This window comes from Micromonospora sp. NPDC005553 (genome assembly GCF_042871765.1).
GTDB lineage: Bacteria > Actinomycetota > Actinomycetes > Mycobacteriales > Micromonosporaceae > Micromonospora.
Genome location: NZ_JBIAJD010000009.1, coordinates 56,393 through 112,784, shown reverse-complemented (window position 1 = coordinate 112,784; position 56,392 = coordinate 56,393). Strand labels below are relative to the sequence as shown.

At 70.2% G+C, this 56,392-nt stretch carries 51 protein-coding genes and 1 pseudogene (2 of these 52 cut by a window edge); 27 read left to right on the top strand and 25 right to left on the bottom strand.

All coding sequences use genetic code 11. The annotated features are described in order from the left end of the window. On the top strand, positions 1 to 119 hold the 3' end of the coding sequence (locus ACFYPG_RS30270; RefSeq protein ID WP_387354611.1) for a MarR family winged helix-turn-helix transcriptional regulator. Its footprint begins 508 nt before the window's first position; only the last 119 of its 627 coding nucleotides appear in the window; its start codon lies beyond the left edge, outside the window; it ends in the stop codon at positions 117 to 119. A 47-nt stretch (positions 120 to 166) separates the two neighbouring features. Here the strand turns inward: ACFYPG_RS30270 and ACFYPG_RS30265 are convergent. Together ACFYPG_RS30265 and ACFYPG_RS30260 are read right to left on the bottom strand one after the other, a co-directional pair. Beyond that, positions 167 to 241: pseudogene (locus tag ACFYPG_RS30265) on the bottom strand (hypothetical protein); the annotation flags it as partial. 93 nt (positions 242 to 334) lie between these two features. After that, complete coding sequence (locus ACFYPG_RS30260; protein ID WP_357204270.1) at positions 335 to 1,573, bottom strand: ROK family transcriptional regulator; 1,239 nt, start codon at positions 1,571 to 1,573, stop codon at positions 335 to 337. A 78-nt stretch (positions 1,574 to 1,651) separates the two neighbouring features. Between ACFYPG_RS30260 and xylA the strand changes: the two genes are divergently transcribed. From xylA to ACFYPG_RS30245, 3 genes are all read left to right on the top strand, one after another. Continuing rightward, on the top strand, positions 1,652 to 2,839 hold the full coding sequence (gene xylA, locus ACFYPG_RS30255) for a xylose isomerase (protein WP_387354609.1): 1,188 nt from the start codon (positions 1,652 to 1,654) through the stop codon (positions 2,837 to 2,839). Between the two features lie 9 nt (positions 2,840 to 2,848). Then, entirely contained in the window at positions 2,849 to 4,276 is a 1,428-nt protein-coding gene (gene xylB / locus ACFYPG_RS30250; protein ID WP_355008970.1) for a xylulokinase, read from the top strand. Between the two features lie 95 nt (positions 4,277 to 4,371). After that, complete coding sequence (locus ACFYPG_RS30245) at positions 4,372 to 5,805, top strand: MFS transporter (protein ID WP_355008969.1); 1,434 nt, start codon at positions 4,372 to 4,374, stop codon at positions 5,803 to 5,805. Positions 5,806 to 5,921: 116 nt separating this feature from the next. Here the strand turns inward: ACFYPG_RS30245 and ACFYPG_RS30240 are convergent, their stop codons facing one another. The 5 genes from ACFYPG_RS30240 to ACFYPG_RS30220 form a co-directional block, all read right to left on the bottom strand. After that, positions 5,922 to 7,595, bottom strand: coding sequence for a glycoside hydrolase family 13 protein (locus ACFYPG_RS30240; protein ID WP_357258044.1), 1,674 nt, complete (start codon positions 7,593 to 7,595; stop codon positions 5,922 to 5,924). Positions 7,596 to 7,625: 30 nt separating this feature from the next. Continuing rightward, a complete protein-coding gene (locus tag ACFYPG_RS30235) occupies positions 7,626 to 8,672 on the bottom strand; it encodes a LacI family DNA-binding transcriptional regulator (protein WP_091405707.1) in 1,047 nt (348 codons plus the stop codon). A 69-nt stretch (positions 8,673 to 8,741) separates the two neighbouring features. Further along, positions 8,742 to 9,710 carry a carbohydrate ABC transporter permease gene (locus ACFYPG_RS30230; RefSeq protein WP_355008968.1) on the bottom strand — a complete coding sequence of 323 codons (969 nt, stop codon included), beginning with the start codon at positions 9,708 to 9,710 and terminating at the stop codon, positions 8,742 to 8,744. A gap of 1 nt (position 9,711) precedes the next feature. After that, positions 9,712 to 10,758, bottom strand: coding sequence for a sugar ABC transporter permease (locus tag ACFYPG_RS30225; RefSeq protein WP_355008967.1), 1,047 nt, complete (start codon positions 10,756 to 10,758; stop codon positions 9,712 to 9,714). 71 nt (positions 10,759 to 10,829) lie between these two features. Next, on the bottom strand, positions 10,830 to 12,176 hold the full coding sequence (locus tag ACFYPG_RS30220; protein WP_355008966.1) for an ABC transporter substrate-binding protein: 1,347 nt from the start codon (positions 12,174 to 12,176) through the stop codon (positions 10,830 to 10,832). A 250-nt stretch (positions 12,177 to 12,426) separates the two neighbouring features. On the opposite strand from ACFYPG_RS30220, the gene ACFYPG_RS30215 reads away from it, so the two are divergent. Beyond that, on the top strand, positions 12,427 to 13,200 hold the full coding sequence (locus ACFYPG_RS30215) for a peptidoglycan DD-metalloendopeptidase family protein (protein ID WP_357208074.1): 774 nt from the start codon (positions 12,427 to 12,429) through the stop codon (positions 13,198 to 13,200). A 51-nt stretch (positions 13,201 to 13,251) separates the two neighbouring features. On the opposite strand, the gene ACFYPG_RS30210 is transcribed toward ACFYPG_RS30215, so the two are convergent. The 5 genes from ACFYPG_RS30210 to ACFYPG_RS30190 all read right to left on the bottom strand — a co-directional run bounded on the left by ACFYPG_RS30210 (position 13,252) and on the right by ACFYPG_RS30190 (position 15,694). Continuing rightward, the gene (locus ACFYPG_RS30210; protein WP_387354607.1) at positions 13,252 to 13,746 is read right to left on the bottom strand and encodes a TspO/MBR family protein; all 495 of its coding nucleotides are present in this window, start codon (positions 13,744 to 13,746) and stop codon (positions 13,252 to 13,254) included. Between the two features lie 170 nt (positions 13,747 to 13,916). Continuing rightward, entirely contained in the window at positions 13,917 to 14,060 is a 144-nt protein-coding gene (locus tag ACFYPG_RS30205; protein WP_007464364.1) for a GPGG-motif small membrane protein, read from the bottom strand. Then, the gene (locus ACFYPG_RS30200) at positions 14,051 to 14,827 is read right to left on the bottom strand and encodes a metallophosphoesterase (RefSeq protein ID WP_355008964.1); all 777 of its coding nucleotides are present in this window, start codon (positions 14,825 to 14,827) and stop codon (positions 14,051 to 14,053) included. The genes ACFYPG_RS30205 and ACFYPG_RS30200 overlap by 10 nt, the downstream gene beginning before the upstream one ends. A 10-nt stretch (positions 14,828 to 14,837) precedes the next feature. Then, a complete protein-coding gene (locus tag ACFYPG_RS30195; RefSeq protein ID WP_355008963.1) occupies positions 14,838 to 15,113 on the bottom strand; it encodes a hypothetical protein in 276 nt (91 codons plus the stop codon). Further along, positions 15,110 to 15,694, bottom strand: coding sequence for a nucleotidyltransferase (locus ACFYPG_RS30190; protein ID WP_387354605.1), 585 nt, complete (start codon positions 15,692 to 15,694; stop codon positions 15,110 to 15,112). Before ACFYPG_RS30190 ends, ACFYPG_RS30195 begins: the two co-directional genes overlap by 4 nt. Before the next feature lie 182 nt (positions 15,695 to 15,876). On the opposite strand from ACFYPG_RS30190, the gene ACFYPG_RS30185 reads away from it, so the two are divergent. Then, complete coding sequence (locus ACFYPG_RS30185) at positions 15,877 to 16,545, top strand: thymidylate kinase (RefSeq protein ID WP_355009013.1); 669 nt, start codon at positions 15,877 to 15,879, stop codon at positions 16,543 to 16,545. On the opposite strand, the gene ACFYPG_RS30180 is transcribed toward ACFYPG_RS30185, so the two are convergent. Further along, positions 16,530 to 17,222: an SDR family NAD(P)-dependent oxidoreductase gene (locus tag ACFYPG_RS30180; protein ID WP_387354603.1), complete on the bottom strand. Its 693-nt coding sequence runs from the start codon at positions 17,220 to 17,222 to the stop codon at positions 16,530 to 16,532. The two genes, ACFYPG_RS30185 and ACFYPG_RS30180, sit on opposite strands and share 16 nt — an antisense overlap. 158 nt (positions 17,223 to 17,380) lie before the next feature. Here ACFYPG_RS30180 and ACFYPG_RS30175 point away from each other — a divergent pair, with 158 nt between their 5' ends. The 4 genes from ACFYPG_RS30175 to ACFYPG_RS30160 all read left to right on the top strand — a co-directional run bounded on the left by ACFYPG_RS30175 (position 17,381) and on the right by ACFYPG_RS30160 (position 21,699). Then, on the top strand, positions 17,381 to 18,397 hold the full coding sequence (locus ACFYPG_RS30175; protein WP_355008960.1) for an NAD-dependent epimerase/dehydratase family protein: 1,017 nt from the start codon (positions 17,381 to 17,383) through the stop codon (positions 18,395 to 18,397). A gap of 75 nt (positions 18,398 to 18,472) precedes the next feature. Then, complete coding sequence (locus ACFYPG_RS30170) at positions 18,473 to 19,387, top strand: MurR/RpiR family transcriptional regulator (RefSeq protein ID WP_355008959.1); 915 nt, start codon at positions 18,473 to 18,475, stop codon at positions 19,385 to 19,387. Then, positions 19,384 to 20,325 (top strand): N-acetylmuramic acid 6-phosphate etherase, encoded by a 942-nt coding sequence (murQ, locus tag ACFYPG_RS30165; RefSeq protein ID WP_355008958.1) that lies wholly within the window; start codon positions 19,384 to 19,386, stop codon positions 20,323 to 20,325. The genes ACFYPG_RS30170 and murQ overlap by 4 nt, the downstream gene beginning before the upstream one ends. A 384-nt stretch (positions 20,326 to 20,709) precedes the next feature. Next, positions 20,710 to 21,699: a sigma-70 family RNA polymerase sigma factor gene (locus tag ACFYPG_RS30160; RefSeq protein ID WP_355008957.1), complete on the top strand. Its 990-nt coding sequence runs from the start codon at positions 20,710 to 20,712 to the stop codon at positions 21,697 to 21,699. Between the two features lie 72 nt (positions 21,700 to 21,771). Here ACFYPG_RS30160 and ACFYPG_RS30155 read toward each other — a convergent pair whose 3' ends face one another. Then, a complete protein-coding gene (locus ACFYPG_RS30155; protein ID WP_355008956.1) occupies positions 21,772 to 22,749 on the bottom strand; it encodes an NlpC/P60 family protein in 978 nt (325 codons plus the stop codon). Between the two features lie 501 nt (positions 22,750 to 23,250). Between ACFYPG_RS30155 and ACFYPG_RS30150 the strand changes: the two genes are divergently transcribed. The 5 genes from ACFYPG_RS30150 (at position 23,251) to ACFYPG_RS30130 (ending at position 37,787) form a co-directional block, all read left to right on the top strand. After that, positions 23,251 to 23,772, top strand: a complete 522-nt coding sequence (locus ACFYPG_RS30150) for a DUF6232 family protein (RefSeq protein ID WP_355008955.1) — start codon at positions 23,251 to 23,253, stop codon at positions 23,770 to 23,772. Positions 23,773 to 24,039: 267 nt separating this feature from the next. Continuing rightward, positions 24,040 to 30,429, top strand: a complete 6,390-nt coding sequence (locus tag ACFYPG_RS30145) for a carboxypeptidase regulatory-like domain-containing protein (RefSeq protein WP_387354600.1) — start codon at positions 24,040 to 24,042, stop codon at positions 30,427 to 30,429. A 240-nt stretch (positions 30,430 to 30,669) separates the two neighbouring features. Then, complete coding sequence (locus tag ACFYPG_RS30140; protein WP_387354598.1) at positions 30,670 to 36,981, top strand: RHS repeat-associated core domain-containing protein; 6,312 nt, start codon at positions 30,670 to 30,672, stop codon at positions 36,979 to 36,981. A gap of 96 nt (positions 36,982 to 37,077) precedes the next feature. Then, positions 37,078 to 37,581, top strand: coding sequence for a DUF3592 domain-containing protein (locus ACFYPG_RS30135; protein ID WP_387354596.1), 504 nt, complete (start codon positions 37,078 to 37,080; stop codon positions 37,579 to 37,581). Between the two features lie 17 nt (positions 37,582 to 37,598). Continuing rightward, positions 37,599 to 37,787 (top strand): hypothetical protein, encoded by a 189-nt coding sequence (locus ACFYPG_RS30130; protein ID WP_387354595.1) that lies wholly within the window; start codon positions 37,599 to 37,601, stop codon positions 37,785 to 37,787. Between the two features lie 35 nt (positions 37,788 to 37,822). Here the strand turns inward: ACFYPG_RS30130 and ACFYPG_RS30125 are convergent, their stop codons facing one another. Together ACFYPG_RS30125 and ACFYPG_RS30120 are read right to left on the bottom strand one after the other, a co-directional pair. Next, the gene (locus tag ACFYPG_RS30125) at positions 37,823 to 38,155 is read right to left on the bottom strand and encodes a DUF3817 domain-containing protein (RefSeq protein WP_355008954.1); all 333 of its coding nucleotides are present in this window, start codon (positions 38,153 to 38,155) and stop codon (positions 37,823 to 37,825) included. Between the two features lie 25 nt (positions 38,156 to 38,180). Next, positions 38,181 to 38,603, bottom strand: coding sequence for a hypothetical protein (locus ACFYPG_RS30120; protein WP_357228907.1), 423 nt, complete (start codon positions 38,601 to 38,603; stop codon positions 38,181 to 38,183). A gap of 131 nt (positions 38,604 to 38,734) precedes the next feature. Here ACFYPG_RS30120 and ACFYPG_RS30115 point away from each other — a divergent pair, with 131 nt between their 5' ends. From ACFYPG_RS30115 to ACFYPG_RS30105, 3 genes are read left to right on the top strand one after another with little or no spacing between them, the layout of a single operon-like run. Continuing rightward, positions 38,735 to 39,076: a DUF6158 family protein gene (locus ACFYPG_RS30115; RefSeq protein WP_387354635.1), complete on the top strand. Its 342-nt coding sequence runs from the start codon at positions 38,735 to 38,737 to the stop codon at positions 39,074 to 39,076. Continuing rightward, positions 39,076 to 39,414, top strand: coding sequence for an SRPBCC family protein (locus ACFYPG_RS30110; RefSeq protein WP_238678168.1), 339 nt, complete (start codon positions 39,076 to 39,078; stop codon positions 39,412 to 39,414). The genes ACFYPG_RS30115 and ACFYPG_RS30110 overlap by 1 nt, the downstream gene beginning before the upstream one ends. Before the next feature lie 53 nt (positions 39,415 to 39,467). Beyond that, positions 39,468 to 40,004 (top strand): DUF1360 domain-containing protein, encoded by a 537-nt coding sequence (locus tag ACFYPG_RS30105; protein ID WP_355008951.1) that lies wholly within the window; start codon positions 39,468 to 39,470, stop codon positions 40,002 to 40,004. A 51-nt stretch (positions 40,005 to 40,055) separates the two neighbouring features. Here the strand turns inward: ACFYPG_RS30105 and ACFYPG_RS30100 are convergent, their stop codons facing one another. The 3 genes from ACFYPG_RS30100 to ACFYPG_RS30090 all read right to left on the bottom strand — a co-directional run bounded on the left by ACFYPG_RS30100 (position 40,056) and on the right by ACFYPG_RS30090 (position 41,998). Continuing rightward, positions 40,056 to 40,250 carry a hypothetical protein gene (locus tag ACFYPG_RS30100; protein ID WP_091405645.1) on the bottom strand — a complete coding sequence of 65 codons (195 nt, stop codon included), beginning with the start codon at positions 40,248 to 40,250 and terminating at the stop codon, positions 40,056 to 40,058. Between the two features lie 24 nt (positions 40,251 to 40,274). After that, the gene (locus ACFYPG_RS30095) at positions 40,275 to 40,508 is read right to left on the bottom strand and encodes a hypothetical protein (protein WP_355009012.1); all 234 of its coding nucleotides are present in this window, start codon (positions 40,506 to 40,508) and stop codon (positions 40,275 to 40,277) included. 395 nt (positions 40,509 to 40,903) lie between these two features. Then, complete coding sequence (locus tag ACFYPG_RS30090; protein ID WP_355009011.1) at positions 40,904 to 41,998, bottom strand: 3-deoxy-7-phosphoheptulonate synthase; 1,095 nt, start codon at positions 41,996 to 41,998, stop codon at positions 40,904 to 40,906. 273 nt (positions 41,999 to 42,271) lie between these two features. On the opposite strand from ACFYPG_RS30090, the gene ACFYPG_RS30085 reads away from it, so the two are divergent. Beyond that, a complete protein-coding gene (locus ACFYPG_RS30085) occupies positions 42,272 to 42,490 on the top strand; it encodes a hypothetical protein (protein WP_355008950.1) in 219 nt (72 codons plus the stop codon). Here ACFYPG_RS30085 and ACFYPG_RS30080 read toward each other — a convergent pair. Continuing rightward, positions 42,457 to 43,206: a phosphodiesterase gene (locus ACFYPG_RS30080; protein ID WP_387354594.1), complete on the bottom strand. Its 750-nt coding sequence runs from the start codon at positions 43,204 to 43,206 to the stop codon at positions 42,457 to 42,459. The two genes, ACFYPG_RS30085 and ACFYPG_RS30080, sit on opposite strands and share 34 nt — an antisense overlap. A 102-nt stretch (positions 43,207 to 43,308) precedes the next feature. Here ACFYPG_RS30080 and ACFYPG_RS30075 point away from each other — a divergent pair, with 102 nt between their 5' ends. The 4 genes from ACFYPG_RS30075 to ACFYPG_RS30060 all read left to right on the top strand — a co-directional run bounded on the left by ACFYPG_RS30075 (position 43,309) and on the right by ACFYPG_RS30060 (position 47,812). After that, positions 43,309 to 44,598 carry a pitrilysin family protein gene (locus ACFYPG_RS30075; RefSeq protein WP_355008948.1) on the top strand — a complete coding sequence of 430 codons (1,290 nt, stop codon included), beginning with the start codon at positions 43,309 to 43,311 and terminating at the stop codon, positions 44,596 to 44,598. After that, positions 44,595 to 45,932, top strand: a complete 1,338-nt coding sequence (locus ACFYPG_RS30070) for a M16 family metallopeptidase (RefSeq protein WP_387354593.1) — start codon at positions 44,595 to 44,597, stop codon at positions 45,930 to 45,932. Before ACFYPG_RS30075 ends, ACFYPG_RS30070 begins: the two co-directional genes overlap by 4 nt. Positions 45,933 to 46,179: 247 nt before the next feature. After that, a complete protein-coding gene (locus ACFYPG_RS30065) occupies positions 46,180 to 47,205 on the top strand; it encodes an aspartate-semialdehyde dehydrogenase (RefSeq protein WP_355008946.1) in 1,026 nt (341 codons plus the stop codon). 166 nt (positions 47,206 to 47,371) lie between these two features. Next, entirely contained in the window at positions 47,372 to 47,812 is a 441-nt protein-coding gene (locus ACFYPG_RS30060; protein ID WP_387354634.1) for a PPOX class F420-dependent oxidoreductase, read from the top strand. 82 nt (positions 47,813 to 47,894) lie between these two features. Here ACFYPG_RS30060 and ACFYPG_RS30055 read toward each other — a convergent pair whose 3' ends face one another. Next, complete coding sequence (locus ACFYPG_RS30055) at positions 47,895 to 48,476, bottom strand: nucleotidyltransferase family protein (RefSeq protein ID WP_387354592.1); 582 nt, start codon at positions 48,474 to 48,476, stop codon at positions 47,895 to 47,897. A gap of 111 nt (positions 48,477 to 48,587) precedes the next feature. Here ACFYPG_RS30055 and ACFYPG_RS30050 point away from each other — a divergent pair, with 111 nt between their 5' ends. The 4 genes from ACFYPG_RS30050 (at position 48,588) to ACFYPG_RS30035 (ending at position 52,490) form a co-directional block, all read left to right on the top strand. Continuing rightward, the gene (locus ACFYPG_RS30050) at positions 48,588 to 49,004 is read left to right on the top strand and encodes a CBS domain-containing protein (protein WP_355008944.1); all 417 of its coding nucleotides are present in this window, start codon (positions 48,588 to 48,590) and stop codon (positions 49,002 to 49,004) included. Between the two features lie 202 nt (positions 49,005 to 49,206). Continuing rightward, entirely contained in the window at positions 49,207 to 49,578 is a 372-nt protein-coding gene (locus tag ACFYPG_RS30045; RefSeq protein WP_355008943.1) for an SCP2 sterol-binding domain-containing protein, read from the top strand. Further along, entirely contained in the window at positions 49,578 to 51,638 is a 2,061-nt protein-coding gene (locus tag ACFYPG_RS30040) for a glycogen debranching N-terminal domain-containing protein (RefSeq protein WP_355008942.1), read from the top strand. The genes ACFYPG_RS30045 and ACFYPG_RS30040 overlap by 1 nt, the downstream gene beginning before the upstream one ends. Before the next feature lie 99 nt (positions 51,639 to 51,737). Then, positions 51,738 to 52,490 carry a lysophospholipid acyltransferase family protein gene (locus tag ACFYPG_RS30035; RefSeq protein ID WP_355008941.1) on the top strand — a complete coding sequence of 251 codons (753 nt, stop codon included), beginning with the start codon at positions 51,738 to 51,740 and terminating at the stop codon, positions 52,488 to 52,490. Positions 52,491 to 52,605: 115 nt separating this feature from the next. Here the strand turns inward: ACFYPG_RS30035 and ACFYPG_RS30030 are convergent, their stop codons facing one another. The 4 genes from ACFYPG_RS30030 to ACFYPG_RS30015 form a co-directional block, all read right to left on the bottom strand. Then, complete coding sequence (locus ACFYPG_RS30030; protein ID WP_355008940.1) at positions 52,606 to 53,328, bottom strand: hypothetical protein; 723 nt, start codon at positions 53,326 to 53,328, stop codon at positions 52,606 to 52,608. A 72-nt stretch (positions 53,329 to 53,400) separates the two neighbouring features. Continuing rightward, the gene (locus ACFYPG_RS30025) at positions 53,401 to 54,114 is read right to left on the bottom strand and encodes a response regulator transcription factor (RefSeq protein WP_355008939.1); all 714 of its coding nucleotides are present in this window, start codon (positions 54,112 to 54,114) and stop codon (positions 53,401 to 53,403) included. After that, positions 54,087 to 55,235, bottom strand: a complete 1,149-nt coding sequence (locus ACFYPG_RS30020) for a hypothetical protein (protein ID WP_387354633.1) — start codon at positions 55,233 to 55,235, stop codon at positions 54,087 to 54,089. The genes ACFYPG_RS30025 and ACFYPG_RS30020 overlap by 28 nt, the downstream gene beginning before the upstream one ends. A gap of 49 nt (positions 55,236 to 55,284) precedes the next feature. Continuing rightward, positions 55,285 to 56,392 carry the 3' portion of a sensor histidine kinase gene (locus tag ACFYPG_RS30015; protein ID WP_387354632.1) on the bottom strand. Its footprint extends 71 nt past the window's final position, so only the last 1,108 of its 1,179 coding nucleotides appear in the window; the start codon falls outside the window, past its right edge; it ends in the stop codon at positions 55,285 to 55,287.

Sequence of the window (56,392 nt, the reverse complement as noted above, 5' to 3'; positions counted from 1 at the left end):
GCGATTCGGGTCGGCAGACCCGAACGGGGTGGACGGGTTCGTCGGGCGGTCCGGAACGATCGGTCGGCACCACCAGGGAGTGGCCGGGCGGCGGCCCGCCGGTGGCGCGTACCGCCTGATCGAGCCGGCCGGGCGGTCGCCCGGCCGCCGCCACGAGCGCGGCCCGCAGCCGGGCCTCGCCGAACATCGCCGCGTCGCGCGGGTCGCGCGCCTCGGTCACCCCATCGGTGTACGCGAGCAGCAGATCGCCCGGATCGAGGTGAACCAGGCTCTCGGCGAAGCGCCGGCCAGTGCTTCGGCCAGCCCGGGCACGGAGCCGGTCAGCGCGGGGCGATCAGCCGGCGCGGGCCAGCCAGCCTGCGGGCTGGGCGACGATCCGGCGGGCCACCGAGCCGGCGGCGCCCACCGCGGCGGCCTCCGCGCCGAGCGTCGACGGACGGACCGTGACCGGTGACCAGGCCGCGGTGAGCACCCGGGCACCGATCTCGGCGAGGACCGGGGGGCACAGCCAGGGCGCGAGCGCCGCGTAACCGCCACCGAGCACCACGGTGTCCAGGTCGAGCAGATTGACGACGCCGGCCACCGCGACGCCGAGTGCCGTTCCGGCGTCGCGCAGCGCCCGCAGCGCGTCGGCGTCGCCGGCCTCGGCCAACTCGGCCAACCGGGCCGTCGCGGTGTCTGCGGGAAGCTCCGCCCGGGCCAGCCCGGCGGCGGCCACGATCGCCTCCTGGCCGGCGTACTGCTCCAGGCAGCCCTGCCCGCCGCAGCGGCACGGACGGCCCTCGGGGTGCACGGGAAGGTGCCCGATCTCGCCGCTCCACCCGCGTACGCCGCGAAACAGCGCGCCGTCCAGCACGATGCCGGCACCGATGCCCACCTCGCCGGAGATGTGCAGGAAGCTGGACGTGCCGGTGGGCTGCGAGTGCAGCTCGCCGAGCGCCGCGAGGTTGGCCTCGTTGTCCACCACCAGTGCGGGGATGCCGGGCACCTGCTCGATCAGCGGAGGGTGCTCGGCGAGCAGCGCCGGCACCGGCACGTCATGCCAGCCGAGGTTCGGCGCGAGCCGGACCAGCCCGGCGTCGTCCACCAGGCCGGGCACCGCCAGGGCGGCCCCGACCAGGGTGAGGCCGCGCTGGGCGGCGTCCTCGCGGGCTGCCCCGGCCATCTCGACAAGGCGGGCCAGGGCGTCGGCGGGGGCCACCGGGCGCAGGTCGGCCCGGTGCACGGTGCGGTGCCGGACCTGGCCGGCGAGGTCCACCACGCAGACCGCCAGGTAGTCCACGTTGACCTCCAGCCCGAGCCCGGCCGGCCCCTGATCGGCCAGGACCAGTCCGCGCGCCGGGCGGCCGGCACCCGAGCGGGGCGCGGGGTCGGACTCACTGACCAGCCGGCCGGCGAGCAGGTCCTCGACCACCGCGGACACGGTGGCTCTGGTCAGGCCGGTCGCGGTCGCCAGGTCGGCCCGGGAGGGAGGTCGGTCGGCCGTGGCGATCCGGCCGAGGACCAGGGCGAGGTTGAGCTCGCGCAGGCTGCCCTGACGGACAGCGCCGGCAGGGGCGTGGGTGAGGCTCACCCCTTGACAGTGCCATAGGGTGGGCAAATAATTCAATCGCTGAACAAATAGCGGACAACACCACCCCGGAGGTTGCTCATGGCACCCCGTCCCACCCCCGCCGACAAATTCTCCTTCGGGCTCTGGACCGTGGGCTGGCAGGCCCGCGACCCGTTCGGTGACGCGACCCGTCCCGAGCTCGACGCGGTCGAGGCAGTGCACCGGCTCGCCGAGCTGGGCGCGTACGGCATCACCTTCCACGACGACGACCTGATCCCGTTCGGCGTCGACGCGGCCACCCGGGACCAGCACATCGCCCGGTTCCGCAAGGCCCTCGACGAGACCGGCCTGGTGGTGCCGATGGTCACCACCAACCTCTTCACCCACCCGATCTTCAAGGACGGCGGCTTCACCAGCAACGACCGCGACGTCCGCCGGTACGCGCTGCGCAAGGTGCTGCGTCAGGTCGACCTGGCCGCCGAGCTGGGTGCCAGCACGTTCGTCATGTGGGGTGGCCGCGAGGGCTCCGAGTACGACCTCGCCAAGGACGTCCAGGCCGCCCTGGACCGCTACCGCGAGGCCGTGGACCTGCTCACCCAGTACTCCATCGACAAGGGTTACAACCTGCGGTTCGCCCTGGAGCCCAAGCCCAACGAGCCGCGCGGCGACATCCTGCTGCCGACCATCGGGCACGCGCTCGGCTTCATCTCCCAGCTGGCCCACCCCGAGCTGGTCGGCCTCAACCCGGAGGTCGGCCACGAGCAGATGGCCGGGCTCAACTACGCCCACGGCATCGCCCAGGCGCTCTGGCAGGGCAAGCTGTTCCACCTGGACCTCAACGGCCAGCGCGGCATCAAGTACGACCAGGACCTGGTCTTCGGCCACGGTGACCTGATGAACGCGTTCGCCCTGGTGGACCTCCTGGAGAACGGCGGCCCCAACGGCGGTCCGGCCTACGACGGCCCCCGGCACTTCGACTACAAGCCGTCCCGCACCGAGGACATGGACGGCGTGTGGGCCTCCGCGGCGGCCAACATGAGCACCTACCTGCTGCTCAAGGAGCGGGCAGCGGCGTTCCGCGCCGACCCCGAGGTGGTCGAGGCGCTCGCCGCCAGCAAGGTCGGCGAGCTGAGCACGCCGACGCTCAACGACGGCGAGGGCTACGAGGAGCTCCTGGCCGACCGGTCCGCGTTCGAGGACGTCGACGTCGACGCGGTGGCCGCCCGGGGCTTCGCCTTCGTCCGGCTCAACCAGCTCGCCGTCGAGCACCTGCTCGGCGCCCGCTGAGGCCCCGCCATGCCGTTGGTCGCGGGCGTCGACTCGTCCACCCAGTCCTGCAAGGTGGTGATCCGGGACGCGGAGACCGGTGCCCTGCTCCGGCAGGGCCGGGCACCGCACCCGGACGGCACGGAGGTCGACCCGGAAGCCTGGTGGCAGGCGCTGCGTAGCGCCGCCGACCAGGCCGGCGGGTTGGCCGACGTGGCGGCGATCTCCGTCGCCGGCCAGCAGCACGGCATGGTGTGTCTCGACGAGGACGGCCGGGTGGTCCGCCCGGCGCTGCTGTGGAACGACACCCGGTCCGCCGACGCCGCCGCCGACCTCATCGAAGAGGCCGGCGGCGGCTCGGCCGGGAGTCGGTTCTGGGCCGAGGCCACCGGCAGCGTTCCGGTGGCCAGCTTCACCCTCACCAAGCTGCGCTGGCTGGCCACCCACGAGCCGGAGCGGGCAGCCCAGGTGGCGGCCGTCTGCCTGCCGCACGACTGGCTGACCTGGCGGCTCGCCGGAGCACCAGGGCTGGACGCGCTGCGTACCGACCGGGGTGATGCCAGCGGCACCAGCTACTGGTCGCCGGCCACCGGGCAGTACCGGCTGGACCTGCTGGAGCGGGGCTTCGGCCGGCGGTTGGTGCTGCCCGAGGTGCTCGGTCCGGCGGATTCGGCGGGAAAGCTGTCCGACGTACTGGGTGGGCCGGGCGGGGCCCTGCTCGGTGCGGGCACCGGGGACAACGCCGCCGCCGCGCTCGGTGTCGGCGCCGGGCCCGGTGACGTGATCGTCTCGATCGGCACCTCCGGCACCGTGTTCAGCGTCGCCGACGTGCCCGCCGCTGACGAGAGTGGTGCGGTGGCGGGCTTCGCCGACGCGTCCGGTCGCTTCCTGCCGCTGGTCGCCACGCTCAACGCGGCCCGGGTGCTGGACGCCGCCGCGGCGATGCTCGGCGTCAACCTGGACGAGCTGGCCGAGCTGGCGCTCTCCGCGCCAGCCGGGGCGGACGGGCTGGTCATGGTGCCCTACCTGGAGGGTGAGCGGACGCCGAACCGACCGCTCGCCACCGGCGCGGTGCACGGCCTGACCCTGCGTACGTCGACCCCCGCGCACCTGGCGCGGGCCGCCGTGGAGGGCATGCTCTGCGCGCTCGCCGACGGGTTGGACGCGCTGACCGCGCAGGGCGCGACCGCTCGCCGGGTCATCCTGATCGGCGGCGGGGCCCGGTCGGCCGCGGTGCGGCAGATCGCCCCGCAGGTCTTCGGCTGCCCGGTCGTCGTCCCGCCGGCCGGGGAGTACGTCGCCGACGGTGCCGCCCGCCAGGCCGCCTGGGTCGCCCTGGGCGGCGACGCGCCACCGGTCTGGGCGGTCGAGGGCACCGAGGAGTACGCGGCGGCGGCCGTCCCCGCGGTGCGCGACCAGTACGCCGCGGCACGCGGGTTGGTGCTCGACCGGCGCTGACCGTCCGGATCGACGCGCGGGTGGGTGCCGGTCGACGGTGACCGGCACCCACCCGCGTGACGACCTCCTGCACACGGTCTGGTTGGCTGCCGGTCATGACGGTGACCAGTGGCGGGCCCGGCCTGCGCCCGCACGGTCGAGGCGGTGGGCGGGCGCACCGGTTGTACAGCGTGGCGGTGTTCGTGCTGCTCGCCTCGCTGGACAACGTGGCGATCGGGCTGGTCCCCCCGCTGTACGGCCCGATCTCCGACGCGTTCGACGTGTCCGGTCGGCTGCTCGGCGTGGTCACCGCGGTCAGCTTCCTGGTCAGCGCGGTCGCGGCGGTCGGCTGGGCGTACGTCGGAGACCACACCAACCGCAAACCGCTGCTCATGGTGGGCACCCTGCTCTGGGCGGCGGGCACCGGCGGCAGCGCGCTCGCCGGCGGCTACCTGACGTTCCTGGCCGCGCAACTGGTCGCTGCGGTCGGTCTCGGCGCGGTCGGCTCGGTGGGCTTCTCCGTGGTGACCGACCTGATCTCGCCGACCCGACGCGGGCTGGTGATGAGCTTCTGGGGGCTCTCCCAGGGCGTCGGCACCCTCGCGGGCACTCTCCTCGGTGGGCTGCTCGGGGCTGCCGACTGGCGTCGGCCGTTCCTGCTGTTGACCGGCGTCGGCCTCGTCGCCACGGTGGCCTACCTGTTCACGTACGACGTCCGGCGTGGCCAGAGCGAGCCGGAACTGGCCGGCAGGTTGGACGCCGGCGCCGAGTACGACTACCGGATCACCCGCGCCGACCTGCCGCGCATCCTGGCCCGACGGACCAACCGGTGGCTGATCCTGCAGGGTCTGACCGCGCAGGCCGCGTTCGGCTCGTTGGTCTGGCTGCCGGTGCTGTTCGCCGAACGGGCCGAGGCCCAGGGCTACTCCACGTCGACAGCTGTGGTGGTGGGCAGCGTCTTCGCCACCCTGTTCCAGCTCGGTGGGGTGCTGTCCATCGTGGGCGGGCTGATCGGTGACGCCGTGCAACGGCGTACTCCGCGAGGTCGGGCGCTCGTCGCCTCGATCGGCATCCTCGCCGCGCTGCCGTTCTACCTGGTGTTGTTCTTCGTGCCGGTGACCATCGACGTGCCGGACGGCGCGAGCGGCGGCGCGGTGGTGGGTGCGGTACTGGCCAGTGTGTTCACCGAGCCGTCGGTCGGGCTGAGCCTGCTCACCGCCATCGTGGCGCTCGCGTTGACGTCGGCCAACTCGCCGAACTGGTTCGCGTTGATCGCCGACGTCAACCCACCGGAGCACCGGGGCACTGTCTACAGCCTGGGCAACCTGGTGAACGGGGTCGGTCGCGCCGCCGGGAACGGGCTGGTCGGGGTGGCCTTCCAGGCGCTGCGAGCGGCGTTCCCGCCACCGCTGAACTTCGCCGTCGGGCTGGCCGCGTTCCAGCTCTTCTTCATCCCGACGGGGGTCATGTACTGGCTCGCCTCGCGAACCTCACCGGCGGACATCGACAACGTGCACGACCTGCTGCACGCCCGGGCCGACCGCCTCTGACCGCCGACCTACTCTCCCTGATCCGCGCAACATCAGGGAAGGTGCTGCCTTGGGCGAGCGTGAGGGGCCAACATCCCTGATGTTGCGCGGATCTTGGCCCCCTCACGGCGTGCGGATCAGCCTCGCAGCCAGACGGTGACGTCGGCCGGGAGCGCACCGTCGTCGTCCAGGGGCGCGCTGGCGGCGAGCACCTCGGCGTTGGCCGGCACCGGCACCGGGGCGGCACCGAAGTTGGTCAGCACGGTCAGCTCACCGTTGCGGAAGCTCAACACCTCGTCACCCGAGGACAACCACTCCAGGGTGCCGCGACCCAGCCCGTGGGCGCGGCGCAACCGCAACGCCGTGCGGTACAGCTCGTACGTCGAACCGGGCACGTCGCGCTGGCGGTCCAGCGCGTACTCCGCCCAGAGCGCGGGCTGCGGCAACCAGCTCGCGTCGGTCGGCCCGAAGCCGTACGACGGGGCGTCGGCCTCCCACGGGATCGGCACCCGGCAGCCGTCCCGGCCGCGTTGGGTGTGCCCGCTGCGTGCCCAGGTCGGGTCCTGCCGGGCCTCGTCGGGCAGTGTGGTGTGCTCGGGCAGCCCCAGCTCCTCACCCTGGTAGAGGTACGCCGAGCCGGGCAGCGCCAGCATCAGCAGGGTGGCCGCCCGGGCCCGGCGCAGACCGAGTGCGGCGTCCGGCTGCGGGTCGCCGATGCCGATGCCGTTGGGGCGTACGGTGCCGATCGGCAGGCCGAGCCGGGAGGCGTGCCGCACCACGTCGTGGTTGGACAGCACCCAGGTCGTCGGTGCGCCCACCGAGTCGGTCGCCTCCAACGAACGGGTGATCACCGCGTACTGCGCCGGTGCGCTCCATGCGGCGAGCAGGTACTCGAAGTTGAACGCCTGGTGCATCTCGTCCGGGCGGACGTAGCGGGCCAGCCGCTCGGCCGGTTCCACCCATGCCTCGGCGACCAGCACCCGCTCGCCGGGGTAGCTGTCCAACACCTGCCGCCACTGCCGGTAGATCTCGTGCACGCCGTCCTGGTCCCACATCGGCGGGCGGGGCTTGTCGATCTCGTTGCCGGAGAGGATCTCCTGCGGCTCCTGCCAGTCGGCCAGGTCGGCCTGCTTGATGAGGCCGTGCGCGACGTCGACCCGGAAGCCGTCCACGCCGCGGTCCAACCAGAAGCGCAGCACGTCCAGGAACTCCGCGTGCACCTCCGGGTTGTCCCAGTTGAGGTCCGGCTGCCCGGTGTCGAACAGGTGCAGGTACCACTGGCCGGGCTGTCCGTCGGCGTCGACCGTCCGGGTCCAGGCCGGACCACCGAAGACGCTCTGCCAGTCGTTCGGCGGCTGGTCGCCGGCCGGACCACGGCCGTCCCGGAAGACGTACCGGGACCGTTCCGCGCTGCCAGGCGCGGCCGGCAGCGCGGCCTGGAACCAGCGGTGCGCCGACGAGGTGTGGTTCGGAACCAGGTCGACGATCACCCGCAGGTTGCGGGCCCGGGCCTCGGCGATCAGCTTGTCCGCGTCGGCGAGGGTGCCGAACAGCGGGTCGATGTCGCGGTAGTCGGCCACGTCGTAGCCGGCGTCGGCCTGCGGCGAGGGGTAGAAGGGGGAGAGCCACACCGCGTCCACGCCCAGCTCGACCAGGTGGTCGAGGCGGGCGGTGATGCCGGGCAGGTCACCGATTCCGTCCCCGTCCGAGTCGGCGAACGAGCGGGGGTAGATCTGGTAGATGGCGGCCTCGGTCCACCAGCCGGTGGCCGGGGGACCGGAGGGGGTCTGCTGCGTCGGGTCGGTGTTCAGGGTCGTCTCCTGTGTTGCGGTGTGTGGACTTCAGTGTGCCCGGGGTGGTGCCGTCGAGTCCCGGACCACCAACCGGGTGGGCAGGACCACCGGAGTGTCGCAACCGGCACCCCGTTGACTGACGATGGGCCCCGGAGGCCGGGCCCCGAGCGGGTCGAGCAACATCTGGGCGGCCAGCCGGCCCTGCTCGGCAGCGGGCTGGGCGACGGTGCTGAGCCCGAGCACACCGGCCAGGTCGTGGTCGTCGATGCCGACCACGCTGACGTCCTGCGGCACCCGCAGCCCGACGTCGCGCAGGGCGGTCATCGCGCCCATCGCCATCTCGTCGCAGGCGGCGACGATCGCGGTCGGTGGCTCGCCGCGGGCCAGCAACTCGGCGGTGGCCCGGTTGCCACCGTCGATGGTGAAGGTGGACTCGATGTCCAGGGTGGGGTCGGGTCGCAGGCCGGCGGAGCGCAGCGCCGCCTGGTAACCCCGGCGTCGGTCGAGGTGGGTGGTGAAGGCCAACTCGTCGTCCGGGTCGCCGGAGATGTGGGCGATCCGGTGATGGCCGAGGTCGATCAGATGCTTGGTCGCGACCCGCGCGGCCGCCACGTCGTCGATCCGTACGCACGGCCAGTTGGGCACTCTGCTGCCCGAGCTGATGGTGACACCGGGCAGTTCCAGCGTGGCCAGCGCGGTCAGGTCGGCCGGACGCAGCGGTGTGGCGACCAGCATCATCGCGTCCACCCGTTTGTGCAGGTTGGCCGTCCGCAGGACCCGCTGGCGGACCTGCTCCCGGCCGCCCAGGTTGTAGAGCAGCAGGTCGTAGCCGGACTGGTGGAGGTACTCCTCGACCGCCTCGACGACGGTGCTGAAGAACCAGCGGGTGATCCGGGGGACCACCACCGCTACCGTGCCGGTCCGGCCCCCGGCGAGCCGGGACGCGCTCGGCGAGACCTCGTAGTCGAGTTGCTCGGCGGCGGCGAGCACCCGGCGCCGGGTGGCGGCCGAGACCGTCGGTAGTCCGCGCAGCGCCCGCGAGACGGTGGCCGTGGAGACTCCGGCCAGCCGGGCCACATCATCGATCCTCGTCACGGTTTCCCCCGCTCGGTGCCCGGAGCGCCCGCCGCCGCCCGAGGGGCCAGGCGGCGGCGGGCGCGCGGGTCAGCCCTTGACGCTGCCGGCGAGCAGACCTCGCACGAAGAAGCGCTGCAGGGACAGGAACACGATGAGGGGTACGACGATGCTGACGAACGCACCGGCGGTCAGGCGCTGCCACTCGTTGCCCCGGGTACCGGCCATCTCGGCGAGCCGGACGGTCAGCGGAGCGGTCTCGTCACCGCCACCCGCGAAGATCAGCGCGACCAGCAGGTCGTTCCAGACCCAGAGGAACTGGAAGATGCCGAACGCCGCCAGCGCCGGGGTGATCAGCGGCAGCACGATGGTGCGGAAGATCTTCGGGTGGGTGGCCCCGTCGACCCGGGCCGCCTCCATCAGGTCCCCCGGCAGTTGCGAGATGAAGTTGTGCAGCAGGAAGACGGCGAACGGCAGCGCGAAGCAGGTGTGGGCGAACCACACCTGGGCGAACTTCTGCTCGTCGACCAGGTCCCAGGCCGGCATCAGGGTGACGCCGCCGAGGCTGACCCCGGTGGAGAAGAACCTCAGCAGCGGCACCAGGGCCATCTGCAACGGCACGATCTGCAACGCGAAGATCGCGATGTAGACCCAGTCCCGGCCGCGGAAGTTGATCCACGCCAGCGCGTACGCGGCGAGGCACGCGAAGGCGAGCGGGAACAGCACCGACGGGATGGTGATCGCCAGCGAGTTGATGAAGGAACCGGCGAGCTGCCCGGAGGACGACGAGCGCCCGAACAGGACCTGCTCGTAGTTCTCGAAGGTGAACTGCGGGTTGGTGAAGGCCGTCCACCAGCCGGTGGTCTTGATCTCGTCCTCCGGGCGGAGGGAGGAGACGAGCAACCCGAAGGTCGGGATGGTCCAGACCACCGCGATGACGATCGAGACGAGCGTCGCGGTGCGGCTGTTCAACCGCTTGCGGACCCGGCCGGCCGCGCTGGTCGGGGTGCCGTCGGTCTTCTGGGTGCCGGCGGCGACGGTGGGCGTTGCGGTGGTCATCTCAGCCCTCCCGCTGTTGACGGAGGTTACGGATCTGGTAGATCACGACCGGGATGACCAGGAGGAAGAGGAAGACCGCGAGCGCGGAACCCCGCCCGTTCTCGCTGTACCGGAACGCCTGGTTGTACATCTCGTTGGCGATCACGCTGGTGTCGTAGTTGCCGTTCGTCGAGGTCCGGACGATGTCGAAGACCTTGAGCGTGGCGATCGTGAGGGTCACCATCACGACGATCAGCGCCGGTCGGATGCTCGGCATGGTGATCTGCCAGAACATCTGCCACGGGCTGACCCCGTCGAGCCGGGCGGCCTCGACGATGTCGCCGGGGATCGCCTTGATCGCGGCGGAGAGCACCACCATGGCGAAGCCGGCCTGGATCCAGACCATGATGACGATCAGCAGCAGCGTGTTCAGCGGCGATTCGAGCAGCCACTGCTTGGGCTCACCGCCCAGGCTGACCACGATCTGGTTGAGCAGACCGATCTGGTCGCCCTCACCTCGGTAGGCGTAGACGAACTTCCAGATGATGCTGGCGCCGACGAAGGAGATGGCCATCGGCAGGAAGATCAGTGACTTGGCCACGGACTCGAAGCGGGCCTTGTCCACCAGTACGGCGTAGATCAGGCCGAAACCGGTCGCTACCAGCGGGACCAGGAGCACCCAGATCAGGGTGTTGATCAGGACCCGGACGATCGCGTCGTCGGAGAACATCCAGCCGAAGTTGTCCAACCCCACCCACTCCGTGCTGGTCCTGTTCATCAGGGAGAGCAGCACGGTGCGGATGGCCGGCACGACCAGACCGATGGTGAGCAGCAGCAGCGTCGGCAGCAGGAAGAAGAGCGCGAAGATCCCCTCCCGCTGCTTGGGTCGACGGGGAAGTGGAGCACCACTAACCGAGGCAGCGACGAGCTGCGCCTCCCGTCGCCGGGCGAACCAGGCCGGCACCACGTCGAGCAGCAGTAGGAGACCACCCACCACCAGCACGAAGGCGACCAGCCCGTACATCAGCATGAGGAGCTTCGGCTGCTGATCGGCGAAGTCGAACTCCATCAACCCTCCCTTCCGGGTCCACCGCGGCCGGTGGCCCGGCCCGCGTCAGCGGACCGGGCCACCGCCGGGGATTACTTAGGCCAGCTGCTCTCGATGCCCTGGAGCACCGGGGCGGTCGCCTTGCCGTTCAGCCACTCGACCATGCCCTTCCAGAACGTTCCCGCGCCGACGGCGGCCGGCATCAGGTCGGATCCGTCGAAGCGGAAGGTGCCCGTCTTGTCCTGGAGGATCTGGACGGAGAGCTTGTCGATCGGGCTGGCGACATTGGCGATGTCCAGCTTGTTGTTCGCCGTGACCCAGTTGCCGAGCTTCGCGCGGCTGTTCACGTACTCCGCCGAGACGAGGTAGGTCTGCACGGCCTGGACCTCGGGACGGTCGGCGTAGCCGACGACGAACTCGCCTGCGCCCAGCACCGGCTTGCCCTTGGCCGGGTCGATGGCCGGGAAGTAGAAGGCGAAGGCGTCGCCGTCCTCGGCCACCTTGGTGCCCTCGGGGAACTGGTTGGCGTAGAACGACGCCTGTCGGTGCATCGCGCACTTGCCGGTGGTCACCGGCAGGCCCGCCTCCTGGAAGGCGGTGGTGGTGATGCTCTTGACCCCGCCGAAGCCGCCGTTGACGTACTTCTCGTTCTTGAGGATGCTGCCGGCGCGGTCGACCGCGTCGACGATCTTCGGGTCGTTGAACGGGATGGCGTGGGTGGTCCACTGGTCGTAGACCTCGGGACCCTGCGTACGCAGGACCACGTCCTCGATCCAGTCGGTGGCCGGCCAGCCGGTGGCGTCACCGGACTCGACGCCCGCGCACCACGGCTTGATGCCGCTGGCGGCGATCTTGTCGCTCAGGGCGATGAGCTGGTCCCAGGTGGTCGGAACCTCCCAGCCCTTCTCCTTGAACGTCTTCGGCGAGTACCAGACGAAGGACTTCACGTTGGCGCCGAGCGGTACGCCGTAGAGCGTCCCGTTCACGGTGCCGTACTTCAGCCAGTCGGCCGGCATGTTCTGCTCGGCAAGGGCCTTGGTGTCGGCGCTGAGGGACTTCAGCTTGCCGGCGTCCGCGAAACGCTTCACCAGGCCCGGCTGCGGCACGAAGGCGATGTCGGGGGCGTTGCCACCGTCGACCCGGACGGGGAGCTGCGCCTCGAACTCGCCGCTGCCCTCGTAGTCGATCTCGATGCCGGTGCAGTCCTCGAACGACTTCCAGGAGTTCCTGAGCAGGTCGGCCTCGGCGTCACGGATGGACGCGTAGATGGAGACCTTCTTGCCGTCGTGGCCCTCGTACTTGTCGTATGCGGCGCACTCCGCGGAACCCGCTTTGCTGCTCTTCTTGTCGTCGCCGGTACCGCAGGCGGTGGCGCTGAGCGCCAGCCCGACTACACCGGCGATCACGAAGGCCTGGCGTGGTCTGGTAAAGACCGCCATGCCGTCCTCCTTCCTAGCCGGCGCGGTCGTGCTGGTGACCCGTCGCCGGTCCGATTGGGCGTGCACACATGTAAGCGCTTGCATCCGGCCCGGTCCACCCCCTGTCAGACACGAGCGAGTAACAATCCGGAAACCTGCGGGCTGCCTGGTGGGCGCGCGTCCGGGACAAGCTGAGGACTCTTTCGAAGATTGACGATATCTGTCAGGCTAGCCTCACCGCATCGAAGGTTTTCGACATAGGAGGAGCTGTATGCGAAAGCGGTGGATCAGCCTGTTGGTGACGGGTCTCCTCGTCGGGGGAGCGCTGGTGCCGGCGACCCCGGCCCTGGCCGCGCCGACCTTCAGGGTGCCGTTCCCGTGCGGGCAGTCCTGGTCCGGGCAGACCCGGTCGGACCACAGCCCGGCGTACGCCGTCGACTTCAACCGCACCGACGACCAGGGCGACCCGGTGGTGGCGAGCGCCCCCGGCACCGTCGACCGGGTGACTGACCTCGGCGGCACCAGCTACGGCAAGTACGTCCGAATCAACCACGGGGGCGGTTACAGCACGTACTACGCCCACCTCAGCGGCTTCAACGTCTCCGTCGGGCAGACGGTCGGGTACGGCAAGGTGATCGGCTGGGTCGGCAGCACCGGCGGATCGACAGGCCCCCACCTGCACTACGAGCAGCGCCTCAACGGCGCCGACATCCAGGTCCGCTTCAACGGCAGCCTCGCGCTGTACTGGGGCACCAAGAGCTACACCAGTGGCAACGGGTGTTCCTCGGGCGGCGGCAACGGCACCGTCGACACCAGCGGCACGCCGCTGACCGTCCGCTCCGGCCCCGGCACCGGGTACGCCTCGGTGGGCACCGTCGCCGACGGCACCCGGGTGACGATCGCCTGCCAGACCAGTGGCACCACGGTCACCGGCACGTACGGCACCAGCTCGATCTGGGACCGGATCGGCTCCGGCCGCTACATCGCCGACGCGTACGTGTACACCGGCTCCGACGGCTACATCCCGGGCGTGCCCCGCTGCTGACCCGGTGACTGTCACGGTCCCCGGCGGGCGTCGCCGCCGGGGACCGTGCGGTCAGTTGTTGAGCTGCCAGATCGCCAGGTTCAACGCGGCGGCGAAGGTGACCCAGGCCCAGTACGGCAGCAGCAGCGCCGTCGCCACCCGGGACACCCGGGCGAACAGCACCACGGTCAGGCCGATCGCCAGCCACATCAGCACGATCTCGGCGAACGCGAGACCGTACTGCCCGGCGCCGAAGAACAGCGGGGTCCAGATCGCGTTGAGCACCAGTTGAGCGGTCCACGCCCAGAGGGCGGGGGAGAAGCCGACCCGGCGCCAGACCAGCCAGCCGGCCACCGCGATCAGCGCGTAGAGAAATGACCAGACCGGGCCGAAGAGCCACGAGGGCGGGGCCCAACCGGGCTGCCGCAGGTTCGCGTACTCCCCGGTGGTGCCCTGCACGCCCAGGCCGCCGATCGCGGCCGCGACGAAGACCGCCGCCGCGAAACCGGCGAGGGCAAACCACGCCCGCCGCCCGGAGGTAGCCGGCGCGTCCTGAGACATCTCCATGGTCGAGATATTTCCCCTCGGGGTCGGCTCAAACCGCCGAGCGGAAGGGCGGTTCACCGGGCCGGCAGCCACAAAAAAGCGCCGGGATCGCCGCGGCCGGTGCTTCTGTCGGGAGGACGAAGCTCCGGTCGCGGCGACCCCGACGGGTCCCGGTGTTAGAGGTACGAGCGCTAATTGAAGATGCTGACACCACCCGGGCCGACCAACAGCCCGACGACGATGAGGACGATGCCCCACAGGATCTGCCGGCGGAACAGCGCGAGGATGCCGGCGACCACGAGTACGACTGCGAGAATCCAGAGAATCAGCTCCATGACCTCTGACTACCCGACTGGCCGATCGGGGAAACCTGGTCGGTGTCGAGTTGATCGCCAACGTGAAAGACGCTGTACGCCTGCTTGATCACCGGGTGCGCGACGTTGCGGACGCGTACCCCGCCCGGGGTCGTGCCGCGCTCGGTGCCGGCGTGCGCGTGCCCGTGCACGGCCAGCGCCGTGGGCGCCGAGTCGATCGCCTGCCCCAGCTGGTACGACCCCAGGAAGGGGTAGATCTCCAACGGCTCGCCGGCCAGCGTGTCCGGCACCGGCGAGTAGTGGGTGAGCGCGACCAGCATGTCGCAGTCCAGCGAGCGCAGCGCCGCACCGAGACGGTCGGCGCTCTCGGTGGTGGTCCGTACGAAGGCCTTCATCTCCGGCTCGCCGAAGTCGCTGGCGCACCGCCCGGCGAACCCGCCGCCGAAGCCCTTGACGCCGGCGATGCCGAGCCGGCCACCCGCGCAGTCCAGCACGACGCCGTTGCCCTCCAGCACCGTGATGCCCGCGTCCTGGAGCACCTTGACCACCTGTGGCACCTGGTCACACTGGTGGTCGTGGTTGCCGAGCACTGTCACCACCGGTACGGCCAAGCCGCCGAACTCCTCTGCCACGCAGCGCGCCTCGGCCTCGGTGCCGTGCCGGGTCAGGTCCCCGGCCAACAGCAGCACGTCGGCGCACTCCGGCAGTTCCTCCAGCGCCGGTCGGAACCGGCCGACCACGTCCTTGTCCAGATGCACGTCGCCCACAGCGGCAATCCGGATCACCATGGAACCTCCCTCAGGGCAGTTGCTCGATCTCCGTGGGCGCTTGGGCGCGGATCACCCCGATGTCGCTGGTGACCGGCACGTCCGGGAAGCGCTCGGACACCCGACGCAGGATCTCGTCCCGTCGGTGCGGACTCTCCACCTCGCCGTAGAGCACGAGGGCGCGTTCCCGTCGAACCACTGTGATTCCCTGTTCGGCGACCGCGGGGTCCTCGACGAGCAGCCGTTGGATCTCCGCCTCGACGTACTCGTCGGGTGGCCCGGTGTCGATGTCCCGATGGTGGGTCACGATGTCCCCTCTCCTGGCTGGGTGCCGGCGGCCGACACCACCTCCAGCCGGTCCAGCAGCACCAGGAACGCCTCGGCGTACGGCGAGTGCTGCGTCTCCTTGCGTACCCGTTCCCAGTCGATCTGCTCCCGCAGTGAGCGGGCCAGCGGCAGACCGCGGGCGAAGTCGCAGTAGTGCTGGGAGAAGCTGAGCAGTTTGTGCACCATCAGCTGGGTCGCGGACAGCACCGGCATGCGAATCGCGTCCACCGGTCGGACGACGGTGTCGGCGAACGTCTCCTCGGTGACCGGAGTCTCGATCGGCCGGTGGATCAGGTCCACCATCCGGCCGTCGTCGAAGACCTTCACCAGCCAGTCCTCCGGCGGACGCTCCGCGACGAAACCGGCGGCCACCAGGGCCTCCAGTGCCTCTTCCACGTCGGCCTCCCGGATCAGGAAGTCGACGTCGTGATCGCTGGAGTGCCCCCCGTGGGCGTAGACCGCGAAGCTGCCGCCCAGGGCGAACGGAATCTCGGACTGCTTGAGCACGGCGGCGACCTTCTTGAGGGTGTGCACCAGACTCTCGTCTCCGCGCTCAGCCATCTGGTTCCTCCGTCGTCGTGTTGGTGGACCGGCGGTTGGATTTCGAACTCCGGTACCCGGCATTCCGGTCGTCCACACCTGCTGGTGTCTCGGTCGGGCGTCAACAGGGATGAAGCACCACAAACCTCGCGGACCATGTGCGTGGGTCGGATAACCTGTGGAGGGTGGCCAGATCATCGGGGATGCGACGACGCAAGGCCCGATTGCGCACCGTCGCCCTGATCGGGATCGACGGTTCGGGTAAGACCACGCAGGCGCACCGGCTGGCCGACGCGCTGACCGCCGCCGGGCGCCCCGCCACCTACCGCCGCAACGCCAGTGGCCGCCGCTGGCTCGGTCGGATCGCCCAACGCCTCGGTCGGCCGGACGCGCAGCGGCTCGTCGGTCGCGACGGTGTGCTGGCCGTGGAGTCGGTACTGCGCTGGCTGGCCATCGCCATCGCCCTGATCAGCTGCCTGCTCACCGGCCGGACGGCGGTCATGGACCGCTACTCGGCCTGCCAGTACGCGAGCATCCGGGCGCACGGCGGGCAGCGCTGGGAGCGGCTCGCCCGGGCCGGCTACCGGCTGTTCCCGACCCCGCAGGTGACCTTCCTGCTCGCCGTCGACCCGGCGGAGGCGTACCGGCGTATCGAGGAACGCGGCACCGACCACGAGACGATGGGGTGGTTGACCGCCGCCGACACCGCCTACCGGGCACTGCCCGAGTACCCCAGCTTCGTGCTGGTGGACGCGGGCCGCCCGGCCGAGGAGGTGACCGAGCAGATTCAGGCGCACCTGGAGACCTGGCTACCGCCGTCCGCCCCGGGCGGAGAGGACCTCGGCCCGGTGGTGGCTCAGGCCCGCCCGTAGACCGGCACTGTGGCGCCGCTGGTCGGTGCGGAGTCCGCCGACGCGAGGAACCGGATCACCGGCGCGATCTCGGCCGGGGTGACCCAGCGGGAATGGTCGGCGTCGGGCTGGGCCGCCCGGTTCGCCGGGGTGTCGATGACGCTGGGCAGCACCGTGTTGCAGCGCACGTTCTGCGAGCGGTACTCCACCGCTACCGCGTTGGCGAAGGCCAGCACCGCCGCCTTGGCCGTCGAGTAGCCGGCCGCGCCGCGGAACGGGGTGACCGCCGCGCGGGCCGAGACGCAGACCACCGCGCCGCCGCCGGACGTCACCAGGTGCGGGAGCGCGGACTGGGTGACCAGATAGGTCGGCCGCAGGTTGACCGTGAGCATCCGCTCGAACTCCTCGACCGGGGTCTCGTGCACCAACCCGCCGCTGGCGTACCCACCGACGAGGTTGACCACCGCGCGCAGCGGCGCCGCCGGGTCGCCGGACGCGGCCTCGACCGCCTGCGCCGCGCCCGCCGGCTCGCCCAGGTCCGCGACCACGCGGACCAGTCCGGCCACCGCCGGCTCCGACCCGGGCCGGGCTTTCCGCTCGGGTACGACCACCCGCCAGCCCGCCTCGACGAACGCGGTGACGACCGCCCCGCCGAGCCCTCCGAAACCCCCGGTCACCAGAACGCTGCCCTGTCCCATAAGCCCCACGCTAGTGCCCCCGCCCCCTTCAAGCCCTTCCGTCGATCATGAAGTTGTTGCGGTGACACGCCGATCCGAGGGGCAACAACTTCATGATCGCGGTCTGCCGTCGGCAGATTGGCTGGGATGTCCGGACCTCGGGGGCGCAGGATCGGCGGATGCGGATCCTCATTCTCGGTGGTACCAGGTTCCTCGGTCGGGCCACGGCGCAGCTCGCCGTCGAACAGGGTCACGAGGTGACCTGCGCGGCCCGGGGCGTGTCCGGCGCGGTGCCGGCCGGGGCGCGGTTCGTGGCGGCCGACCGGGATGATCCCGAGTCGCTCGTCCCGCTCGCCGCCGCGGGCTTCGACGCCGTGGTCGACGTGACCCGCCAGATCAGCCACGCCCGGCATGCGCTCGCCGCGCTCGCCGACCATGTCGGCCACTGGTCATTCGTGTCGACGATCTCGGTGTACGCGGATTACACCACCCCGGGTCAGACCGCTGCGGACGCGCCGATCCTGGCGCCCGCCCCGCCGGACGTGGACGGTCCCATCGGCCCGGACCACCGCTGGTACGGCGAGTGCAAGGTGAGCATCGAGGAGCTGGTCCGGGAGCGGGTGGGCGTGGACCGTTCGTTCATCTGCCGGGCGGGGCTGATCGTCGGCGCGGAGGATCCGAGCGACCGTTTCCCGTACTGGGTGCGGCGGCTGTCGGCCGGTGGCGAGGTGCTGGCCCCCGGGCGCCCGACCGATCGGGTGCAGTTCGTGGACGTCGCCGATCTGGCGCGTTGGTTGCTGTACGCCGCCGGCACCGGCCTCGGCGGCACGTACGACGGCTCCGGTCCGGCGATGTCCCGGGCCGACCTGTTGGCCGGGGTGGCCGCCGGGCTGGGCGTCCCCGATCCGGCCCTCACCTGGGTCGACCAGGAGTTCCTGCTGTCCCACGACGTACGCGAGTGGTCGGGGGAGCGGGCGCTGCCGCTCTGGGTGCGACTGCCGGAGACCGCCGGCCTGATGGACCGGGACGTCCGACCGGCCCTGGACGCCGGTCTGACCGTCCGTCCGCTGGCCGATACCGTTCGGGCGACAGCGTCGTGGATGGCCGCACACCCGGCGGCCGTCCGGCAGGGTGGACTAGACCCGGCGGATGAGGCGGCGATCCTGGGGAAGTGGCAGGCTGTGCGGGACCGGTGATCCCGGCGATCGAAGTTTCCCCCACGTCGGACAGTCATAGTTGACGCTCACGCTTGGTGAAAGTAAGTTTCATCCGTGGCGAAGAGTCCGAAGATTTCTGCGAGTCACGAGCCCGGTGGGCTGATCGTCCACATCAGCGGGCTGTTGCCATCGCTGTCGCCCGCCGAGCAGCGGGTCGCTCGGCTGGTCGTCTCCGACCCGGCGGCCGCCGCCCGGCGGACAATCACCGACCTCGCCACCGCAGCCGAGACTTCCGAGGCGACGGTCATCCGGTTCTGCCGTTCGGTGGGCATGGACGGTTACCCCCAACTGCGCATCCGCCTCGCCGCCGAGGCCGCCCGCCGGATCGAACCACCGGACGCCCGCGTCGTCGGCGGTGACATCCCGCCCGGTGCCGACCTCGCCCAGATCATCGCCACCATCGCGTTCAACGACGCCCGCGCCGTCGAGGAGACCGCCGAGCAACTCGACCCCGCCGTCTGCGAGCAGGTGGTCGAGGCGATCAGCGGTGCCGCTCGGATCGACATCTACGGGGCCGGCGCCAGCGGGTTCGTCGCCTCGGACTTCCAGCAGAAGCTGCACCGCATCGGCCGGATCGCCTTCTACTTCCCGGACGTGCACACCGCGCTGACGTCGGCCGCCCTTCTGGGCCGGGGAGACGTGGCGATCGGCATCTCGCACACCGGCACCACCTCCGACGTGATCGAGGTGCTGGAGCAGGCCCGTACCCGCGGTGCCGTGACAGTGGCGCTGACCAACTTCCCGCGCTCGCCGATCACCGACGTGGCGGACTTCGTGTTGACCACGGCGGCCCGGGAGACCACCTACCGCTCCGGCGCGACGGCCAGCCGGCTGGCCCAGCTCACAGTGGTCGACTGCCTCTTCGTCGGAGTGGCCGCCCGCAACCGCGCCCGGGCCCGCAAGGCCCTGGAGGCGACCGCCGAGGCGGTCCAGTCGCACCGGGTGGGTGCCAACCGGAGGCGGGCATGACGGCCGGTGCGGAGATGCCCGCACGGCCCGCTCGCCCCACGGTCCGGGTGGGTGCCCCCACCGAACGACGTAACCCGCTCAGCGTCGACCTCGACCTGATGTCGACCCGGGACGTGCTCACCGTGATCAACGAGGCGGACCGGCGGGTGCCCGCAGCGGTCGCCGCTGTGCTCGACGAGATCGCCACCACCGTCGACCTGGCTGTCGCGGCGCTACGCGGCGGTCACCGGGTGCACTACTTCGGGGCCGGCACCTCCGGCCGCCTGGGCGTGCTCGACGCGGCCGAACTGGCCCCCACCTTCAACTCGCCCCGACACTGGTTCTGCGCACACCTCGCGGGAGGCCCGGACGCCATGTGGCGGGCCGTCGAGGACGCCGAGGACGACGACCGGGGCGGCGCGGTCGAATCGGCCAGTTGTGTACGGGCCGGGGACCTGGTGGTCGGTCTGGCGGCCAGCGGGCGCACCCCGTACGTCCTCGGGGCGCTGTCCGCAGCCCGCGCCAAGGGCGCCTCGACGGTGCTGCTCTGCGCCAATCCGGAGGCGGAGGCCGCCCGGTCGGTCGACGTGTTCATCGGGGTGGACACCGGACCCGAGGTGGTCACCGGGTCGACCCGGATGAAGGCGGGCACAGCGCAGAAACTGGTGCTCAACACGTTCTCGACCGCCGTCATGGTGCGTCTGGGCCGGGTCTACTCGAACCTCATGATCGATATGGTGGCCACCAACGCGAAACTTCGCGGACGAATGATCTCGATTCTGGTCGAGGCCACCGGTTGCTCGGAGGAGCTTTCCCAGCAGGCCCTCACCGAGGCCGACGGGGACCTGAAGACGGCGCTCGTCGCCCTCGTCTCGGGTGCCGAGATCGACGCTGCCCGGGCCGCGCTGGCCCGCTCGGCCGACCAGGTGCGCGGCGCCCTCGCCCTGCTCGCCTCATAGCACCCCCGTCCCGTCCCCCGGGAAGCGAACGGGCCCTCGGATTGTTCATCTGGCCGGAGGGTAATAACACCCCCGTGAATGAACCGACCGGCTCACCGGTGCGTATCTGGCAGTGACCAGGATCGCATCCCGGTGGTGACCCGGGTCGCTGTGCCCCCACGGCGGGTGGTGTTGCCATGGTGCGGTAAACCCGTACGTGGTGCCCAGTGGCGAGCCACCCGATGGGGTGCTGACAGCAAACATGGATCGTGCTCTCAGCTACTACTCAGGCATTCGTGACACTTTCGACTCACGACGAGGAATCCCCGACACGTCTCATCTGTTGTGTAGGTGTCAGCACCGATGGGCACAGCAGAAGTTACCAGGGGCTGACAGGTGTGGGGAATGGCAAGGAACCGGGCAACCGGCGCGAGCGAGGGGACCGTGGGCAACGTGGACAAGAACATCGGCATGCGAACCGATCAGGTCGCCGAGGAACGCGACCTGGTGGGCGTCTACCTGCACGAGATCTCCCGGACGCCACTGCTGGACGCCGCCCGGGAGGTAGAGCTCTCCAAGGCGATCGAGGCCGGCCTCTACGCTGAGCACCTGCTCGGCGAGGAGACCGTCCGCGCCGGTGTCGACCGGGCCGACCTGGAGTGGCTGGTCGTCGAGGGCGAGCGGGCGAAGGACCTCTTCATCCGCGCCAACCTCCGACTGGTCGTGTCGATCGCCCGGCGCTACGTGCGCTCCGGCATGCCCATGCTGGACCTGATCCAGGAGGGCAACACCGGCCTCGTCCGGGCGGTCGAGAAGTTCGACTACGAGCGCGGCTACAAGTTCTCCACCTACGCCACCTGGTGGATTCGCCAGGCGATCAGCCGGGCGATCGCCCAGCAGGAGCGCACCGTCCGTCTGCCAGTGCACCTGGTGGAGGACGTCAACCGGATGCGCAACGTGGCCCGGCAGCTGACCCGTGAGTTGGGCAGCGACCCGGAGCCGGAGCAGATCGCGGCATCCCTCGGCGTCACCGTCGAGCGGGTGAACGAGTTGCGCCGCTGGTCGCAGGACACCGTTTCGCTGGACACCCCGGTCGGCGACGACGGCGACACCAGCCTCGGCGACCTGGTCGCCGACAGTGACGCGCCGTCGCCGGAGGACATCGTCCTCAGCGGTCTGGAGCGGCAGCGCATCGAGGGGCTGCTCAACCACCTCGACGACCGGTCGGCCGGCATCATGCGGGCCCGCTACGGGCTGGAGGACGGTCGGGAGCACTCGCTCACCGAGGTCGCCTCCCGGTTCTCGCTGTCCCGCGAGCGGATCCGGCAACTGGAGATCCAGGCCCTCGGCCGGCTCCGTGAGCTGGCCCGGGCGGAGGGGCTGCAGGCGGCCTGAGCTGGTAGTAATGACGGCGAACGGCCGGCGTCCGATAGGGGGACGCCGGCCGTTCGCCGTCATTGACAGTGGTTAGCGGACCCGGCCGTAACCGTGGATGGACATCATGTTCATGCCACGCTTGAGCACGTTGCGACCGGCGCTGGGCGCGTCGATCACCTGACCGTCGCCGACGTAGAGGGCGACGTGCCCGAGCCCGCTGTAGAAGATCAGGTCGCCGGGGCGTAGCTCCCCCCGGCCGATGTGGGCGACAGCGCTCCACTGCATCCGGGCGCTGTGCGGCAGCGACTTGCCGGCCGCCCGCCAGGACGCCAGGGTCAGCCCGGAGCAGTCGTAGCCGTCCGGCCCTTCGCCCGCCCACTTGTACGGCTTGCCGATCGCCCCGAATGCGTAACGCACCGCTGTTCCGGCAGCACCGGACACGGCGGGCACGTTCCTGGCCTCGGTCGTCGCTGCCTTGGGCTCGGGTCGCTCAGTGGCGGCCCCGTACGCCTGCCGGCGCAGCTCGTACAGCTTGGCCAGGTCCTGTTCGATCTGCTTCTTGGCCGTGGCGAGCTGACGGGCCTGTGCGGCCTGCCGGGTCAAGGTCGTGCCCAGGCGGGCCTTCTCGTCGAGCAGCCGCCGCTGGTCGGTGGTGAAGCCGGAGATGCGCTCCTGCCGCTGGCGGGTCAACTGCTCGATCGTGCCGAGCCGGTCCAGCAGCGCAGCCGAGCCACCCGCGCGCAGCAGGGCGTCCGCGGTGCGCAGACCGCCACTCTTGTACGCCGTGGAGGCGATTTCGGCCACGTCCGCCCGGCTCTGCTCGACCTGCTGTTCGAGCGGGCCGATGCGGGTCTGTAATCGGGCCACGGCGGCCTCGTTTGTCTTGATCTCCTCACGCAACTTGTTGTACGACTCGACGACCCGCTCCAACTCGGCCGAGGACGTCTCGATCCGGCGGGTCAGGTCGGCGGGGGACGGCTCGGCCTGGGCCACCGCCGTCGGTGCGATCAGCGCGGCCGACATGCCGACCAGCGCCACGGTGCGCAGCAGATTTCTCAGGGATGACAAGAGCGGAAGGCCCCTCTCCCACGGCCGCCGGGGCTGCTGACGCCCTCGACGACACCGGCCGGGGCCACCCGGGCGGACGGCACTGGGCCGGACCGGCTCGCCCAACCTAACCCGGGACGGATGTGACTCGCAGTTGAAGCAGGGGCGAAAGTTGGGAGAGTTGCGGGTCGGGTCGGTGGGCTGGGTGGCGCCATCGTGGCTGATGACACCTGTGAACGAGGCAACATCGCCCTTTTCACGGGGTACTGACAGATATGTGACTTTCGTCGTTCCGGGCTTATGCCGCCGGATTCCTGGTCGCCATAACCGATAAAAGCTGAAATGGATGCGGTTTATCGGCGATCTCACCCAGTCGTGGCGAGCTGTCGTGACCCGGTAAATGTCCAGGTCGACTGGCGGTGCCGCAACACAATGAAGTCCGGAGCCGGGAATCCCGTCGGCAGGCAGCGATGACTGTCGCCAGCGGGCCCACTCGGCCAACCGTCCCCTTCGGGAGGAACCGTGAATCGTGAAGGCGCAAAGACGCGACCGCCGCGAACGGTGCCGGGCGCCCGGTCGACCCTGCTGTACGCGCGACCCGGCATCATCGTGACCGTCGACCGGTTCACCATCGGTCGGAGCAGTTACCGGGTCGCCGACCTGACCCATCTGCGTACCACCCGGGGTCCGCACGACCGGATCGCCGTCCGGGCTGTGGTCATCACCGCCAGCATGCTCGGTGGTGTGGGGGTGCTTCTCGGCTTCACCGGCGGTCTGCACCGCCTCACCGCCGGGGCGTACCTGATTCTCGGCGCCGTGTTCCTGCTCCCGGCCGCTCTCGCCCTGGTCGGCGATCGCTGGCGCCCACCGCCACACGAACTGTGGGGGTGGTACCAAGGCTCGGAGGTGCTGCTGTTCAGCGCCGACGACGAACGGCAGTTCGGCCAGGTCACCCGGTCGCTGCTCCGGGCCCGGGAGGTCAACCGCTACGGCAGCTGGGTCGACCCGATCGCCGAAGCGGACCCGTGGCGGCCCAACCGCTGATGCGGCGCAACCGGCCCCAGGCGGCCCTCTGACGGGCTGACCATTCTGGGCAGTGCAGACCCTTACGCCCCAGCCGGCCGTGTTTCGGCCGTTGACGCACCAGGCGTGAACTCGCTGATCTTGAATATTGATAACTGAGTATCCGCTCAGTATGTTGAGCGCGCCGCGGAGGCGGATCGATCAACACGGGGGCTGTTCATGGTGGTTCATGGTGGGCGTCGCACGCCCTTTTGGGGCATTCGTCATCGCAGTTCGGCTCTGTTGGTCATGGCATTCCTGCCGGCCTCGGTGCTCGTCCCACCTGCCGCTCCGGCCCGATCGGCCGCGCCAACGCCCACCGCTGCCTGCGTCGATGTCCAGCCGGACGCCAAGAGCGCCCGCGCGATGCTCGCCACCTGTGACCGGCAGGTAGAGATTCTTTCTGAGCGCACCGAGTACGCCCAGACGTTCCTCAACCCCGACGGATCGCTCACCCTGGAGCAGAGCATCGAGCCGGTGCGGGTGCGCAAGGGTGACTCCTGGGTGCCGGTGGACACTGTCCTCAAGGCGACCTCGGAGGGGCTTGCCCCCAGGGCGTCGGTGCTCCCGATGGTCTTCTCCCCGGGGGGCGAGAGCGCGCCGCTGGCTCGGCTCCGCGACGGTGCCCGCGAGTTGACGATGTCCTGGCCCGGGCGTTTGCCCGCGCCGGTGCTTGACGGGTCCACCGCTGTCTACCGCAACGTGCTGCCCGAGGTCGACCTGCGGGTGACGGCCAGCGCCCTCGGCTTTTCCGAGGTGTTGGTGGTGCACACCCGGAAGGCAGCGGCCAACCCGAAGCTCAGATCCCTGCGCTTCGGTCTAGCGGGCAAAGGGGTGACGGTCAGTCCGGCGCCCGGCGGTGGTCTGGCGGCCCGCGACGCCGACGGCCAGAACGTCTTCAGTGCGCCCGCCCCGCTGATGTGGGACGCCACGGTCGCCGGCGCGGAGCCGGACCTCGCTGGCCAGGGCGCCCGATCGACCGACGCGCCCGCCGGCACTGCCGGGGTTGCCCGGCGAGCGGTGATGCCGGTGAAGGTCAGCCGCGACTCTCTCACCATCGTGCCGGATCGGGCGATGCTGGACGACCCGCGGACCAAGCTACCCATTTACATCGACCCGTCGTGGACCGGGGGGATAGCCAGCAACGCCTGGACATCGGTGTGGAGCAAGCACAAGTCCAGCTCGTTCTGGCAGAACTCCACAGCCCTCCAGCGGTCGTCCACCTACGGCGCTGCCGGGGCCGGTCGTACCGAAGACTGTGACGGCTGCGCGGATCACGTCATCCGATCTCTGTTTCGGATGAACACCAGCGCGGTCAAAGGCAAGATCATCAGCAAGGCGGAGTTCCGGATCGAGCAACTCCACTCCTGGACCTGCAACCCGAAGTCCAACGCGAAGCTCTGGCTGACCGGGTCGATCTCATCCTCCACGACCTGGAACAACCAGCCGGTTTGGGACGGTAGCTACACCGCTCAGACGTCGGCGAACCGCAAAATTGGTGGGGCGCACGGCTGTCTGGGGACCGGGACGATCGAGTTCGACGTCACCCGGATGGTCGACCGGGCGGCAAGGGGCGGCTTGGCCGACCTGACGGTGGGGCTCCGGGCGGTCGACGAGGGCACCAAGAACCAGTGGAAGCGGTTCAAGCACTCGACGCCGAAGCTCTCGATCACCTACAACACCAAACCCAACACCCCGTCGGGACACCAGTCGGACGGCAAGCCCTGCGCCGTCGGCAACTCCCGACCGTACGTGTTGAACGCCACCCCGTACCTGTCGGTCAGGCAGTCCGACCCGGACAGCTCGCAGCAGTCCCTGACGACGTGGTTCTACTGGTGGCCGCTCGGCGGCTCGCGCAACGAGACCAACAAGGTCTCCCAGGCGTCGGGCAACCCGTCGGCGGTGTCGAAGCAGATTCCGTCCGGCCGGTTGGTGGACGGCACCACCTACGTGTGGCAGGCGCGTACGTCGGACGGCTCGGTCTACGGCGACTGGTCCGGCACCTGCGAGTTCACAGTGGACGCGACACCTCCGAAGGAACCCGGGGGCCTCACCTCCACCACCTACAGCAGCGACGGTACGCCGCGCGGCGGGGTCGGCGTAGCGGGTGTGTTCACCGTGGCGCCGCCGACGCAGCGTCCGTACGAGGTGAAGGAATACGCCTGGACCCTCGACTCGGGCGTGCTCACCGGCGCGCAGAACGTGCCGGCCCGGTCGGACTTCAGTGCCTCGATCAGCGTCATGCCGTTGCACGACGGGGTCAACACCCTGCGCGTCTGGTCCCGGGATCACTCCGGTAGGTACTCGCTCGTACCGGCTACCTACACGTTCTCCGTGCGGGCCGGATCCGGTCCGGCGGCCCGTTGGACATTCGACGAGACCGGGAACACCGCTGCCGACGCCACCGGTCACGGCAACACACTCACCCTGACCCCATCGGGAACCCGGACGCCGGGTCGGGCCGGTGTCGGCACCGCGCTCAGTCTCAACGGAAGCGCAACGGGCTCACTGACAGGTTCAGTGCTGACCCCGAACCCGGACACGGGCGCGGCCACCCCGGTACGCACCGACGGAAGTTTCACGGTGGCAGCCTGGGTTCGACTGCCGACCGTACCGACCACCGGCTACCAGGCCGTGCTCAGTGCCAACGGCACTCAGTCGCACGCCTACAGTCTGGGCTACTCCGGCGGGAGTCAGCGGTGGCGATTCACCATGTCCACGGCGGACACCACCGACACGGCGCTGCATCATGTCCTCTCCAACTCGGCGGCCACCGCCGGAAAGTGGACTCACATCGCGGCGACCTACGACGGCGCCACGAAGAAGATGACTCTCTATGTCAACGGGGTGGCTCAGACCGCGACGACGACGCTGGTCGGCGGCTTCAACGCCACCGGCTCGATAACCGTCGGCAAGCGCAGGTGGAGCGGGGCCGATGACGGCCTCTTCACCGGCGCCGTCGATGACATCCGGGTCTACAACCTCGTCGAAACCTCGACCAAGCTCGCCGAGTTGGCCGCGCCCCTGCAACCGGTGGTGTCATTTCCGAACGGCACCGAGGTGACCGCCGGAGGGCAGCTCCAGGTCACGTTCAACGCTGGTGGCGACACCAACATCACGAAGTTCCGGTACAGCGTCGGCGACACCTCGCTGGGTAGCACGGTGAATGCGACCGTCGCCGGTGGGACCGCCACGGTTACCTTCAGTGCCGGCGCCACCACCGGGACGCGCCTGATCTACGTGGCGGCCCTGGACGACGGCGGTCGACTCGGCGGAATCTCTCAGGCGTCCTTCACGGTCAAGGTGACGGCGTTCGTCTACGGCACCGTCTACGACGAGAACTGGATGCCGCTGGAGGGTGCCACGGTCCGGCTGGAACCGGGTGGGCCGCAGACGACCAGCGGCCCCGAAGGAGTGTTCAGCCTCTCCGGCTTCGCGCCCGGGGTCTACACCCTCGTCGGCTCCTTCGGCGGCCGGTGTGGGCTGTCCGGCACCAGCGGTCCGTGGGAGATCGACGGCCAGGGGCTCGGCGTCAATCTCCCGCTGCAGGCGTATCGGGACGACGAGGGGCACACCTGCGCCACCTCGGCGAAACCGTTCATCGCCGCCGACACCATGCTCGCGTTGACGGGCGACGATGCGGTCGGTGAGGTGGCACTGCCCTTCGTGTTCCCGTTCTACGGCCACGCCTACCGCAGCGCCTGGGTGGACACCAACGGCCTCGTCTCCTTCACCGACCCGGGTGGATCCCACCCGTACACCGGAGGCGCCCTGCCCGCTCCGGCCGACCCGAACGGCCTGCTCGCCCCGTTCTGGGACGACCTGGTCGTGGATTCGTCGGCGAGTGTGCGCACCGGCACGGTGGGAACTGGTGCGAGCGAACAGTTCGTCATCGAATGGCGAAACGTGCACCGGAAGTCGTCGACCGCACAGCGGCTCTCCTTCCAGGTCCTGCTGGCCGCAGACGGCACCGTCACCACCAACTACGACCAGCTCGACAACGACGCTGAGCGTGGGGCCAACGCGGTGGTGGGGATGGAAGCACCTGGCGGCGACGACGGCCTGGTGTATTCAGCGGCGACTCCGGCACTGGCCACCGGTCAGGCGATCACCTTCGCCATCCCTCCGACGACCGAGCCGTTGGCCAAGCACGATCTGTCCGGCACCCTTGTCGACCCGTCGGGTAACCCGGTGGTCGGCGCGACAGTCACCCTTGACCCGACCGGGCTGAGCACCACCACTGGTGCGGGCGGGGCATGGCAATTCGCCAACGTGGTGGCCGACAGCTACACCATCTCGTCCACCCAGAACTACAGGTGCGGCCCGTCGGTGGAGAGCCAGGTCGACCTGACCGAGGACACGGTGCGGGCGCTGCAACTCACCGTCGACTACGGCAGCCTCGGCTACGCCTGCGCCGTCGGCGCGTCCGGCTATGTCACAGCTGACACGCCGCTGGCACTGCCCAACGGCACAGCGCAGGTGACCCTGCCGTTCCCGTTCACTCTGCACGGGAAGACCTACACCACGGGCTGGGTGGACGCGCACGGGTTGATCAGTTTCGACGCGGCTCCGATCACCGTCATCAACCCCAACATGCCGAGGGTGGACGCGCCCAACGCGGTGGTGGCCCCGTTCTGGGACGACCAACTCGGGCTCAGCTCCAGCAGCGCGATACGGACCAAGACCATCGGGACCGCGCCGAACCGTACCTATGTGGTCGAGTGGTACAACATCGAGCTGCGGACCTTCACCGCGCTCTACAGCACCAGCTTCGAAGTGATGCTGCACGAGGACGGGCGGATTGCCTTCCACTACGGCACTCTCACCAACCTCGTTCAGAAGGGCTCCAGCGCCACCATCGGCATCGAGAGTGCCTCCGGCGCCGTCGCGAAGCTCTACTCCTTCATGGAGCCGGCGGCCGTCAGCAACGGGTCCATCACCTTCACTCCGGCGCCGCCGGGCTCGATCAGCGGCACCCTGACGACCGCCGGAACGGGCGAGCCGATTGCCGGCGCCACCGTCACTCTCGACCCGGGAGGACGCACGACGGTCACGGCGGCGGATGGCGGCTACCAGTTCGCCAACGTGCCCATCGGAGAGCAGGTGGTGGGCGCGGTCGGCGCCGACAACCGGTGCGTCGGGCAGTACGCCCGCCAGTTCGTCAACCATCCCGGCGGTGGCGCCCAGGACCTCGACCTTTCCGTGATGTCCAACGGTGACGAGTTCGGCTACTCCTGTGAAGCCGGACCGGTCACCTTCATCCCCGGTGACGTGGTGGAGACCTGGCGCGGCGACGACAAGGTCTGGCAGAAGACCGCGCCGTTCCCGATCAAGCTCTACGGGGAGACCCACACCTCCGCCTGGATCAGCTCCAACGGCCTGATCAGCTTCAGCAGCCTCGAAGGCATCGACACCGACACGCCAACGCCAACCCCCCTGCCGTACGACGAGCTGGGCGGGACGATCGACAACGCCGTGTACGCGTTCTTCGACGACTGGGGGGTCGACGCCTCCAGCGCGATCGCCACGAAGCTCAGCGGCGCGGCGCCAAACCGGCAGTGGGTGGTCGAATGGCGGAACGTGTACCGCTCGGGCAACAAGGCGTATCGCGCGTCGTTCGAGGTCATCTTCAACGAGAACGGCGACATTTCGCTGGCCTACGCCGACATCGACCCTGCTGACGCCAGGGAGCGCGGCGGTCAGGCGACCATCGGCATCGAGAACGCCGCCGGCAACGTGGCCTTCCAGTACCTGCACCGGGAGGCGCGCCTGACCAGCGGCCAGGGCGTCACCTTCCGACCCAGCCCACCAGGACTGGGTACGGTCACCGGCACGGTCAGTTGCCAGGGAGCACCCGCGGCTGACGTGACAGTGGCGGTCGGCGGGCAGACCGCCATCACCTCGGCCACGGGCGGTTACCAGGTCACGAGCGTTCCCAGCGGTTCGTATGCGGTGATCGCCACCAGCCCCACCGGTACCTGCCATGGCTCCTCGGTGCAGCACGCCACCGTCGGGGCTGGTACGAGTCGGGTCGTCAACTTCGCCGTGGGGGCAACTCCGGCCGGCGCCGGCTACACCATCGCGGAACAACCGATCACGTACACCCCCGCCGACGGTGCGGTCCTGTCCCTCACCGGTGACGACCGGGACACAAGAGTCGACCTGCCGTTCCCCGTCACGCTGTTCGGGCAGTCGGTCAGCTCGGCCTGGGTGGACACCAACGGGTTGGTCAGCTTCGCCAACCCGGAGGCGCCGTCCCCGTACCCCTATCCGATCCCGTCGGCCGGTAGCCCGCCCAACGGTATCTACCCGTTCTGGCATGACTGGGTGGTCGACTCCTCGGCCAGCGTGCGGACCGCGCTCCGGGGTGCGGCACCGAGCCGGCAGTTCGTCATCGAGTGGCGCAACGTGTCCTCCTACGAGGACCCCAACATTCGAGTCACCTTCCAGCTGATCTTCGACGAGGCGGGCGGATACAGCTTCGCCTACGCCGATCTCGACGGAACGTTCGTGGAGCGCGGTGGTGCGGCGACCATCGGCCTCGAGGGTGCCGACGGCACAGCGGCCCTTCAGTACACACACCGGCAACCGGTACTCCGTGCCGGCCTTGGCCTACGGATCAACCCACCAGCTTCCTGACCACAGCCGGTTTTCCCCACTGCCGTCGCTCCTCGGACCCCTCTCGGAGGTAACCCGGTGCAGTCGAGCCTGCCCACTTACACGTTCGTGCCGTCGTCCAAACCCAGCCGAACCAGGGCATTCGTCGTGATGCTTCTGGTGGTGACGTTAACCGCCACGACGTTGTTCGTACCGCCAGCTCGAGCGTCGACACCGGAACCCTTCACGGCACCGAAGGCTGCGAAGGTCAAACCGGTACCTGTGCGTACCGTGCCCGCCGGCAAGGTGGCGGCCGAGGCGGCCGTGCCGCAGGCCTCCACGCAACCGGCCCCCCAATGGCCGTCGGCGGGCACCGCCGAGGTCGACCTGCCCGGGCCAACGACTCAGGGCCGAGTGGCTTCGCCCGCCCGAGCCGGGGCGCTGCCGGTGCGGGTGAACCGTCCTGCGGCCTCCGCACGCGGTGCCAACTCGGTTCCGAGCCGGGTCCGGGTCAGCGTTCTCGACCAGCGGGCCGCCGAGCAGGCGCGGATCCAAGGGGTGCTGCTCCGGGTCGCCCGGGTCGACGGTGCCGCCCAACGGGGCACCGTCGAACTCGGCGTCGACTACCGGGCATTCGCCACGGCCTACGGTGCCGACTGGGCGAGCCGGCTACGCCTGGTCTCCCTGCCAGCCTGTGCCCTCGGCACCCCGGAGCGTCCGGAGTGCGCCGGCACCGTCCTGCCGACCCGCAACGACCTCACCGCACGTACGGCGACCGCCTCGGTGCCGGTCGAGCCTCGGATGACGGAGAAGGGCAGCCTCGACCTGGCGGCGCAGGGAAGCCTGTTCGCTCTGACCGCCGGCCCCTCCGGTGCGGCCGGCGACTACGGCGCGACCAGTCTCTCGCCCTCGGCGACCTGGTCGGCCGGTAGCAGTTCCGGTGATTTCACCTGGTCGTACCCGATGCGCAACCCGCCAGGGCTCAATGGGCCGACGCCGGAGATGAAGCTGTCCTACTCCGCGCAGAGCGTCGACGGGCGGCACGCAGCCTCCAACAACCAGCCATCCTGGGTGGGCGAGGGCTTCGAGTTCGTCCCCGGCGACTTCATCGAACGGCGCTACCGGTCCTGTGGGCAGGACATGGACGGTGACAACAACAACAACGCCACCAAGACCGGTGACCTGTGCTGGGAGACCAACAACGCGACGATGTCGCTCGGTGGCGCCGGTGGCGAGCTGATCTACAACGCCACTGACGATTACTGGCACCTGCGCCGGGACAACGGCACCCGGGCCGAGCGCATCGTCGGTGGCACGTCGTACGGCAACGGTGACAACGATGGTGAGCACTGGAAGGTCACCACCACCGACGGCACCCAGTACTGGTTCGGTCGGCAGAAGCTGTCCGGTTGGACCACCGACAAGGCGGTGACCAACTCCACCTGGACGGTCCCGGTCTTCGGTAACGACCCCAATGAGCCCTGCCGGGGCTCCAACTTCGCCGCCTCAGACTGTATGCAGGCGTGGCGGTGGAACCTGGACTACGTCGTCGATCCGCACGGCAACACCATGTCGCTCTGGTACGCGAAGGAGTCCAACGGATACGCCCGCAACAACACCACGGACGACGTCGCCTCCTACACCCGGGGCGGTTACCTGACCCGGATCGAGTACGGCACCGACAACCGCACCGCGGTCGGCGGTGTAGGCACCGACTCGCTCTACCGTGGCGTGGCCGCGCCGATGCGGGTGGATTTCGCCGCAGCGGACCGGTGCCTGAACGACTGCTCCAACCACGATGCGGCCCACTGGCCCGACACCCCCTGGGACCAGGAGTGCGCCGGCAACTCCTGCCTGGTCGGTGCGCCCACCTTCTGGTCGAAGAAGCGGCTGTCGACAGTGACCACACAGGTCCGCGACGGTAGTGCCTACCGCAACGTGGAGCGATGGACCCTCACCCACACGTTCCCCGACCCGGGCGACGGCACCAGGGCAGGTCTGTTCCTGAAGAAGATCTCCCACGAGGGCCTGGTCGGCACCACCGCCTCGGTGCCGGACATCGAGTTCACCGAGACGCAGCTCAGCAATCGGGTGGACACCATCGACCACTCGGCTGCCATGAACTGGATGCGTCTCGCGGCGATCCGCAGCGAGAGCGGTGGCACGGTGAACGTCACCTACTCCAAGCCGGACTGCGTCGCCGGATCGCGGATGCCCAGTGCCCCGCACAACAACACGATGCGCTGCTACCCGGTCCGCTGGACACCGGAGGGCTACACCAACCCGGTCACCGACTGGTTCCACAAGTACGTGGTGACCACCATCTACGAGATCGACCACACCGGTGGCGTACCTCCGAACGGCAGTCCGCGGACCGCCTACTCGTACAGCTACCTCGGCGATCCGGCGTGGCACTACGCCGACGATGACGGACTGATCGGGAAGAAGGACAAGACCTGGTCGGTGTGGCGGGGATACGAGAAGGTCGGCGTCACCGTCGGTGACCCTGGCGAGCAGACCTACGTCGAGACGAAGTACTTCCGCGGCATGCACGGCGACAAGCAGCCGACCGGGACCCGCAACGTGCCGGTGACGGGGACCGGCGTGCCGACGGTGAAGGACGAGGACGCCTACGCCGGCATGGAACGAGAGAGAACCACGTTCAACGGTCCCGAGGGCGCGGTCGTGTCCCGTGAGGTGAGCGAGCCCTGGCAGTCTTCCGCTACCGCCTCCCGCACCATCAACGGTGACCTCGTCGAAGCGAGATTCGTGGATGTGTCCGGACGGCACAACAGGATGACCCTGGACGCCGGCCGCGGTGAGCGGGTCACCTCGCAGTACACCACCTTCGACGACGACAAGGGCCTGCCGACCAAGGTGGACGATCTGGGCGACGCCGGCGACGTCGGTGACGAGCAGTGTGTCAAGACCGAGTACGCGAACAACACCACGAACTGGCTCATCGGGCAGCCGCACACCAAGTCCACTTACGCGGTCCGCTGTGCTGACGCGGAGAACCCCGCCAGCCTCACCGAGGACAAGATCATCTCGGTGGAGCGGGTCTCCTACGACGGCAACGCCCACGGTGTGGCGCCGACGCGCGGCGAGGCCACCCGGAACGAAGAGCTGTCGGGTTGGACGGCCGGTGCGCCGTCCTTCGTGACCGTCTCCCGGGCGGCGTTCGACGTCTACGGCCGGGTAACGGAGGCCTGGGACGCGGTGAACGCTCGGTCCACGACGGCGTACGTCCCGGCCAGTGGTGGCCCGTTGACCGGCCTCGTGGTCACCAACCCACTGAGCCATGCCATCACGAGTGAACTGGAACCTGGCTGGGGCCTGGCAACCAAGGTCACCGATGCCAACGGTAAGCGTACCGAGACCAGCTATGACGGCCTCGGCCGACTGAAAGCGCTCTGGGGTCCAGGCCGTGACAAGACGACCCAACCGGCGAACACCACCTACGACTATCTGATCCGGGCCAACGCGCCCTCGGTGATCACTACCAAGGCCCTCAACTCGGCCGGCAACTACGTCGAACGGTACGAGCTCTACGACGGCCTGCTCCGCAAGCGGCAGACCCAGGCCGCGTCACCGTCCGGTGGCCGCCTGCTGACCGACACCTTCTACGACACCGCCGGTCGGGAGGTGAAGTCCTACAGCGCGTACCACACCACCGGCTCGCCAGGCACCACTCTGGTCACCTCGACGGAAGGGGCCTTCGTCCCAACCCAGATGCGGACCGAGTACGACGGAGTGGGTCGGGCGGTCGCGTCCGTCTTCCAGCCGTACGGTGCCGAGCGGAACAGGACCCGCACCTACTACGCGGGCGACCGGGTTGACACCACCCCGCCGCTGGGCGGCACCGTCGATTCGAAGGTGGGCGACGCTCAGGGGCGCACCGTGGAGCTACGCCAGTACCACGGTTCGACCCCGACCGGCACCTATGAGTCGACTCTCTACCGCTACAACCGCAAGGGTCTGCTCGATCAAGTGACGGACCCGGCGGGTAACCAGTGGACGTTCAACTACGACATCCGTGGTCGGCGCATCGGGGCCACCGACCCGGACCGTGGGCCGACCAGCATGACCTACGACAACGCCGACCGCGTCACCTCTACGACGGACGCGCTCAATCAGAAGCTGGTCTACGCCTACGACTCGCTCGGCCGCAAGCGAGCGGTCTACGAGAACCAGCTGGGTGGGAAGCTGCGGGCAGAGTGGTTGTACGACACCCTGGCCAAGGGACAACTCACGCAGAGCAGCAGGGCAGTTGGCACGGCTGCCTACCAGATGAAGATCACGGGATACAACGACAACTATCAGCCGACGGGTTCGCAGGTGGTCATTCCGGCATCGGAGACCGGCTTGGCCGGCACCTACGATTTCGGCGCCACCTACAATGTCGATGGCAGTGTGGCCTCCGGGTCTCTTCCTGCCAGTGCGGACCTGCCGGTGGAGACGCTGTTCCAGCACTACGACCCCGTTTCCGGGCTGCCGAAACAGATGACCACGCTATATGGCGCCGCACCCAGATCCAGCTATGTGGCGGACACCGACTACAACGCACTCGGCAAGGTCGATCAGTACGAGATGTACACCGGCCTCTATTCGGAGACGGGATCGAGAGTCTTCCGCTCGTTCACGTACGAACTCGAAACTGGCCGGGTGTCCGGTAGCAGCACCGATCGTGATTCGATCGCGCCGCACAAGATCACGGATGTTCGCTACGGCTATGACCAGGTCGGCAACATCACCAAGGTGTCCGACATGGCGGCTACGGGCGGAGCCGACCACCAGTGCTTCCAACACGACTACCGGGGGCAGTTGGCGCAGGCGTGGACGCCTGCCGACGGCGACTGCAACGCCGCGCCGACCGTCTCCGGCCTCGGTGGTCCAGCCAAGTACTGGCTGGAGTGGGACATCGACAAGGCCGGTCGCCGGCTGGAGGAGATCGATCGCAGCAATTCTTCCGGCGAGCGCGTCACCACCTACAACTACGGATATCCAGCCGGCGGTGGAGTCCGGCCACACGCACTCAACGGCACCACTACCAAGGTCAACGGGGTGGTCACCGCAACCACCTCCTACACCTACGACGCGGCTGGCAATACCCTGACCCGGCCGACGGCCACCGCCGGTACCCAAACCCTGACTTGGGATCCGGAGGGTCTGCTGGCCACCAGCACCGACAGCACAGGCCCCACCAGCTACATATACGACGCGGACGGCAATCGGCTGATTCGTAAGGACCCGACCGGGAAGACGCTTTACCTTCCGGGCCAGGAAGTGCGATACCGCACCTCCGACGGCAACCTCTCCTGCACCCGCTACTACACCTTCAACGGGCAGACGGTCGCATCTCGTACCGCTGCGGGGCTGGTATGGCTCGGCAGCGACCATCAGGGCACCGCCCAGGTGTCGGTCAACGCAGGTAATCAGCAGTTCACCGTGCGTCGACAGACGCCGTACGGCACGGCCCGTGGCGGATCGCCGGCCTGGCCCAACAGTAAGGGCTTCGTCGGTGGGACGGTGGACAACACCGGGCTCACCCATCTAGGGGCACGCGAGTACGACCCGGGGCTCGGTCGGTTCGTCAGTGTTGACCCGGTGTTCAACATGGACGCGCCCGAGCAGATGAATGGGTACGCCTACGCGGGCAACAGCCCCATCACGCAGTCCGATCCAACTGGCCGGGAGCCCGGTGGCAGTTGGACGTACCTCGGAAGCGACAGCTGGACCAGCACCAAGGGCGGCTACCGCTATCACTACCGTGCCGACTACTACCTCTTCTGCCGGTACGGCGGATCCGTCTGCCTCGGTGGGGTGGGCAACACGCTCTACTGGATCCCGATGGAGTATTCCGGCATGCCGGGCGTGTGGCTGGTGGCCCGAGTGGTGCTGAACGTCTGGCGATCGGCACTGAATTGGCAAGGCCCTACGGCGAACGTACCCGCAGGGCCGCCGAAGCCCCGAGTGCATATCCCAAGTACTCCGGTCTGCCCCCCGGCACCCATTCCTGAGAAGCCCGAGGGTGAGCTGGATGGTCCGAAGTGCGCCTTCAAGGACTGGAAGTGTTTGACCAGTGGCTCCGAGGGGGTGAAGAAGTGGTGGCGGGGTAACCGGGACTGGGTCACCGGCACGGTCGGCATCACCGGCGCGGCGCTCTGCATCGTCGCCACGGCCGGGGTCTGCGCGATTGCCGGAGGGATCGGCTTGGGGGTCGCCGTGGGCGGCCGAGGCATGGACCTCTACTCCTCGAAGAGTGGGGCGAAGTCGCCAGAGGCCTGGGCGAGAGCCCTGGGCGGGGCGGTGATCGACTATGCCTCATACAGATTCATCCCAGCGGTGCCGTTGTACAAGACGACGCGGATGGGCAACACCGTCCCTGCGCCGCGAAGCTGGCGCCATCCGACCGGGAGCTACAGCCTTTCCTGGAAGGAGCAGTACAGACCTCGAGGCGGGCTGGATCGCCCTGCTGCCGATGCCGCTGGAAGGGCGTTGGCTGCCCAACTGGGCTGGGTTGCGGTCTCGGCCCCGGGCGGCGTGGCGAAGTGGCAGATGGGCGTCCCGTTCACCGACCCCTTCGCGTGGTGACGAACCCAGCCGAGGGCTGTTCCAGCCCTCGGCTGGGTTCTAGGGTGGGTCGATCGATGGGGACGTCGTGACGAAGAGGTAGGGACGGTTTCTCGCGTGTGGTTGGCCGATGCAACTGAGGATGAGCGGAAACTGCTCCGCACGGCGATGCTTCTGCTCCTGATAGGCCTGGGGTTGCTCGGCAGCTCGCTCGGCTATCGGTGGTGGGACTCATCGGAGGCGGACCGGCTGCGCGTGGAAGGCGTGCAGGTTCCGGCCACCCTCACCGACCGGGAGGGAGGCGACGCCCGAGGCAGCGGCATCGACCGGATCGAGGTCTACTACATGTACGAGGGGGAGCAGCATCACGACTGGATCCCCTGCGCCAAGCTCGCGGTCTGCAGCAGCCCGCCGCCTCAGACGTTGACCATCTGGGTGGATCCGAGCGACCCGGAGCATTTCGTGGCGGAGAACGGGCGTACCGACGGCTCGCTGTTCTTTCTGATGTCCTGGTACTTCGTGCCGATCGGCGCAATCCCCGCCATCGCCGGTGGCCTGATACTTCGCGCGATGAGGATCGACAGGAAGAACGCGAAGAAAACACCCAGCGCTGATAATTGAGTTATAGGGGAGACAGAATGACGAAACCTGTCAAAAAAGGGGTACGGCCGCCGTCCGCTGCCCGCAACCCGAAGGCGTATGCCTTGTCGGTGGCGGGAGCGGTGTTGATTCTGGTGGGACTGGTGGCGGTCGACTCGATCCTGCTGGTGGCGGTCGGGGCCGCTCTGGCGCTGGCCGGATGGCTACTCGCCCGCCGAGGGGCGTGAAGGTCGGTGCAACCAATCTTCACGCCCGCTCACCGTCAGCCTGGGAGGACGGGCTCCGGAGTCCGTTCCTCCTGCGGCGCTGCCACCCAGGCGCTGACCCGGCGCTCGGCGTAGAACGAGACGAACGGCACCGTGCCCGCCAGCATCACCAGCAGCATCCGCTTCAGCGGCCAGTCGGCTCGGCGGCTCAGGTCGAACGCGGCCACCAGGTAGATCATGTAGAGGAAGCCGTGCGCCGGCCCGATCGTCTCCACGACGACCGGATTGTCGAACGCGTACTTCAGCGGCATGCCGACCACGACCAGCAGGATCAGCACCACGCCCACGATCCAGGCGATCACTCGGTACCGGGTAAGGGCAGCGCCCACCTTCGTCCGTCCTTCCGAACCCGGCTCAACCGGGATAGTCGCCGGGCCGGGCGCCCGGATTGGCGTTCAACCATGACAGGTAGTGGTTGTAGGCGGCCAGGTCGTTGTCCTCGACGACGTCGCCGGTGGCGGGCACCCGGGACACCCGCACCGGGCGGCGTACCCCCGGTCGGGACCCGGTGGTGACCGCCGGCGCCGGCTCGACGGCCGGATCCGCGGGTGGCGCGTCGGCCTCCGCCGCCCTGCGGCGGGCCAGCTTCACCTCACGCCACCAGACGTAGACCACGAAGCCGGCGAAGATCGGCCACTCGACCGCGTACCCCCAGCTCAGGCTGTTGCCGGCGGTGGCCCGGCTGATCTGCCACCAGCCCAGCCCCAGGAAGCCCACGACCAGCACGACCATGGCCACGTGGCGTGCGATCCACGCCGGGGTCCAGAGCCGCCTCATGGCATTGAGGGTACCGGGGACGCCAGCGGTCTCCGACACCGTGTCGTAGTCATCGCCTCGCCGGCCTGGTTTGGCATCACCGCGCCTGGGCAATCGTTTAGACGCCAGCCCAAACGAGATCAAGGGGGGCGATCATGACCGGATCGGTACGTGAGGACGGCTTTGCGTCCAGCGGCAGCGCGGATACGAGCCCGGAGCAGCGGGTGCCCGAGTGGGGCGGCGATCAGCTCGCCGACCCGTCCGGCGCTCCCGGCCTCGACGGCGACCTGCTCGGCATCGACCCGACGGAGCTTTCCGACGAGGACCTGATCCGCGAGATGCACAGCCTGCACCGAACCCGCCTGGACACCCTGCGGCACGCTGCCGACTCCGCACTCGCGAACCACCTCCGGCGCACGGCGGAGCTGGAGACCGAGTACCTGGCCCGACACCCGGGTCGCGAGGTCGATCCCAGCCGCCTGCGGGACGCGTGATGCCGGCGCGCGCCGTGCGCGGCATGTCCGCGCCACCCGAAGTGGTCTTCAGCACAGCCACCGACCCCGACCGTGCCTCGGCCTGGCTGCCGGAGCCGCTGCGCGGCGACGGCAGCCCCGCCGCGGAGATCAGCGGCGAGGAGCTGCGCGCCCGCTGGGGCGACGGCGACGCCGACGACTGGTCTGCGGAGATCCGGGTGGAGCCGGCCGATTCCGGTGGCGCGCGGATCCAGCTGGACCTGGCCGACGGGTCCGGCGGGCCCGGCCCGGACCAGCTGGCCGACGAGGCGCTCACCAACCTGGCACGCGAGGTCGCCGACAACCTCCAGGCCGGCTGAGTCGGCCACGCGCGATGCCGTTCCCGCACCACCACGACACGTGAGGAGATCGGGTGAGCGACACTGGCCTGCGGCAGAAGGCGGCCCGGCTGCGCCGGGCGTACGCGCCGCATGAGCACCGGCCGCTCGGCGGCTATCTGGTGGCGATGGGCGCCTACGCCGGGGTGACCGGGGCTCTCGCCGGCCTGGTCAAGGCGACGGGCCGGCCGGTGCCGGAGCGTCCCGCGCCGTCCGACGTGGTGCTGCTCTCCATCGCCACGCACAAGCTGAGCCGGTTGCTGTCCAAGGACGCGGTGACCAGCCCGTTGCGGGCGCCGTTCACCCGCTACGACCGCCCGATCGGCAGCGGCGAGGTGATGGAGCAGGTCCGCGACTCGGGCAGCCCCACCCGGCATGCCATCGGCGAGCTGCTGAGCTGCCCGTTCTGCCTGGCGGTCTGGGTGGCTACCGGGCTGACCGGCGGCCTGGTCCTCGCGCCCCGGCTCACCCGCCTGGTGGCGACAGCGCTGACGGCGGTCGCCGCGTCCGACTTCCTCCAGATGGCGTACGCGACGGCGCAGCAGGCCGCCGAGGGTGGGCACGACGACTGAAAAGCCAAAAAAGGGGGGCCGGCCTGCGCCGGCCCCCCTTTTCGTACGCCGTCAGCGCTGCATGCCGGACCAACCGTGCGGCGACTCCGGTTCCCGTTCGTCCTCGTCCGCTCCGGTGATGATGTCCCGATCCACCGCCGTGCGGTCGTGCTCGTTGGCGAAGTCCGGCTCGGGCGTGGTGTCCCTGCCCTTCGGGGGCTGACCCAGCGCCGGCACCTTCTCGTCGTGGTCCTCGTGGTGCGTCATGTCGGTGTCCCCTTCCGCGGTCGCTCAGCCGACCGAGCCGCCCAGCAGGTCACTGGCCTCGTCCACCGCGTACTCACCCTCGGGGAGCGCGTCTATGCGGGCGAGCAGTTCCGGCGGGAGTTCTGCGGCCACCGCCTGACGGTAGATCTCCGCCTGCTCAACCCGCTCCTGGCCCCGGAAGATGCCGTCGAGCAGGTCGTCGAGTGCCCGGGTGTCCGGCTCGTCGGCCAGTGGTGAGTCGTCGGTCACGTCGATCAGCTACCCGGGGCGGAATCGGTCAAACGTCACCCCGTCGGCTGGTCTGCGCGCGTGGGCCGACGGCCCCGCAACCCTTCCTTTGCTCTGCACCCGCCGATGCGACGGTCACGCGCCGTGAGTGGTGCACGGAGGGGTGCAGAGCAAAGGGAGACGCAAAGCAGAGCGGGGGCGGGGGCGGGGGCGGGCAGAGCGACAGCGCCGCCCCCGGCCTTGTGGGCCGGGGGCGGCGCTGGTGTCGGTGTGCAGGTCGCCTCTCGGCGAGTGGCACTACGCGGCTCCAGCCGGACGGTATTCCGCGAAGGCTATTTAGGTGAGGCCCGGGGACACTGGACACACCGACACCCCAGTCAACGAGCCGACCCCCGTTCGTGTTCCGCCGGTCGTGGTGTCGGCGGTCACACCGTCGTGGGCACTGTCGCCCGACGGGCCCGCACGGCCGAGGCGAGGTGGTCGAGCACCTCGGCGGTGTCGTCCCAACCCAGGCAGGCGTCGGTGACCGACCGCCCGTACTCCAGTGTTCGGGTCGGGTCGAGCTCCTGCCGGCCGGGCAGCAGGAACGACTCCAGCATCACGCCGGTGATCCCGCGCTGACCGGCGGCCAGTTGGGCGGCCACGTCCGCGGCCACCAGCGGCTGGTTACGGTGGTCCTTGCCGCTGTTGGCGTGACTCGCGTCGATCACCAGCCGCTCCGGCAGGTCGGCGGCGCGGAGCAGGTCGAGTGCCCCGGCGACCGACTCGGCGTCGTAGTTGGGTCGGCCGCCCCCACCGCGCAACACGAGGTGCCCGTCGGTGTTGCCCCGGGTGTGCATGATCGCCGGGGTGCCGGAGAAGTCGATGCCGGGGAAGACGTGTGGCACTCCGGCGGCGCGGATCGCGTCCACGGCCGTGCCGATGCTGCCGTCCGGGCGGTTCTTCATGCCGATCGGCATGGACAGGCCGGAGGCGAGCTGGCGGTGCACCTGGCTCTCCACCGTGCGGGCACCGATCGCGCCCCAGCCCACCGTGTCCGCGATGTACTGCGGGGTGATCGGGTCCAGGAACTCGCAGCCCACCGGAAGGCCGAGGCGGAGCACGTCGAGCAGCAGCGCCCGGGCCAGCCGCAGACCGGTGTTGACGTCCCCGCTGCCGTCCAGGCCGGGATCGTTGATCAGGCCCTTCCAGCCGACGGTGGAGCGCGGCTTCTCGAAGTAGACCCGCATGACGATCAGCAGGTCGTCGGCGAGCCGGTCGGCTGCCGTCCGCAGACGCTGCGCGTAGTCCAGGGCGGCGGCCGGGTCGTGCACCGAGCAGGGACCGACCACCACCAGCAGGCGGTCGTCCTCGCGGTCCAGCACGCGACCGACCGCGCGGCGGCCGGTCAACACGGCCGCCGCGAGCGGGGCGTCCAGGGGCAACTCGTGGTGCAGCAGGGCGGGCGTGGTCAGCGGCACGACACGGTCGATCCGCTGATCGCTGACCCGATCGGTCTCCGGGGTCGTCACGGTGGGCATCCTTTCGCCGACCGTGCCCGGGGCCGGTGCCCGGGACGAGCCGGCTGCTCGTACGCAAAAGGGCAGGAACGACAGCTCCTGCCCAGCCGGCTCGGTCCGTGGTGACATCAGTTCATGGTGAAGTCACCGGCGTGCGAGCCGGCTGCCTAAACCATCGATAGGAACGCGTCACCGGGCCAGCGTACCCGACCGGACGCCTTCCCCCGTGCTGTCGTCCCAAGATGCGGGGTGAAGATCGCGTGCCGGGGACGCGGTCGGGGTAACAGGGGTGCCATGACACACGAGCAGAGCGATCAAGACCGGGTGGAGTCCCGCGCGCACCACCTCCTGCCCGAGGAGGAGGCGGTGGGCAGCGACGACCCGGAGGCGCAGGCGGAGGCCATCCTCGCCGAGTCGGACATCCGCACCGCTGACCAGAACGCCGCTCCGGACACGGTGCTGGAGCGTCGTACCTCGGATCAGACAGTGGTGGCGGTCGAACCGCCGGACTGAGCGGTCGCCCCGCGTGCCAGGCGCGACCCCCGGTAGGTCTGGTCACGCAGCCAGGCCAGCGGACCTGCCACCCGCAGTTCGGGTGGCAGGTTGCGCACCGGGTCGAACGCGAGCGCCCCGTCCTCCTCGGCGCTGAGCTGGGCGCCGAGGCTGACCTGCCCGACCAGTCGCCACGGTCCCACCGCCGACGCGACCGCGAGCACCAGGCGTGGGGTGTCCGTCCGGGTCGCGGCGGACGCCGCGGCCAGGCTGCGACCGAGGTCGGCCGAGTCGGGGTCGGCCAGCGCGGCCAGCCAGAGGCGGCGCAGGCCCGCGCGGTAGCACGTGATCGTGCTGTACGTGCCGGTGAAGCGGCGTCGCGGCAGCGGCAGGTTCCGCAGCACCGGGGCGGCGCCGCTGGAGCTGACCAGCAGATCGAACGGCCGACCGCCGTCGCTGTGCAGGCGCAACGCGAGGCCCAGGACGTCGGGCCAACTGCCGGGCGTGGGCGTCCCCTTGGAGAGCCGGATGGTGGTCCGGTACCGGCCGGGCTGATCCAGCAGCGCGACCCCGGTGGGCGGTCCGGGCGTACCCCAGATCACCGTCTCGCCGACGAACGAGCGACCGGCCGGATGCAGCAACCGGCCGCGGCGCAGCCGGCCGAGTGCGGTGCTGGCGCGTTCGACGGCGGTGGCGGCCCGGCCGGCGGACCGGAACGGAGGCGGGGTGACGGTCATTGCTCCCCGGTACCCCGCGCGGCGGCTCCGAAGCCGCCCGGGTCGGCTCGCCGACCGACGGCACGTCACCTTTCCGCCTCCGAGATCGGATAGCGTCGGGGCATGCCCGACAGCGGTTACCCCTGGCCCATTCAGACGTCCCGACTGGACAACGGCCTGCGCGTGGTGGTGAGTGAGGACCGCACCGCGCCCGCAGTGGCCGTCAACCTCTGGTATGACGTCGGCTCCCGACATGAGCCGGCCGGGCAGACCGGTTTCGCCCACCTCTTCGAGCACCTGATGTTCGAGGGCTCGGTGAACGTGGCGAAGACCGAGCACATGAAGCTGATTCAGGGCTCCGGCGGCTCGCTCAACGCCACCACCAACCCGGACCGGACCAACTACTTCGAGACGGTCCCGGCCGAGCACCTGGAGCTGGCGCTCTGGTTGGAGGCTGACCGGATGGGCGGCCTGGTCCCCGCCCTCACCCAGGAGACGCTGGACAACCAGCGGGACGTGGTGAAGAACGAGCGCCGGCAGCGCTACGAGAACGTGCCGTACGGCGACGCCTGGCTGCGGTTGCTGCCGCTTCTCTACCCGCCGGGGCACCCGTACCACCACGCGACGATCGGCTCGATGGCCGACCTGAACGCCGCCGACCTGGCCACCTTCCAGGCGTTCCACCAGACCTACTACGCGCCGAACAACGCCGTGCTCACAGTGGTCGGCGACGCCACCGCCTCGGACGTGTTCGCGCTCGCCGACAAGTACTTCGGCGCGCTGCCCGCCCGCGACGACATCCCGCCGGCACCGGACGGCCGCACCGTCCCCGCCACCGGGCAGACGGCCGTCGAGTCGGTGAGCGCCGACGTGCCGGCGCCACGGGTCTACATCGCCCACCGCAGCTACCCGTTCGGCACCCCCGGATACAACGTGATCACCGTGCTCGCCACCATCCTGGGCAGCGGCCGGGGCAGCCGGCTCTACCAGCGCCTCGCCGACGGCGAGCGGATCGCGCAACCGGACCTGGTCGGGGCGTACGGGGTGGACCTCGCACACGCCCCCGCACCGCTGATCGCCACCGCCACCGCCCGCCCCGGGGTGAGCGCCGAGCGGCTGGCCGAAGGGCTGGCCGAGGTCGTCGACGAGTTGGCCACAGTGCCGGTCACCGCCGCCGAGCTGGATCGCGCCAAGGCGTTGCTCAGCACCGGGTGGTGGCGTCAGCTGTCCACCGTCGACGGCCGCGCGGACCTGCTCGGCCGGTACACCACGCAGTTCGGTGACCCGGCCCGCATCGCCGAGCAGTTGCCGGCCCTGCTCGCTGTCACCGCCGAGCAGATCGCCGAGGCCGCCGCCGACGTGCTCGCCACCGACCGGGTGACCCTGTCCTACCTGCCCGAGGAGACCTCATGACGCTGATCGCCGACCGTCCCGGCCCGGGCGCCGCCCGCCCGTACCGGTTCCCGCCGGTGGTCCGCCGCGCCGCGGCCGGTGGTCAGGTCGTCGCCGCGCACCTGCCGGGGCAGAACCTCGCCGTGGCCCTGCTGCTGCTCGACGTGGGCGCGGGCCAGGAGCCGGTCGGCAAGGAGGGTCTGTCCGGCGTGCTGGCCAAGGCGTTGGAGGAGGGCACCGCGCAGCGGGACGCCGCCGCATACGCGCTCGCCGTCGAAGGGCTCGGCACCGCTCTGTCGACCGGTCTGGACTGGGACTCGTTCCAGGCCAGCGTGGTGATCCCGGTGGACCGGCTGAGCGCCGCCGTGGAACTGCTCGCCGAGGCGGTGCGGACGCCGAAGCTCGACCCCGCCGACGTACGCCGGGTCCGCGACGACGAGGCGACAGCGCTCCGGATGGACTGGGCCAACCCCGGCCCGCGCGCCGACGCCGCGCTGCGCGCCGACCTGTTCGGCGCCCAGAAGCGCTGGGGACGGCCGATGCACGGCGACCCGGAGTCGGTCGCCGGGTTGGACGTGGAGGACGTCACGGTCTTTCACTCGGAGTGGTTCCTGCGCCCCGGCACCCTGATCGTCGCCGGTGACCTGGACCGGATCGACCTGGACGCGCTGGCCGCCGCCGCGTTCGCCGGCACCGGTGGTGGCCCCGCCGAGCGCGGCGGTTCCATCGAGGTGCCGCTGCACAGCGGTCGCCGGATCATCCTGGTGGACCGGCCCGGCTCGGTGCAGTCCACGCTGCGGCTGGGCCACCCGTCACCGCACCGGGCGCACCCCGACTACGTGCCGATGACGCTCGCCGGCACCGTGCTCGGCGGGGCGTTCACCTCCCGACTCAACCACCTGCTGCGGGAGGTGCACGGCTACACCTACGGCATCCGGGGCGACTTCGCCGCGTCGCGGCGGTTCGGTCGGTTCGCGGTCAGCTCCGGCGTGCAGACGGCGGTCACCGCGCCGGCCCTGGTCGAGGCGGTGGGCGAGATCACCCGTACCCAGGCCACCGGGGTGACCGAGGAGGAGCTGGAGGTGGCCCGCTCCTGGCGGGCCGGGCAGCTCTCGGTCGAGTTGCAGAGCCCTCGGGCGATCGCCTCCGCGCTGACCACCCTGGTGGTGCACGACCTGCCGGACGACTACCACGCGCGGTTGCGCGAGTCGCTGCTCTCCGCCGACGTGGACCAGGTCTCCGCGGCGGCAGCCACCCACCTGCACCCGGAAGCTCTCACCCTGGTCATCGAGGGCGACGCCGCAGTGATCCGCGACGACCTGGAGGCCACCGCCCTGGGAGACCTCCTCCCCTAACCCCGCCCGCCCCGCCCCGCCCCGCCCGCGCCCTGCCCCACCCGGTCGATCATGAGGTTGTTGTCACTAGACACGGTGTGTCGCGGCAACAACTTCATGATCGACGGGGGAGCGGGCGGGGAGGGGCGGGGGAGGGGGCGGGGTGCGGGCGGGAATGGGGGCTAGGGGGTGGGGCGCGGTGTGAGGTGGACCCGGGGGGTGGGAAAGGGGTCCCGGTTTCGGGGGTGGGGTCGGTAGCCTCGCGGGCATGAGGATCGGCATTGTGGGGGCCACTGGCCAGGTCGGTGGCGTGATGCGGCAGGTGCTGGCGGAGCGGGAGTTCCCAGCGGAGCAGGTGCGGTTGTTCGCCTCGGCGCGGTCCGCCGGGCGTACGCTGCCGTGGCGCGACGGCGAGGTGACAGTCGAGGACGCCGCGACCGCGGACTATTCCGAGCTGGACATCGTGCTCTTCTCGGCTGGTAAGGGCACCGCCCGGGAGTTGGCCCCCCGGGTCGCCGAGGCCGGGGCCGTGGTGATCGACAACTCGTCGGCGTTCCGGATGGACCCGCAGGTTCCGCTGGTGGTCGCCGAGGTCAACCCGCACGCCGCCCTGGACCGGCCCAAGGGCATCATCGCCAACCCGAACTGCACCACGATGGCCGCGATGCCGGTGCTGCGTCCGTTGCACGCCGAGGCTGGCCTCGTCGGCCTGGTCGTCTCCACCTACCAGGCGGTCTCCGGCGCCGGGCTGGCCGGCGTCGCCGAGCTGGACGAGCAGGTCCGCAAGGTGGCCGAGCACGCCGCTGGGCTGGCCTTCGACGGGTCGGCCGTGGAGTTCCCCGCGCCGCGCTCGTTCACCCAGCCGATCGCCTTCAACGTCCTCCCGCTGGCCGGTTCGATCGTCGACGACGGTTCGTTCGAGACTGACGAGGAGCAGAAGCTCCGCAACGAGAGCCGCAAGATCCTGGATATCCCCGACCTGTTGGTCTCCGGCACCTGTGTCCGGGTGCCGGTCTTCACCGGGCACTCGCTCCAGATCAACGCCCGCTTCGCCAGGCCGCTCACCCCGCAGCGCGCCCACGAACTGCTGGCCGACGCGCCCGGGGTGGCACTGACCGACGTCCCGACGCCGTTGCAGGCCGCCGGCCAGGACCCGACCTACGTGGGCCGGATCCGCGCCGACGAGACCGTCGAGTACGGGCTGGCGCTGTTCTGCTCCAACGACAACCTGCGCAAGGGTGCCGCGCTGAACGCTGTGCAACTCGCCGAGCTGGTCGCCGCCGAGCGCCGCTGACCGGCACGGTCGCCGAACATCGAACAATCACCGAGCCCCCGCCGTACGTCGGTGGGGGCTCGGTGCCGTTCGGGGTGGTCGCCCTGCTGTTCCAGGTGGTCGCCCGCAGGGGCCGGCAGGTCGTGCTTGGATGGGTCGGAGACGATCGTCCAACCTGGAGGACACCATGCCGGATGACCGGACCCAGCAGGCGTTGACCGATCTGGTGGCTGGCCGCTCGATGGGCGTGCTCGCCACGATCAAGCGGGACGGGCGTCCACAGCTTTCAACTGTGGTCTACTCCTTCGACCGGGACGCGGGCCTGATCCGGGTCTCGGTCACCGACGGCCGTGCCAAGACCGCCAACCTGCGCCGCGACCCACGCGCCAGCTTCCACGTCAGCAGCGAGGACGGCTGGGCGTACGCGGTGGTCGAAGGTCGCGCCGAGCTGACTCCGCCGGCCACCCGACTCGACGACGACACGGTCGAGGAGTTGGTGGCGCTTTACCGGGGGCTGAGGGGCGAACACCCCGACTGGGACGAGTACCGCCAGGCCATGGTCGACGAGGGCCGGATCGTGCTACGCCTGCACGTCGAGCGGCTCTACGGCATGCCGCCCCGAGGCTGACCCGCCGCTCAAGCGGACCCGCCGCCCAGGCGGACCTGCCGCTCAGGCGGACCTGCCGCTCAGGCTGGCCCGCCACAGTCGATCAGCCTGGCTCGATCACTGTCACGCCGGGCCAACGCTGCGCCGGCCGGTGCCGGGCCAACCGCTGCCGCGACAGGGCCACGTCCACCCGGGCCGGGTTGTGCCGCCACACCCCGCCCAGCAGATCCGTCAGACCATACGGCGCGCAGACGTCCAGCCGGCCGGCCTGGTCCACGCGGACGGCCACCGCTGTCGCGTACTCGGGCCAGGTGGCGACCGCCTCGGCCACGCTGCGGTACGGCTCGATCGGGTCGCCGCCGAACGTGGCCGCGTACCAGGTGTGCACAGCCGCCTGGTTGCGAGCCTCCCACGGCGGCTGCGCCCACATCCCCTTCAACAACGCGGTGGCCCGGTCGTCGTCGGCTCGGGTCAGCCTCGCCGGGTCGAAGAAGACCACGTCAACGTCGCGGACCCGCGCCGGGTCGAACCCGTTGCCGTACCGCTCGCCCCAGACCAGGTCGCGCAGTGCGCCAGCGCCGATCCAGGCGTCCGGCAGCCCGGAATCACGCACCACCGCCAGCGCCCGGGTCAGCCAGTTGCTGCCGGCGACCAGATCCCGCAGCTCCTCCTCGCCCGTCATCATGCGCCCACGGTAGGCAGCGGACACCCACACGGACAGCCCGGCAGGCAGTTGGCGTTACCCCCTCCCAGGCGGCGGGTAGACGGGCCGTGCCGACACCGAGAGGGGAGCACCATGACAACGGTCGGAGAGTTCATGACGACCCGGTTGGTGACGATGGACGGCAACGACACACTCATCGCAGCCGCGCAGGAGATGCGTGACAGTGCGATCGGCGATGTGGTGGTTACCGACGGTGACAGTGTGGTCGGCATCGTCACGGACCGGGACATCACGGTCCGAGGCGTCGCGGAGAACATGGACCCGGGCTCGACCCGGTTGAACCAGATCACCACTCGCGACGTGATCACGGTGAGTCAGTACGACGATGCCGTGGCCGCCGCGGACCTGATGCGGACGTACGCCGTACGCCGACTTCCGGTGATCGACGACGGGCGCCTGGTCGGCCTGGTGTCGATGGGTGACCTCGCTGTCGAGCGCGAACCACAGTCGGTCCTGGCCGACATCAGCGCCGACGAGCCGAACAACTGACCCGTCCGCCGCGGCGCGCGCCGGCTCTCCCTTCCGGGAGGGCCGGCGCGTGGCGTCTCGACCCCCTGCTCACCCGGATCGGGCGAGGTTGAGCGGGGGAGCGGCGGGGACCCGTGCGGGGACGTGCAACACGCCGGCCGTCCGTGCGACGCGAGCGCGGTGGGTGGGATCCCCGGCCCGGCAACTGGGAGGAGTGGACCCGATGGTGGACGCGACCACGAGGTTCTTCGAGGACCTGGACCGGCGGGGGTACGAACCTCTGCTGGCCAAGACCTCCGGGACGCTGCGGATCGACCTGCACGAGGGGGCGCAGACCCGGCACTGGCTGCTGAGGATCGATCACGGCCGGCTGAACGTCAGTCAGGAGGACCAGGAGGCCGACACGGTGATCGGCGCGAGCCCGGTCCTCTTCGACGACATCGCCTCGGGGCGCGAGCACGGCCTGGCAGCGCTGTTGCGGGGGGACATGACGGTGTCCGGTGACGCTCGCCTCGTCGTACAGGTGGAGCGGATCTTTCCGGGTTCCCCGGACGCCCGCGGGCCGCGTCGGCGATTCGCGGGGGAGGAGCACTGATGGGGCAGAGCAACACGATCCGGATCCTGGACGGCAACACGTTCGTCGTCTGCGAGGACACCGGTGACATCGAGGCGACGCCGAGCGAGCCCACCGGGCTCTTCTCCATCGACACCCGGTTCCTGTCGACCTGGGTGCTGACCATCAACGGTGAGCGGCTCAACTCGCTCTCCTACGACGACCTGCAGTACTTCGAGTCGCGATTCTTCCTGGTCCCGGGGATGGCCACGCACTACGTGGACGCGAAGCTGTCGATCATCCGCGAGCGCGCGGTGGGCGGCAGCTTCTGTGAGCAGCTGACCATCCTCAACCACGACGAGAAGCCTGTCGACCTGGAAGTCCGAATGGACGCGGCGTCGGACTTCGCCGACCTGTTCCAGGTGAAGGACGAGATCCTCAACAAGAAGGGCGAGATCTACACCGAGGTGGAGTCGGACCGGCTGCGGCTGGGGTACCGGCGGGGGAACTTCCGGCGGGAGACGGTCATCTCGTCGTCGACGTCGGCCCGGTACGACAGCAAGGGCTTCGCGTACACAGTGCACCTGGAGCCCAACGAGCAGTGGGACGCCTCGATCGACGTCCAGACCTACGCGGTCGGACCCGGTGGCCGGGACCTGCGGTTCGGCCTGCGCAAACACGGTACCGAGCGGCTCGCCCTCCAGCACGACCTGGAGCAGTGGATCGCCGACGCACCAAAGGTCAACAGCGAACACGGCCGGGTGGCGAGCACGTACCGGCGCAGTCTGATCGACCTGGCGGCGCTGCGCTTCTCGCCGCTGTCGCTGGGCGGTGCCACCCTGCCGGCCGCCGGTCTGCCCTGGTTCATGACCATGTTCGGCCGGGACAGCATCCTCACCTGCCTGCAGACACTGCCGTTCACCCCGCAGCTGTCGAAGACGACGCTGCGCATCCTGGCGTCCCTGCAGGGCAGCCGGTTCGACGACTTCCGGGACGAGGACCCGGGGCGCATCCTGCACGAGATGCGCTACGGCGAGACCGCGGCCTTCGAGGAGCAGCCACACTCGCCGTACTACGGCTCCGTGGATGCGACGCCGCTGTTCATCGTGCTGCTCGACGAGTACGAAAAGTGGAGCGGGGACGTCGCGCTGGTCAAGGAGTTGGAGCAGGAGTCCCGGGCGGCGCTGAGGTGGATCGACAACTACGCCGACCTGGTTGGCACCGGCTACATCTGGTACGAGCGACGCAACACCGACACCGGCCTGGAGAACCAGTGCTGGAAGGACTCCTGGGATTCGATCTCCTACTCCGACGGCACGCTGCCGCCGTTCCCCCGGGCCACCTGCGAGGTGCAGGGGTACGCGTACGACGCGAAGGTCCGCGCGGCCCGGTTGGCGCGCGAGTTCTGGGGTGACCCGGAGTTCGCCGACCAGTTGGAGCGGGAGGCGGCGGAGCTGAAGGAGCGGTTCAACCGGGACTGGTGGGTGGAAGACGGCGGGTACTTCGCCCTGGCCCTGGACCCGGACGGCCGGCAGTGCGACATCCTCAGCTCCAACATCGGCCACCTGCTGTGGAGCGGGATCGTCGAACCCGAGCGGGCGGAGAAGCTCGCCGCGCACCTGGTCGGGCCGCGGCTCTTCTCCGGCTGGGGGGTGCGCACCCTCGCCGAGGGGGAGGCCCGCTACAACCCCATCGGCTACCACAACGGCACGATCTGGCCGTTCGACAACTCGTTCATCGCCTGGGGTCTGCGCCGGTACGGCTTTGCCGAGGAGGCCGCGACCATCGCCAACGGCATCCTGGACGCGGCCACGTACTTCGACGGCCGGCTGCCGGAGGCGTTCGGCGGCTACCCGCGGGAGCTGACCAAGTTCCCGGTGGAGTACCCGACGGCGTGCAGCCCGCAGGCCTGGTCGACAGGTACCCCGCTGCTGCTGCTGCGCACCATGCTCGGTCTGGAGCCGCACGAGGGTCACCTGGCGGTCGAGCCACGGCTGCCGGTGGGGATGGGCCGCATCGAGGTCCTGGACATCCCCGGTCGTTGGGGCCGGGTGGACGCTTTCGCCCGGGGTCGACTGGATCTGGACAATCTCGCCGACTGACCGATCCGGCCGCCGAACCGGCGGTGGTGCCGCCGCCCGCGTCGCCGCCGCCGGGTCGCCACCCAGCCGATCCCCAGCCGGTCAGGGTAGATTCTGCGAATGCCGGAGCTCGTGTACCCGCCCGTTATCGCCGCCGCCAAGACGCTGTTCCGGGTCCTCGACCTGAAGATCACCATCGAGGGCGCCCACCACGTACCCCGCACGGGCGGGGCGGTGCTGGCCAGCAACCACGTCAGCTACCTCGACTTCATCTTCGCCGGTCTGGGCGCGAACGCGTCGGGCCGCCTGGTGCGGTTCATGGCCAAGGATTCGGTCTTCACGCACAAGATCTCCGGCCCGCTGATGCGCGGCATGCGGCACATTCCGGTGGACCGGCAGGCCGGCGCTGCCTCGTTCCGCGCCGCCGTGGGCGCGCTCAAGAAGGGCGAGGTCGTCGGCGTCTTCCCCGAGGCGACGATCAGCCGGTCGTTCACCGTCAAGGAGCTCAAGAGCGGCACGGTCCGGATGGCCCGCTCGGCGAAGGTGCCGGTGTTGCCGGTCGCGCTGTGGGGCACCCAGCGCCTCTGGACCAAGGGCCGCCCGCGCACTCTGACCCGTCGGCACACGCCGATCACGATCCTGATCGGCGAGCCGATCAGCCCGGCGGACTTCCCGGACCCGAACGTGCTGGCCGCCGAGCTGACCACTCGCCTCAGCGCCCTCGTCGACCGGGCACAGCGGGATTATCCGGACACCCCGGCCGGCCCGGACGACACCTGGTGGCAGCCCGCGCACCTGGGCGGCAGCGCGCCCACGCCGGAGGAGGCCGCCGCTCTGGACGCCGCCGCCGAACACCCCGCTCCCAGCGCCTGACGCTGAAGGCGTGTGTCGACGTTCTCGGTGGGCCCGGGGCTTCGACGCACGCCCTAGCTGGACGGATCGCTCCACGCCGGGGCAGAACGCTCTCTGCCGACGCGGACGGTCGGTGTCACCGCTGCCCGGATGCTGCGCCGCCTGCGAGCCCGCCCCACGAGGTCGGATCCGGTCTTGAGCGGTAGTAGTCGTCCCGGGAGTGGAACTCCACCGGCAACGAGCCGGGCAGCGTGATCCGGGTGTCGCCGGCGAGCAGACCAGGGCCGGCCCGCAGCAGCAGCACGTCGCGCTCCTGGGCCGAGAGGTCGACCAGTTGTGGACGGTTGAGCCGGAACATGGCAACCGCCCGGCGGACCTGCCGGGCCAGCGCCACGACCTCGGCTGTCGTTCCGCTGAAGGCCAGCGCCGGCTGCTGAATGGTGCGCAGCGCGTCGCAGACGATCAGCAGCTGGGCAGGGACGTCCGGCGCGCTCGTCGGCAGCTCCAACCGGGACGGCCACTGCCAGCGGATCTGACCGCTCATCAGGCCGTTCAGTCGAGCCGGTGGCCGGGCCCGGTGCGTGCCGTCGGCGACCAGCGACAGGTGCGAGCCACTGCCCACCCAGCAGATCCGCTGGTCGGTGACGGTCACCGCGACCGGCTCGGGCAGCTGCCAGCGGCGTCGCACCTCGCTCGGCCCGAGCAGGTAGCCCGCGACCAGCAGTCGGTGTCGCCCGAGCAACCGCTCGCCGGGCATGGGTCGCAGGTTGTAGCGGCGGTCCAGGGTCGGGCCCACGTCGTCGTCGGTGGCGTCGAACCGGTGAGGACCGATGAAGAAGGGGGACGCGTCGGCGTGCATCGTCACGACCTTCCGGTCAGCTGGCTGTGTAAGAAAGCCTTCCGGACCGGAGCGCCCCTGTCATGACGCCTGTTAGGGGGTCGGCCGGTCGTGCGCCGCCTGTGACCGGTAGATGCCGATCTCCTCCGGGCGGACGAGACCGTCCTCGATCGCACGGGCGAGTAGTGCCGCCTTTGTGGCGGCGGGTCGCCCCGCCCGGGTGTACTTGATCCGTGCCCGGTCGACGTACTGCTTCACTGTGTGCTCGCTGATCTGCATCCGCCGGGCCACCGACGCCTTTGACATCGACTGGAACCAGAGCAGCAGCGCCTCACGCTCCTTGTCGGACAACATCGGCCGGTCCGGCCGTGGGTCGCCGACCATCGCACCGGCCAGCGCCGGCGGCACGTACGGACGGTCGCTCGCGGCGGCCAGCACCGTCTCCACGCAGTGTTCCCGGCCCTCGTGCTTGGCCAGGAACGCCACCGCTCCGGCGTCCAGCGCGGCGAGCATCGTCTGCGGGTCGGTGTGCTCGGAATAGACCACCACCCGCCGGCCGGCGGCGCTCAGCTCGGCCAACTTGTCCAACGCCATCCGCCCGTGCAGTCGCAGGTCGAGCAGTATGACGTCGGCGTTTGGCGCCGCCCGCAGCACCGCGTCCGGGTCGTCGCCGGTGGCGAGCACCGTCAGGCGAGGCTCGGTGGCGAGCCAGGCGCGGACCCCCTCGACCACCACCGGATGGTCGTCGACGATCGCCACCCCGACCGGCCGGTCGCCGGTCACCGCCGCCACCGGGTCTGCGCCCATCTGATGTTTCCGTCCCGTTCGTAGAGGTACTCCACCGGCCCGTCGTCGTGCTCCCCGGGGGGCGGGCCGGTCGACTCCGGCCCCTCCCGGTCCGGTGTGACCAGGCTGACCACCACCTCGTCCGAGCCGGAGACCACTGTCAGACGCGCCCATTCCCGGGCGTCGGCGAGGGTGCCGGTGAGCGGGTCGGCCAGCCGGCGGCGGACCTCCACCGGCAGCGGCGGCGGGGTGCCGATGGTGACCAGGTCGATCGGAAGGCCGTTGCGTTCCGCAAGGTCGGCGGCGGCTCGCAACTCGTGCAACAGCGGGTCGGGCACATCGTCGGACTCGGCGATCAGCCGGCGCAGTCGGGCGGCGGCCAGCATGCACCGGCGCTGCACCTCCGGGTCGTCCGGGTCGGCCTGGCCGGCGGCCAGGTCACCGAGGACCCGCCCGGCCGCCGAGCTGACCAGGGCGAGCCGGTCCCGGCGTTCCCGAAGGCCCCGCTCGGCGGCGTCCCGCTCCGCGGCCATCGCGTGACCGGCGGCCGACACTGCGGCCCGTTCCCGAGCCAGGCCGACGATGACGGTGCTGCCCACGAAGACCGCCACCGGCAGCGAGAACGTGCCGTAGACGTACATCACGTAGCGGGCCACGTCGGCCGGATCGGGGCCGTGCCCGAGCACCGCGACCAGGGCGATCAACGCGTGGGTGCTGAGGAGCGCGATCAGCCCCGCGACGCGCCGGCCCCACACCGCCAGCACGAAGAACCAGCCGAGCGTGCCCCACACCCAGTTGGCGGCGGTGAACAACTGCCGCTCACCGGCCGCGGCGAAGACGGCCGCGTCGACGACAAGCAGCAGCCCGGCCAGCGGCCACGGCGGCAGTGGCGAACCTCGCAGCAGCCGTACCCCGGCGATCGCGCCGGTCACGGCGACCAGTACCCAGGCGCCGAGCACCACCGCTGGCGCGGCGAACTCCGCACGGGCGGACAGCACCGCCGGCAGCGCGATCGCGACGTGCCAGGCCAACGCGATGGCGACGGCGGCGATCCGGGCACCCCGGTCGGACGCGTGCGCCACGGCGGCCGGGGCGGCGAGCGCCGCGGGGGACTCCGGTTCCCGAGGCGTCGGAACGCTGATCCAGTTCGGTGTCTCCGGCGCGTCGGTGGGGTGCGCCGGGGCGTTCAGGTCAGCCGACACCGGGCCACTCCAGCCGAATCCGGGTGCCCACGCCGACGGCCGAGTGCACGTCGGCCCGGCCACCGACAGTCGTCATCCGGCCACAGATGGACTCGCGCAACCCGTACCGGTGCGGTGGGACGGTGGCAAGGTCGAAGCCGGGGCCGTCGTCGGCGACCTCGACCACGACGCCGATGGCGTCGCGGGTCAGCCGCAGCGTGGCCCCGGCGCCCGGCGCGTGGCGGACCACGTTGGACAGCGCCGCGTAGGCGCTCTCGCTGATCGCGTCGGCCACGCCGACCGGGACGGCGCAGGACGCCAGGTCCAGCCGTACCGCAAGCTCGGGTAGCCGGCCGGCCACCAACCGCAACCGCCCGTCGAGCGGCACCGGGCCGTCGCCGGCCACCGGGCCGACGTCGGTGAGTGCGACGAGGGTACGCAGGTCGGCCGCGGAGCGGTCCCGGAAGATTGTCGAAGGCCCGGCCACCGCGCCCAGCCCCACCATGGTCAGCGTCCCGAGCACCGTGTCGTGCAGGTCGCGGTTCTGCTGGCGTTCGGCCTCGCGGGCGGCGCGTGCGACCAACGCCTCCCGGGTCAGCCGCTGGTGTTCGACAAAGGCGCGGTCGGCCCGACCGATGCGTCGGCGCATGACCGCCGTCATCATCGCCGTGCAGGCGGTCTGCGCCAGCAGCGTGGCCGCGTGCGCCCGGGCTTCAATGGGGTTGCCGGCGGCCTGCGCCCCGGTCACGTAGGTGGCTATCACGAGTAGCCCGGCCGGGATCGACCAACGTGCCGAGGTCGTGGCCTGTGTGTTGATCACCGTGGTGCTGGCCAGCACGGCGATCCAGCTGCCCTCGCCGGGCAGTACCTCGGGCGCCACCAGCACCGGGATGAGCAGGCAGGTCAGCGCGGTGACCGCCACGTCACCGCCGACGAGGCCGGGGCCGATGCCGTGGCGCAACGCGCGGTGTGCGTACCAGAGGGACCAGCCGGTCAGCACTCCCACGGCGGGCAGCAGCACCGCCTGCTGCACCGGCGGGGTCTGCACCGACACGGCGACCGCCGCGCCGAACAGCCCGCAGCTCAGCCGCAGCAGCGCTGGCAACGTGGTGAAGATG

Excerpts from the sequence above, each read along its gene's own strand:
- xylA (WP_387354609.1), top strand. The coding sequence starts at position 1,652 with ATGGCACCCCGTCCCACCCCCGCCGACAAATTCTCCTTCGGGCTCTGG.
- xylB (WP_355008970.1), top strand. The coding sequence starts at position 2,849 with ATGCCGTTGGTCGCGGGCGTCGACTCGTCCACCCAGTCCTGCAAGGTG.
- ACFYPG_RS30245 (WP_355008969.1), top strand. The coding sequence starts at position 4,372 with ATGACGGTGACCAGTGGCGGGCCCGGCCTGCGCCCGCACGGTCGAGGC.
- ACFYPG_RS30230 (WP_355008968.1), bottom strand. The coding sequence starts at position 9,710 with ATGACCACCGCAACGCCCACCGTCGCCGCCGGCACCCAGAAGACCGAC.
- ACFYPG_RS30225 (WP_355008967.1), bottom strand. The coding sequence starts at position 10,758 with ATGGAGTTCGACTTCGCCGATCAGCAGCCGAAGCTCCTCATGCTGATG.
- ACFYPG_RS30220 (WP_355008966.1), bottom strand. The coding sequence starts at position 12,176 with ATGGCGGTCTTTACCAGACCACGCCAGGCCTTCGTGATCGCCGGTGTA.
- ACFYPG_RS30215 (WP_357208074.1), top strand. The coding sequence starts at position 12,427 with ATGCGAAAGCGGTGGATCAGCCTGTTGGTGACGGGTCTCCTCGTCGGG.
- ACFYPG_RS30210 (WP_387354607.1), bottom strand. The coding sequence starts at position 13,746 with ATGGAGATGTCTCAGGACGCGCCGGCTACCTCCGGGCGGCGGGCGTGG.
- ACFYPG_RS30205 (WP_007464364.1), bottom strand. The coding sequence starts at position 14,060 with ATGGAGCTGATTCTCTGGATTCTCGCAGTCGTACTCGTGGTCGCCGGC.
- ACFYPG_RS30200 (WP_355008964.1), bottom strand. The coding sequence starts at position 14,827 with ATGGTGATCCGGATTGCCGCTGTGGGCGACGTGCATCTGGACAAGGAC.
- ACFYPG_RS30190 (WP_387354605.1), bottom strand. The coding sequence starts at position 15,694 with ATGGCTGAGCGCGGAGACGAGAGTCTGGTGCACACCCTCAAGAAGGTC.
- ACFYPG_RS30185 (WP_355009013.1), top strand. The coding sequence starts at position 15,877 with ATGCGACGACGCAAGGCCCGATTGCGCACCGTCGCCCTGATCGGGATC.
- ACFYPG_RS30180 (WP_387354603.1), bottom strand. The coding sequence starts at position 17,222 with ATGGGACAGGGCAGCGTTCTGGTGACCGGGGGTTTCGGAGGGCTCGGC.
- ACFYPG_RS30175 (WP_355008960.1), top strand. The coding sequence starts at position 17,381 with ATGCGGATCCTCATTCTCGGTGGTACCAGGTTCCTCGGTCGGGCCACG.
- murQ (WP_355008958.1), top strand. The coding sequence starts at position 19,384 with ATGACGGCCGGTGCGGAGATGCCCGCACGGCCCGCTCGCCCCACGGTC.
- ACFYPG_RS30160 (WP_355008957.1), top strand. The coding sequence starts at position 20,710 with ATGGCAAGGAACCGGGCAACCGGCGCGAGCGAGGGGACCGTGGGCAAC.
- ACFYPG_RS30145 (WP_387354600.1), top strand. The coding sequence starts at position 24,040 with ATGGCATTCCTGCCGGCCTCGGTGCTCGTCCCACCTGCCGCTCCGGCC.
- ACFYPG_RS30130 (WP_387354595.1), top strand. The coding sequence starts at position 37,599 with ATGACGAAACCTGTCAAAAAAGGGGTACGGCCGCCGTCCGCTGCCCGC.
- ACFYPG_RS30120 (WP_357228907.1), bottom strand. The coding sequence starts at position 38,603 with ATGAGGCGGCTCTGGACCCCGGCGTGGATCGCACGCCACGTGGCCATG.
- ACFYPG_RS30110 (WP_238678168.1), top strand. The coding sequence starts at position 39,076 with ATGCCGGCGCGCGCCGTGCGCGGCATGTCCGCGCCACCCGAAGTGGTC.
- ACFYPG_RS30100 (WP_091405645.1), bottom strand. The coding sequence starts at position 40,250 with ATGACGCACCACGAGGACCACGACGAGAAGGTGCCGGCGCTGGGTCAG.
- ACFYPG_RS30090 (WP_355009011.1), bottom strand. The coding sequence starts at position 41,998 with ATGCCCACCGTGACGACCCCGGAGACCGATCGGGTCAGCGATCAGCGG.
- ACFYPG_RS30085 (WP_355008950.1), top strand. The coding sequence starts at position 42,272 with ATGACACACGAGCAGAGCGATCAAGACCGGGTGGAGTCCCGCGCGCAC.
- ACFYPG_RS30080 (WP_387354594.1), bottom strand. The coding sequence starts at position 43,206 with ATGACCGTCACCCCGCCTCCGTTCCGGTCCGCCGGCCGGGCCGCCACC.
- ACFYPG_RS30075 (WP_355008948.1), top strand. The coding sequence starts at position 43,309 with ATGCCCGACAGCGGTTACCCCTGGCCCATTCAGACGTCCCGACTGGAC.
- ACFYPG_RS30070 (WP_387354593.1), top strand. The coding sequence starts at position 44,595 with ATGACGCTGATCGCCGACCGTCCCGGCCCGGGCGCCGCCCGCCCGTAC.
- ACFYPG_RS30065 (WP_355008946.1), top strand. The coding sequence starts at position 46,180 with ATGAGGATCGGCATTGTGGGGGCCACTGGCCAGGTCGGTGGCGTGATG.
- ACFYPG_RS30060 (WP_387354634.1), top strand. The coding sequence starts at position 47,372 with ATGCCGGATGACCGGACCCAGCAGGCGTTGACCGATCTGGTGGCTGGC.
- ACFYPG_RS30055 (WP_387354592.1), bottom strand. The coding sequence starts at position 48,476 with ATGATGACGGGCGAGGAGGAGCTGCGGGATCTGGTCGCCGGCAGCAAC.
- ACFYPG_RS30050 (WP_355008944.1), top strand. The coding sequence starts at position 48,588 with ATGACAACGGTCGGAGAGTTCATGACGACCCGGTTGGTGACGATGGAC.
- ACFYPG_RS30045 (WP_355008943.1), top strand. The coding sequence starts at position 49,207 with ATGGTGGACGCGACCACGAGGTTCTTCGAGGACCTGGACCGGCGGGGG.
- ACFYPG_RS30040 (WP_355008942.1), top strand. The coding sequence starts at position 49,578 with ATGGGGCAGAGCAACACGATCCGGATCCTGGACGGCAACACGTTCGTC.
- ACFYPG_RS30035 (WP_355008941.1), top strand. The coding sequence starts at position 51,738 with ATGCCGGAGCTCGTGTACCCGCCCGTTATCGCCGCCGCCAAGACGCTG.
- ACFYPG_RS30030 (WP_355008940.1), bottom strand. The coding sequence starts at position 53,328 with ATGCACGCCGACGCGTCCCCCTTCTTCATCGGTCCTCACCGGTTCGAC.
- ACFYPG_RS30025 (WP_355008939.1), bottom strand. The coding sequence starts at position 54,114 with ATGGGCGCAGACCCGGTGGCGGCGGTGACCGGCGACCGGCCGGTCGGG.